Origin of the sequence: Pseudomonas fluorescens, assembly GCF_002022275.1 — a bacterium.
Taxonomy (GTDB): domain Bacteria; phylum Pseudomonadota; class Gammaproteobacteria; order Pseudomonadales; family Pseudomonadaceae; genus Aquipseudomonas; species Aquipseudomonas fluorescens_AJ.
Window position 1 is genome coordinate 1 of sequence record NZ_MSDF01000040.1, and the last position, 57,671, is coordinate 57,671.

Annotated in this window: 47 protein-coding genes (1 of these 47 running past the window's edge); 33 read left to right on the forward strand and 14 right to left on the reverse strand. The window is 60.9% G+C overall.

Going from position 1 to position 57,671, the window contains the following annotated elements; genetic code table 11:
* From BFW87_RS23065 to BFW87_RS23075, 3 genes are all read right to left on the reverse strand, one after another.
* Positions 1-3,392 (reverse strand): DUF6531 domain-containing protein (locus BFW87_RS23065; RefSeq protein WP_078742018.1); only part of this gene is annotated, 3,392 nt, incomplete at its 3' end.
* A gap of 140 nt (positions 3,393-3,532) precedes the next feature.
* A complete protein-coding gene (locus BFW87_RS23070) occupies positions 3,533-6,616 on the reverse strand; it encodes an efflux RND transporter permease subunit (protein ID WP_078742019.1) in 3,084 nt (1,027 codons plus the stop codon).
* Between the two features lie 2 nt (positions 6,617-6,618).
* Entirely contained in the window at positions 6,619-7,725 is a 1,107-nt protein-coding gene (locus BFW87_RS23075) for an efflux RND transporter periplasmic adaptor subunit (RefSeq protein ID WP_078742020.1), read from the reverse strand.
* A 103-nt stretch (positions 7,726-7,828) separates the two neighbouring features.
* On the opposite strand from BFW87_RS23075, the gene BFW87_RS23080 reads away from it, so the two are divergent.
* The 4 genes from BFW87_RS23080 (at position 7,829) to BFW87_RS23095 (ending at position 12,133) form a co-directional block, all read left to right on the forward strand.
* Entirely contained in the window at positions 7,829-9,034 is a 1,206-nt protein-coding gene (locus tag BFW87_RS23080) for a multidrug effflux MFS transporter (RefSeq protein WP_078742021.1), read from the forward strand.
* Between the two features lie 76 nt (positions 9,035-9,110).
* Positions 9,111-9,977 (forward strand): pirin family protein, encoded by an 867-nt coding sequence (locus BFW87_RS23085; protein WP_078742022.1) that lies wholly within the window; start codon positions 9,111-9,113, stop codon positions 9,975-9,977.
* 166 nt (positions 9,978-10,143) lie between these two features.
* On the forward strand, positions 10,144-11,589 hold the full coding sequence (locus BFW87_RS23090) for a mechanosensitive ion channel family protein (RefSeq protein WP_078742023.1): 1,446 nt from the start codon (positions 10,144-10,146) through the stop codon (positions 11,587-11,589).
* A gap of 106 nt (positions 11,590-11,695) precedes the next feature.
* Positions 11,696-12,133, forward strand: coding sequence for a carboxymuconolactone decarboxylase family protein (locus tag BFW87_RS23095; RefSeq protein WP_078742024.1), 438 nt, complete (start codon positions 11,696-11,698; stop codon positions 12,131-12,133).
* A gap of 3 nt (positions 12,134-12,136) precedes the next feature.
* On the opposite strand, the gene BFW87_RS23100 is transcribed toward BFW87_RS23095, so the two are convergent.
* Positions 12,137-14,287 (reverse strand): TonB-dependent siderophore receptor, encoded by a 2,151-nt coding sequence (locus BFW87_RS23100; protein ID WP_078742025.1) that lies wholly within the window; start codon positions 14,285-14,287, stop codon positions 12,137-12,139.
* Positions 14,288-14,493: 206 nt separating this feature from the next.
* A complete protein-coding gene (locus tag BFW87_RS23105; RefSeq protein WP_078742026.1) occupies positions 14,494-15,381 on the reverse strand; it encodes a helix-turn-helix domain-containing protein in 888 nt (295 codons plus the stop codon).
* 139 nt (positions 15,382-15,520) lie between these two features.
* Between BFW87_RS23105 and BFW87_RS23110 the strand changes: the two genes are divergently transcribed.
* From BFW87_RS23110 to BFW87_RS23120, 3 genes are read left to right on the forward strand one after another with little or no spacing between them, the layout of a single operon-like run.
* Positions 15,521-16,879, forward strand: coding sequence for a glutamine synthetase family protein (locus BFW87_RS23110; RefSeq protein ID WP_078742027.1), 1,359 nt, complete (start codon positions 15,521-15,523; stop codon positions 16,877-16,879).
* 23 nt (positions 16,880-16,902) lie between these two features.
* Entirely contained in the window at positions 16,903-17,991 is a 1,089-nt protein-coding gene (locus BFW87_RS23115; RefSeq protein ID WP_078742028.1) for a polyamine ABC transporter substrate-binding protein, read from the forward strand.
* Entirely contained in the window at positions 17,988-19,283 is a 1,296-nt protein-coding gene (locus BFW87_RS23120) for an NAD(P)/FAD-dependent oxidoreductase (RefSeq protein ID WP_078742029.1), read from the forward strand. The genes BFW87_RS23115 and BFW87_RS23120 overlap by 4 nt, the downstream gene beginning before the upstream one ends.
* A 119-nt stretch (positions 19,284-19,402) precedes the next feature.
* Here the strand turns inward: BFW87_RS23120 and BFW87_RS23125 are convergent, their stop codons facing one another.
* Positions 19,403-20,296, reverse strand: coding sequence for a LysR substrate-binding domain-containing protein (locus BFW87_RS23125; protein ID WP_078742030.1), 894 nt, complete (start codon positions 20,294-20,296; stop codon positions 19,403-19,405).
* A 113-nt stretch (positions 20,297-20,409) separates the two neighbouring features.
* Between BFW87_RS23125 and BFW87_RS23130 the strand changes: the two genes are divergently transcribed.
* From BFW87_RS23130 to BFW87_RS23140, 3 genes are read left to right on the forward strand one after another with little or no spacing between them, the layout of a single operon-like run.
* Positions 20,410-21,414: an aldo/keto reductase gene (locus BFW87_RS23130; protein ID WP_078742031.1), complete on the forward strand. Its 1,005-nt coding sequence runs from the start codon at positions 20,410-20,412 to the stop codon at positions 21,412-21,414.
* A 17-nt stretch (positions 21,415-21,431) separates the two neighbouring features.
* Positions 21,432-22,229, forward strand: a complete 798-nt coding sequence (locus BFW87_RS23135; RefSeq protein WP_078742032.1) for an SDR family NAD(P)-dependent oxidoreductase — start codon at positions 21,432-21,434, stop codon at positions 22,227-22,229.
* Positions 22,230-22,258: 29 nt separating this feature from the next.
* Positions 22,259-22,669 (forward strand): SRPBCC family protein, encoded by a 411-nt coding sequence (locus BFW87_RS23140; protein ID WP_078742033.1) that lies wholly within the window; start codon positions 22,259-22,261, stop codon positions 22,667-22,669.
* 136 nt (positions 22,670-22,805) lie between these two features.
* On the opposite strand, the gene BFW87_RS23145 is transcribed toward BFW87_RS23140, so the two are convergent.
* Complete coding sequence (locus BFW87_RS23145) at positions 22,806-24,197, reverse strand: sensor histidine kinase (protein WP_078742034.1); 1,392 nt, start codon at positions 24,195-24,197, stop codon at positions 22,806-22,808.
* Positions 24,175-24,858 carry a response regulator transcription factor gene (locus BFW87_RS23150; RefSeq protein ID WP_003219726.1) on the reverse strand — a complete coding sequence of 228 codons (684 nt, stop codon included), beginning with the start codon at positions 24,856-24,858 and terminating at the stop codon, positions 24,175-24,177. Before BFW87_RS23150 ends, BFW87_RS23145 begins: the two co-directional genes overlap by 23 nt.
* Positions 24,859-25,266: 408 nt before the next feature.
* On the opposite strand from BFW87_RS23150, the gene BFW87_RS23155 reads away from it, so the two are divergent.
* Complete coding sequence (locus BFW87_RS23155; RefSeq protein WP_078742035.1) at positions 25,267-26,172, forward strand: hypothetical protein; 906 nt, start codon at positions 25,267-25,269, stop codon at positions 26,170-26,172.
* A gap of 153 nt (positions 26,173-26,325) precedes the next feature.
* Here the strand turns inward: BFW87_RS23155 and BFW87_RS23160 are convergent, their stop codons facing one another.
* Positions 26,326-27,555 (reverse strand): multidrug effflux MFS transporter, encoded by a 1,230-nt coding sequence (locus BFW87_RS23160; protein WP_078742036.1) that lies wholly within the window; start codon positions 27,553-27,555, stop codon positions 26,326-26,328.
* A 91-nt stretch (positions 27,556-27,646) separates the two neighbouring features.
* Here BFW87_RS23160 and BFW87_RS23165 point away from each other — a divergent pair, with 91 nt between their 5' ends.
* The 5 genes from BFW87_RS23165 (at position 27,647) to BFW87_RS23185 (ending at position 35,070) form a co-directional block, all read left to right on the forward strand.
* A complete protein-coding gene (locus BFW87_RS23165) occupies positions 27,647-29,068 on the forward strand; it encodes a PLP-dependent aminotransferase family protein (RefSeq protein WP_078742037.1) in 1,422 nt (473 codons plus the stop codon).
* A gap of 26 nt (positions 29,069-29,094) precedes the next feature.
* Positions 29,095-29,433 carry a hypothetical protein gene (locus tag BFW87_RS23170; protein WP_078742038.1) on the forward strand — a complete coding sequence of 113 codons (339 nt, stop codon included), beginning with the start codon at positions 29,095-29,097 and terminating at the stop codon, positions 29,431-29,433.
* Positions 29,434-29,529: 96 nt separating this feature from the next.
* Positions 29,530-30,768, forward strand: coding sequence for a TolC family protein (locus tag BFW87_RS23175; protein ID WP_078742039.1), 1,239 nt, complete (start codon positions 29,530-29,532; stop codon positions 30,766-30,768).
* Complete coding sequence (locus BFW87_RS23180; protein WP_078742040.1) at positions 30,761-31,978, forward strand: efflux RND transporter periplasmic adaptor subunit; 1,218 nt, start codon at positions 30,761-30,763, stop codon at positions 31,976-31,978. The genes BFW87_RS23175 and BFW87_RS23180 overlap by 8 nt, the downstream gene beginning before the upstream one ends.
* On the forward strand, positions 31,975-35,070 hold the full coding sequence (locus BFW87_RS23185; RefSeq protein WP_078742041.1) for an efflux RND transporter permease subunit: 3,096 nt from the start codon (positions 31,975-31,977) through the stop codon (positions 35,068-35,070). The genes BFW87_RS23180 and BFW87_RS23185 overlap by 4 nt, the downstream gene beginning before the upstream one ends.
* Positions 35,071-35,115: 45 nt before the next feature.
* Here BFW87_RS23185 and BFW87_RS23190 read toward each other — a convergent pair whose 3' ends face one another.
* Positions 35,116-36,012, reverse strand: a complete 897-nt coding sequence (locus BFW87_RS23190) for a MurR/RpiR family transcriptional regulator (protein WP_078742042.1) — start codon at positions 36,010-36,012, stop codon at positions 35,116-35,118.
* Positions 36,013-36,296: 284 nt separating this feature from the next.
* Between BFW87_RS23190 and BFW87_RS23195 the strand changes: the two genes are divergently transcribed.
* The 15 genes from BFW87_RS23195 to BFW87_RS23265 all read left to right on the forward strand — a co-directional run bounded on the left by BFW87_RS23195 (position 36,297) and on the right by BFW87_RS23265 (position 53,142).
* On the forward strand, positions 36,297-38,234 hold the full coding sequence (locus BFW87_RS23195) for a bifunctional 5-dehydro-2-deoxygluconokinase/5-dehydro-2-deoxyphosphogluconate aldolase (RefSeq protein WP_078742043.1): 1,938 nt from the start codon (positions 36,297-36,299) through the stop codon (positions 38,232-38,234).
* Between the two features lie 185 nt (positions 38,235-38,419).
* Positions 38,420-39,310, forward strand: coding sequence for a myo-inosose-2 dehydratase (gene iolE / locus BFW87_RS23200; RefSeq protein ID WP_078742044.1), 891 nt, complete (start codon positions 38,420-38,422; stop codon positions 39,308-39,310).
* Positions 39,310-40,098, forward strand: a complete 789-nt coding sequence (gene iolB, locus BFW87_RS23205; RefSeq protein WP_078742045.1) for a 5-deoxy-glucuronate isomerase — start codon at positions 39,310-39,312, stop codon at positions 40,096-40,098. The genes iolE and iolB overlap by 1 nt, the downstream gene beginning before the upstream one ends.
* 29 nt (positions 40,099-40,127) lie before the next feature.
* Positions 40,128-40,949, forward strand: coding sequence for a TIM barrel protein (locus tag BFW87_RS23210; protein ID WP_078742046.1), 822 nt, complete (start codon positions 40,128-40,130; stop codon positions 40,947-40,949).
* Positions 40,950-41,099: 150 nt separating this feature from the next.
* On the forward strand, positions 41,100-43,031 hold the full coding sequence (gene iolD / locus BFW87_RS23215) for a 3D-(3,5/4)-trihydroxycyclohexane-1,2-dione acylhydrolase (decyclizing) (RefSeq protein ID WP_078742047.1): 1,932 nt from the start codon (positions 41,100-41,102) through the stop codon (positions 43,029-43,031).
* A gap of 18 nt (positions 43,032-43,049) precedes the next feature.
* Positions 43,050-44,060: a Gfo/Idh/MocA family protein gene (locus tag BFW87_RS23220; protein ID WP_078742048.1), complete on the forward strand. Its 1,011-nt coding sequence runs from the start codon at positions 43,050-43,052 to the stop codon at positions 44,058-44,060.
* Between the two features lie 158 nt (positions 44,061-44,218).
* Positions 44,219-45,079: a sugar phosphate isomerase/epimerase family protein gene (locus tag BFW87_RS23225; RefSeq protein ID WP_078742049.1), complete on the forward strand. Its 861-nt coding sequence runs from the start codon at positions 44,219-44,221 to the stop codon at positions 45,077-45,079.
* A gap of 131 nt (positions 45,080-45,210) precedes the next feature.
* Positions 45,211-46,239 carry a Gfo/Idh/MocA family protein gene (locus tag BFW87_RS23230; protein ID WP_078742050.1) on the forward strand — a complete coding sequence of 343 codons (1,029 nt, stop codon included), beginning with the start codon at positions 45,211-45,213 and terminating at the stop codon, positions 46,237-46,239.
* A 151-nt stretch (positions 46,240-46,390) separates the two neighbouring features.
* Entirely contained in the window at positions 46,391-46,576 is a 186-nt protein-coding gene (locus tag BFW87_RS23235; protein ID WP_078742051.1) for a hypothetical protein, read from the forward strand.
* Between the two features lie 49 nt (positions 46,577-46,625).
* Positions 46,626-47,555, forward strand: a complete 930-nt coding sequence (locus BFW87_RS23240) for a sugar ABC transporter substrate-binding protein (protein WP_078742052.1) — start codon at positions 46,626-46,628, stop codon at positions 47,553-47,555.
* Positions 47,556-47,620: 65 nt separating this feature from the next.
* On the forward strand, positions 47,621-49,174 hold the full coding sequence (locus BFW87_RS23245) for a sugar ABC transporter ATP-binding protein (RefSeq protein ID WP_078742053.1): 1,554 nt from the start codon (positions 47,621-47,623) through the stop codon (positions 49,172-49,174).
* A 25-nt stretch (positions 49,175-49,199) separates the two neighbouring features.
* Positions 49,200-50,222 carry an ABC transporter permease gene (locus BFW87_RS23250; RefSeq protein ID WP_078742054.1) on the forward strand — a complete coding sequence of 341 codons (1,023 nt, stop codon included), beginning with the start codon at positions 49,200-49,202 and terminating at the stop codon, positions 50,220-50,222.
* Between the two features lie 420 nt (positions 50,223-50,642).
* Complete coding sequence (locus tag BFW87_RS23255; RefSeq protein ID WP_078742055.1) at positions 50,643-51,047, forward strand: TraR/DksA family transcriptional regulator; 405 nt, start codon at positions 50,643-50,645, stop codon at positions 51,045-51,047.
* 543 nt (positions 51,048-51,590) lie between these two features.
* The gene (locus BFW87_RS23260; protein ID WP_439848399.1) at positions 51,591-52,823 is read left to right on the forward strand and encodes a methyl-accepting chemotaxis protein; all 1,233 of its coding nucleotides are present in this window, start codon (positions 51,591-51,593) and stop codon (positions 52,821-52,823) included.
* Positions 52,824-52,938: 115 nt separating this feature from the next.
* Complete coding sequence (locus BFW87_RS23265) at positions 52,939-53,142, forward strand: hypothetical protein (RefSeq protein ID WP_078742057.1); 204 nt, start codon at positions 52,939-52,941, stop codon at positions 53,140-53,142.
* Positions 53,143-53,148: 6 nt separating this feature from the next.
* On the opposite strand, the gene BFW87_RS23270 is transcribed toward BFW87_RS23265, so the two are convergent.
* The 3 genes from BFW87_RS23270 to BFW87_RS23280 all read right to left on the reverse strand — a co-directional run bounded on the left by BFW87_RS23270 (position 53,149) and on the right by BFW87_RS23280 (position 54,074).
* Complete coding sequence (locus BFW87_RS23270; RefSeq protein ID WP_078742058.1) at positions 53,149-53,385, reverse strand: DUF2789 domain-containing protein; 237 nt, start codon at positions 53,383-53,385, stop codon at positions 53,149-53,151.
* A 73-nt stretch (positions 53,386-53,458) separates the two neighbouring features.
* Positions 53,459-53,689 carry a hypothetical protein gene (locus BFW87_RS23275; RefSeq protein ID WP_078742059.1) on the reverse strand — a complete coding sequence of 77 codons (231 nt, stop codon included), beginning with the start codon at positions 53,687-53,689 and terminating at the stop codon, positions 53,459-53,461.
* 109 nt (positions 53,690-53,798) lie between these two features.
* Complete coding sequence (locus tag BFW87_RS23280; protein WP_078742060.1) at positions 53,799-54,074, reverse strand: hypothetical protein; 276 nt, start codon at positions 54,072-54,074, stop codon at positions 53,799-53,801.
* A 394-nt stretch (positions 54,075-54,468) separates the two neighbouring features.
* On the opposite strand from BFW87_RS23280, the gene BFW87_RS23285 reads away from it, so the two are divergent.
* Together BFW87_RS23285 and BFW87_RS23290 are read left to right on the forward strand one after the other, a co-directional pair.
* Positions 54,469-54,918 carry a hypothetical protein gene (locus BFW87_RS23285; RefSeq protein WP_026082950.1) on the forward strand — a complete coding sequence of 150 codons (450 nt, stop codon included), beginning with the start codon at positions 54,469-54,471 and terminating at the stop codon, positions 54,916-54,918.
* A gap of 132 nt (positions 54,919-55,050) precedes the next feature.
* Entirely contained in the window at positions 55,051-56,067 is a 1,017-nt protein-coding gene (locus BFW87_RS23290) for an ABC transporter substrate-binding protein (protein WP_078742061.1), read from the forward strand.
* A gap of 140 nt (positions 56,068-56,207) precedes the next feature.
* Here BFW87_RS23290 and BFW87_RS23295 read toward each other — a convergent pair whose 3' ends face one another.
* On the reverse strand, positions 56,208-57,671 hold the 3' portion of the coding sequence (locus BFW87_RS23295) for a TonB-dependent receptor (RefSeq protein WP_078742062.1). The gene runs 663 nt beyond the window's last position; 1,464 of the gene's 2,127 nt are visible here — the last part of the coding sequence; the start codon falls outside the window, past its right edge; it ends in the stop codon at positions 56,208-56,210.

The window sequence follows — 57,671 nt, forward strand, 5'->3', positions numbered from 1 at the left end:
CGGGTGTCGTGGATGCGGCTGAGGTTGCCGGTTTTGTCGTAGTCGTAGTGGCGCTGAAAGAGGTCGTGCCTTTGTTGGGTGACGGCGTGGGCGTGCAGGCGGTTTTGTTCGTCGTACCCGTAGTGGCTTATGAGTTGGCCTTGTTGGCGCTGTCGCTCGCGGCCTGCCTTGAACAGGTGCGAGGTGAGGAGGGCGCCGTTTAATTCGACGGTGGAGAGATGGCCGCCTTTTTCATGATTGAACGTGACGCGGTTGTTGTCCGGCAGGCGCAGGTTTTTCAGCTGACCGCAGGCATCGTAGCCATAGCGGAGCGTGCCCCAGCCCTGGTGTTCGGCGGTGAGGCGGTTTTGCTGGTCGTATTCGTAGGTAAGCGCCCAGTGGCCGTCGTTGACGCCGAGGAGATTGCCTTGGCGGTCGTAGGCGTAATCGACAGTTTTGCCATCGGGGAGGGTTTTTCTTACAAGGCGACCTGCGTGGTCTCGCCGGTAACGCGTAACTAGCTGACTGCCATCGTCGCCGTGTTCGGTCTTTTCCTGCAGGTTGCCGTTGAGGTCGTAGACATAGGCGGTGCGCTGGCCGTCAAAACCGATTTCTTGCTGGATCAGGCCGTTGGGGTGGTATTGCAACCCATAAACTTCGCCGACCTCGTTCTCGATTTCAGTTAGCAGTAATCGCGTGTTGTCGTAGCGATACTTGACCTGAGTGCCGTCAGCGTTGAGGCGGCGGCTGATCAGATGCAGGCCGTCACCGTATTCGTAACGGGTGACATGCCCCAGCTCATCACGCTCAGCGGTGATTTTTCCGTAAGGGTTGTAGCTGTATTCACGCGTAGTGCCGCCTGGCAGAACCACGCGAACCAAGCGGCCAACACTGTCCAGCTGGTACTGCGTCAGGGCGCCGTATTCATCCTCACGCGCAATTTGGCGGCCCAGATCGTCATAGCGATAGCGCTTCACGCCACCATTCGGCAGTTGCTCCTCAACCAGTTGCCCACGCTCATTCCACACCAGCCGATGACAACTGTGATCGGGATACCAAACCCCTGTCAGTTGCCCGTGTTTGTTGTAGCTGTAGTCAGTAATGCTGCCGGAAGGATCGGTCTTACGTGTGACATCGCCCTGATCATTGCGCTCATACTTCCAAACCGCTTCGCCCCGCCTTACAACCCGTACGAATCCGTTGTCGTGCTCGTAGGAAGTCGGCTCATCGTCCCCCGGAAACAACGCCACTAGGCATCCGGCTTCGTCATACTGATACGCCGTCACCGCCCCCAGCGGATCCTGCTCAACCGTCAGCCGGCCCTTGTCGTCGTAGGATTTGAAGTGTTCGGCGCCATCCGGATCAACGCGCTGAACCAGCCGCGCACGTTGATCGTGCACATACACTTCTTGACTACCGTCAGCGTTGTGAACCGTGACACGGCCGTCATCACCCCAGGCATACCGCGTGTCCATCTGCGAGAAGCTGGCCCAGTGCCGAACACACCGTGCCGCCTTGCCAGACCGTTCCCACTCCCAGAAAAAACTCGCCCCACCGGCCAACTGACGCTCAAGAATGACGTGCTGGTCGTCGTACCGGTAAACCTCGCTTTCGCCTACAGCGTTGGTTGCAGAAACCAGTCGTCCAGCGTCGTCGTATGCGTAGGAAACAACATTCTGCTCCGTGACCCAGACAAACGGCCCCGGTCCCTCAGCCCGATGAACCTGATAGTCCAGCGCAACAATGCGACCACGCTCATAACGCAAAAGCAGCGAGCGCCCCACACCGTTATCCAGCCGCTCAACCCGCCCCAAAAAATCCCGGGAAACACGCAGCCGGTTGTCATACGCATCACTGATCGCCGTCAGCGAACCATCGCGAAAGTGATAGAACCGCGAGCCCTGAGCCAGCACCAACTCATCAGGCAACGAACCCAGGTAAATTGCGGCCTCAGCAAGACTGTTGGTAATCGCAGGCCGGGAAACCGTAGGCAACGGAAACTCAGTCGAACGATTCTCGTGATCCGTCCAAACCACCGAATCACCCACCACCGCCAGCCGCTGCGCCAGCGAATGACTCCAGCCAAACCCCAACCCGCAATCCACTTCCACGGCGCTGGTGCGATACAGGCGCGTCCACTCAAACGGCAAAATCCCGTCCAGCGTGCCGTCAACTAGTGTCAGCAATTCCTCGCCGGTCACCATCGACACCGGGCAGCCGTTGGTAGCAGTTTTATCAGCCGAAGCCGCTGCATCCCCTGCTGGGTTTTTCCCCGACGAGGGCACATCGTCGACGTGCTCTTTCTGTTTCAGCACCGCGTTCTGCCGCGCCCGCCAGCGCATCTGCATCGTGCCTTGCTTCAACCCGCCAACCACGCCGCGAACCGCCACTGCCTTGTAGCGATCAACTGCCTGCATGAACTTCGTCAGAATCCCGAGCAGGCTTCGGACAAAGCCCACCGCCGCCTCCAGAATCTGCGCGCCGTACTTGACCAGCCGCAATCCCAGATAAGCCACACCCGCCGCCGGCAGCGCGATGGTCAGCACCGCGCCAATCACCAGATCAATCAGCAACGACACCACAAACCCGGCCCCCACCTCGGCCATCTCGCCGGGTGGCAGCGCGTCGAGCCAGAGCATCGCTGTGCGCACCATCAGGTAAAGTGCCGCCTCATCACTGGCGAGCAGCATGGCCTGTTCCATGACTTTGGGTGTGTCGGTGGCCAACTGCGCCAACTTGGCCGCCTGATCTCCCAACTGCTCGCCGAACTTCAGTGGGTCTTCAAGAATCGCCTGGACCAGCTTGATGCTGTCCCACACCTCCTTGATTGCCGCCCAACTACCCGCCAACACGCCGCTGCCGATGGCGCTGGCGGTCGACTGCTGCCAATAGGGTTTGAAGTCTTTCCATTGCTCGCGCAGCCACTGCTCCAGGTCCGCCGTCAGCCCGGCGTAGGAAGCAAACAGCGCGTCCACCTGTTCCTCGGTGACGCCACCTTGCACCCGCACCTGATAGCGCCCACCTGCCGCGCAGTGGTGCGAGCCTTTGCCGTGTTCATCGAGCGTCACAACCGTGGAACTGCCGTCATCGAGCCCGATCACTTCAACCGGTATGTCGCCGATCGGCACGTCATACACCGACTCAAACTTACTTTCGATCTTCAGTTCGCCGCCCAGCTGGCACATCACGACAGTGCCTAAAACGTCCGGATCGGTCGTACTCACCACGGTCTGCGAGTTGCCTACCCGCAACACCCGCTCCATCCCCAGCAGCGAGGGCAAATCCGCGGCATGGCTGACCGAATCCAGCGCCTGCGAATACCAGGCGCCCATCTGCTGGCGATACTCCGCCAGGCTTTTATGAAAGCCATTGAGCTCGTGTTCGATCAGGGTAATGTGGGAGGTGTTGGTCATGCGCGACGTCTCCACAGGGGAGACGCGTCTGAGACAGCCCCGACAATCAGGGCACTAACGAAAAAAACCATCTGCAATCCCTCGCACTGTGTGATCAGGCGAAGGACTTTGCAGAGGTTTTCGAGAGATGGATGTAGAGCTTATCCCGCCGTTACGTGGGAGGTTTCAGCAGCTTTCGTGCGCTTTCGGCCAAGCACCAGGCTGCACAGCGCCGGCAGGAACAACAGCGTCAACAGCGTGCCCACCAACACCCCGCCAATCAGCACGTAAGCCAGGGATGACCAGAACACCGACAGCGTCAGCGGTATAAAGGCCAGCGCCGCCGCCAGCGCCGTCAGGATCACGGGCCTCGCGCGCCGCACGGTGGCCTCGACGATCGCTTCGTGAATGCGCATGCCGTGTTCCTGATTCTGGCGAATCTGATCGGTAAAGATCAGCGTGTTGCGCATCAGGATGCCGCCAATCCCGATCAGGCCGAGAATCGCGTTGAACCCGAACGGCTGGTTGAACAGCAGCAAGGTCGGTACTGCGCCAATCAACCCCAGGGGGGCGGTGGCGAAGACCATGAACATCACGCCGAACGAGCGCACCTGAAACATGATCACGGTGAGGGTGAGCAGGATCATGATCGGGAACAACGCCGCCAGCGCGACGTTGGCCTTGGCGCTTTCTTCTACGGGGCCGCCGATGTCGATCTGGTATCCGGCGGGCAGCTTGGCGATCAGCGGTTGCAGGTCTTTGTACACGGCCATTTCCACGTCGGGCGGTTGCACGCCGTCGATGATGTCGGCGCGTACCTCCACGGTGGTCGCACGGTTGCGCCGTTTGAGAATCGGTTCTTCCATCACTGCCTGAAAATGCCCGACCTGCGCCAGCGGCACCGAAGTGCCGGCGTTGTTGGTCAGGGTCATGTTGTTCAGGTTGCCGAGGTTCTCGCGCTGGCTGCCCTGGGCGCGGGCCACGACGGAGACGGTGCGGTTGCCTTCGCGCACTTCGGTGATCGGGTTGCCGCTGAGCAGGGCATTGAGCTGGGATTTGACCTCGTTGGGGGTAAAGCCCAGCAGGCGCAGGCGATCCTGATCCAGCACCAGCCGATAACCGCTGGTGCGCTCGCCCCAATCGAGGAACGCATCTTTGGTCAGTTTGTTGGCGGCGACGACGTTGCGCACGTCTTCGGACACGCTTCGCAGCACATCCAGATTGGGGCCCGACACGCGAAACACCACGGGGAACGGCACGGGCGGGCCAAACAGTAATTGCGTCACGCGTACCCGCGCTGACGGAAACTCACCGGCCGCAATGCGCTCGCGCATGCGCAGTTTCAAGGCATCGCGGGCATGGGAATCCGGGGTTTGCACGATCAGCTTGGCGAACGCCGGGTCGGGCAGTTCGGGGTTCAGCGAGAGGAAAAAGCGTGGCGCGCCGCCGCCCACATAGGTGTCGACGAGGCTGGTTTGTGGCTCTTCCATCAGCGCTTTTTCCAGCTGCGCCGCTACCGCCTCAGTGGCCTTGAACGCGCTGCCGGGCGGCATGTACACCTCAAGAATCAGCTCGGAGCGGTCGGAATTGGGAAAGAATTGCTTCTTCACCACGCCCATGCCCAGCCCGCACAGTACAAACGCGGCGACCACCAGCCCGGTCACCAGCCAGCGCCCGCGGACACAGGCCTCCACCAGCCTGCGCAGTGTCTGGTAGTAACGCCCGGCATAAATCGCGTCGTGGCCGCCGGGCACCGGTTTGATCTGCGGCAACAGTTTTACGCCCAGATAGGGTGTGAACACCACGGCCACCAGCCAGGACGAGATCAACGCAAAGCCGACGATCCAGAAGATATTACCGGCGTATTCCCCCGCGCCCGAACGCGCAAAGCCCACCGGCAGAAAGCCGATGATCGTCACCAGCGTGCCGGTGAGCATGGGCGCGGCGGTGGAGCTCCAGGCGAAGGTGGCGGCGTGAATCCGGTCGAAGCCTTCTTCCAGCTTTACCACCATCATCTCGATGGCGATGATCGCGTCATCCACCAACAAACCGAGAGAAATGATCAGCGCGCCGAGGGTGATGCGGTCGAACTCACGCCCGGTCAGCAGCATGATCACAAACACCACCGACAACGTCAGTGGCACCGCAGCGGCCACCACCAGACCGACGCGAAAACCCAGCGCCAACAGGCTGATCACCATCACCACCGCGAGGGCGACGAAAAATTTCAGCATGAATTCGTTTACCGCCAGGCTGATATTTTTGGCCTGGTCGGAAACCTTGGCAAAGTTCACCCCCAGCGGCAGGTCGGCCTGGATTTTGGCTTCCTGGGCTTTAAGGCTCTTGTCCAGCTCCAGGCCGTTCCAGTGTTTTTCCATGATCACGCCCAGCATCAGCGCCGGGTCGCCCTGGTGGCGGATGCGGTAGCTGGGCGGGTCTTCATAACCCCGGCTGACGCTGGCCACATCGGCGATGCGCAGCACGCGGCCGTTGACTTCCAGCGGCACGTTTTCAATCAGCGACAGGCTGTCGAAGGCGCCGTCGATACGGATATATGCGCGGGCGCCGGCGGTCTCGACGAAACCCGACGGCGCCACGGCGTTTTGTGCGGCCAGCGCAGAAAAAATCTGATCCGGCTTGATCCCCAGAGTCGCCAGACGCTCGTAGGAAAACTCGACAAAAATTCGTTGCGCCTGCTCGCCCAGAATATTGACCTTTTTCACCCCCGGCAGGTTGAGCAAACCCTGGCGCAAGTCCTCGGCCATTTGCACTTGTTGCCGATGGGGCAGGTGCTCGGCTTCCAGGGCATACAGGGCGAAGTACACGTCGGAATATTCATCGTTGAAAAACGGCCCGATCACGCCCTTGGGCAGTTTCGCGGCTTCATCACTGAGCTTTTTGCGGGTTTGGTAGAACAGGTCCTGGATTTCGCTGGGGCGCGTGGACTCCTTGTAGGTCATGCGCATCGACACAAAACCCGGCTGGGCGATGGTTTCGACGCGGTCGTAGTAGTCCAGCTCCTGCAGGCGTTTTTCCAGGCGGTCGGCCACCTGCTCCTGCATTTCCCGGGCCGTGGCGCCGGGCCAGGCGGCGGTGATGGTCATGACCTTGACCGTAAATGAAGGGTCTTCGGCACGGCCCAGTTTGCCGAACGAGAAGACCCCGGCAGCCAGGATCGCAATAATTAGAAACAGCGTGACCGCACGGTGTTTCACCGCCAGTTCGGAGAGGTTGATACCGCGCATGCTCAGTGGTCCTGTTGACGGTTGAGGGCCAATGCCTGGGCGGGCAGCAGGCGTACCGCGTCGCCGCTGTGCAGCAGGTGCGCGCCGAGGGCAACGATGGTTTGGCCGGGTATTACGCCACCGTCGAGCAAGGCCTCTTCCTGGCCGAGGCTGGCGACTTTCACAGGGGCGAACGTGATCGTGTTGTCATCGCCGATCAGCCACACGCCGCTGCCTTGCCCCGCGTCCTGCAACGCGCCAATGGGTACGCGGGTTTGCTCGGCCTGGCCGTTGCCTTGCAGGCGCACAGTGATGGTGGAGCCGAGGGCGAAACGGTCGACAGCGCCGTGCAACACATAGCGCGCGCGGTAGGTGCGGGTGGTCGGGTCGGCGCTGGCGGACAGTTCGCGCAGGGTGGCGGTGACGGCTTGATCCGGGGCGCCGAAGGGGAAGGCCAGGGCCTTTTGTGAGGCTTGGTCGCGGCTGTTTTCCGGCAGGTTGACGATGGCTTCGCGCGCGCCGTCGTGGGCCAGGCGCGCAACGATTTGGCCTTCGGCGACCACTTGGCCACGGTCCACGCGCACGTCGGTGATGATGCCGTCGCCATCGGCTTTGAGGACTGAGTAGGTGCGGCGGTTTTCGATCTGGCTGGCGTCGGACTGCGCCGAGGCCAGTTCAGCCTCGGCGACACGCAGGTGGGTGGCCGATTGGTCGAAGATCTGCCGTGACACTGCGCCAGTGCTGGCCAGGCGCTGGTAGCGGTTTTCGTCATCACGACGCTGGCGCAGTTGGGCCTGGGCGGCATTCACGCGGTTTTTCGCCGAACGCAAGGCCAGTTCGAAATCGCCGATATCCAGCACCAGCAAGGTGTCGCCTCGGGAGACGTGTTGGCCGGGGTCGACCTTGCGTTCAATGACCTTGCCGCCAACGCGAAAGCCCAGATCGCTTTCCGTGCGGGCCGCGACCACGCCGGTGTAGGCGCTTTGCCGGGTGCCGGCGGCTTCTACTTTTGCGGCCAGGACGGGGCGGGGCAGGGGTACTTCGGCGGCGGTATCGGCCTTGCTGTTGCAGCCGCTGAGGATGATCAACAGTGCCAGGGGCGTGAGAAGACGCAGGGGTAGAGGGTTCATGGCGGGCTCCGGGGATGGCCATCGGGGACAAAAAATTATGGACATAATTTTTTACGCATATTATGGTCGAAATATAAATTAATCCAGCCCCCGGATAATCCCCATGGCAAACGCCCCGGCACCGTCACGTAGTTTGTTGTTTTTACTGGTAGCGCTTACCGCCTTGGGTGAAGTGTCGACCCAATTGATGATCCCGGGCCTCGGAGCCATCGAGCAGGCGCTGGCCGCACCGGCGGGTTCGGCACTGATGGCGCTGTCGGCCTTTGTCGCCGCGTTCGGCCTCGGGCAACTGGTGTTCGGGCCGCTTTCCGATCGTATAGGGCGCCGCCCGGTGTTGATCGGCGGCCTGGTGCTGTATGTGCTGGCGACGCTGTCGATGCTGTTGGTCAGCGATATCCAGCAATTTATCGCGGCCCGTATGTTGCAGGGGCTGGGCGCTTGCGCCGCGCTGGTGCTGGCCCGCACCGTGGTGCGCGATGTGTGGAAGGCCGAAGCGGGCCCGGCGTTGGCGCTCACCATGATCGGCATGCTGTACGCGATTGTGGTCGCGCCGATGGTCGGCGGGGTGTTGATCAAATTCTTCGGCTGGCACGCGCCGATCATCCTCGCGCTGGTGATTGGCAGTGTGGTGCTGTCTCTCGCGCTGCTGTTCTTCCGTGAAAGCAACCACTGCCTCGACCCCAAGGCCGGTCACTGGCGCACGCTGGGTGGCCAGTACCTGGACTTGCTCAAGGACCGCCAGTACCGCGCCTATGCGGTGGCGCTGGCCTGTACCTATGGCGCGATGTTCTCGGTGATCGCCGGTTCATCGGCCGTCTTCATCAACCTGCTGGGGTTCAGCAGCCTGGAATACGGCATCAATTTTGGCCTGATCGTGTCGATGCTGATCATCGGTTCCACCTACACGCGACGTAACATCATGCGTCTTGGTCCCCAGCGTATTGTGGCGATGGGCGTGACAATGGTGGCAGTGGGCGGGATCTCGGCGCTGGTGATTTATGCGCTGTTCGGGTTGTCGGTGGCGGGGCTGGATATTCCGGTGGCGGCGGTCACCTTGGGCGGTGGCCTGGTATTGCCGGGCTCGGTCACCGGTGGCGTCATGCCGAACGCACACCGCGCTGGCCTGGCGGCAGGTCTGATGGGTTTTTCGCAGATGTTTGGCGCGACCTGCAGTGGCCTTTTATTGAGCCACCTGCGTGATGGCAGCGCCACGCCAATGATCGTTATTGAAGCCGGTTTCGCGGTGACGGCCTTTGTTGCGTTCCATCTGTTGCGTCAGCGTCAGGTGAAAGGATTGTCCTATACGTAGAACAATCCGGGCCGCTTTTGCCGGCTAGTGCATAAAGGCGGGTGGGCTTATGGTGTAGGCACTTTGGAGGTACACCATGAAAAAGCTTATCGGTCTCTACACCAGCCCCCGCGCCCATTGGGTCGGCGACGGCTTTCCGGTGCGCACGCTGTTTTCCTACGATGCGATGGGAGAGCACATCAGCCCGTTCCTGTTGCTGGACCATGCCGGCCCGGCCGATTTCACCCCGACTGAACAACGTCGCGGCGTCGGCCAGCACCCTCATCGCGGTTTTGAAACCGTGACTATCGTCTATGACGGCGAAGTCGAGCATCGGGATTCCACCGGTGCAGGCGGCAAAATCGGCCCTGGCGATGTGCAATGGATGACGGCCGCGAAAGGCATCATCCATGAAGAGTTTCACTCCGAAGCCTTCGCCCGCAGTGGCGGAGCGCTGGAGATGGTGCAACTGTGGGTCAACCTGCCGGCCAAGGACAAAATGGCCGACGCCGGTTACCAGACCATCGTTGATGGCGATATTCCGGTGCTGCCATTGGCAAACGATGCGGGGCAACTGCGCCTGATTGCCGGTGAGTTTGCCGGTGCCTCGGGACCTGCCCGCACGTTCACGCCTATCGACGTGTGGGATTTGCGCCTGAACGCCGGTAAGGCGGTGACGCTCGACCTGCACGCCGGGCGCAATACTGCGCTGGTGATCCTGCGCGGCACGGTGCTGGTGAATGGTGAGGAAGTCGCGCGCCAAGGACAGCTGGCGTTGTTTGAGCGTGATGGTAGCCAGCTGACGCTGGAAGCTAACGATGACGCCAAGGTGCTGTTGCTCAGCGGCGAGCCGATCGACGAGCCGATCGTCGGCCACGGCCCGTTCGTGATGAACACCGAGCAGGAAATCCATCAGGCGTTTGCGGATTTTCAGTCGGGTCGGTTCGGGCAGATGCAGGCCTGACTGCCAGGCCAGGAACCCTGTGGGAGCTGGCTTGCCTGCGATGCAAGCACCTCGGTCAATGAGCTAAACCTTGGTGATGCTATCGCAGGCAAGCCAGCTCCCACATTTTGTTTCCAGTGTTATCAATTCATGCGATCTTCTGGGCATTCGCCCTGGAGTCGCCTGGATGCCCTCATTTATCGCCGATCACCCGATGTTTTGCGCCATGGCGCTGATCTTTATCGACATCGCCGTGTGGCGCCTGATTTCCCCCACCTTCGCCACCTGGAAGCTCGCGGCGCGGCTGGTGATTTTCGCTGTCTTCAGTGCCGTGTTGTTCAACGACGGCATGAACCCCATGCAAGCCGCGCCTTACGCGGACAACACCGCGTTGCACCTGGCGGCTACTGCTCTGCAGATCGGCTGGTGGCTGTTCGCCGCGCGCACGCTCACGGTGTTGCTCGGCGCGGTGATGATGCAGCGCGTCGGCCACACCGGGCGGTTGTTGCAGGACATCGTCGGCGCGGTGATTTTCCTGATCGCGATCATCGCCGCCATGGCGTACGTGCTCGACCTGCCCGTGAAGGGCGTGCTGGCCACTTCTGGCGCGGTGGCAATCATCGTCGGCCTGGCGTTGCAAAGCACCTTGAGCGACGTGTTTTCCGGCATCGTGCTCAACACCACCAAGCCTTACCAGATTGATGACTGGATCTCCATCGACGGCACCGAAGGCCGGGTCACCGATATCGACTGGCGTGCCACGCGGCTGCAAACCTCGCAGGGCAGCATGGCGGTGATTCCCAACTCCCTGGCGGCCAAGGCCAAGATCATCAACTTCTCGCGCCCGGCGGACATGTTCGGGTTGGCGGTGAGCCTGCAAGTCAGCCCGCATGCGCGCCCGCAAGTGGTGATCGAGGCGCTGGAGCGGGCGATGCAGGGGTGCCGGCCATTATTGGGTAAACCTGCGCCGAGTGTGGCTTTCAAGGCATCGGCCAGCGGTGGCGTCGAGTACGAAATCAGCGGTTTTGTGCCAGCCATGGCCCTGAAGCGTGAAGTGCGCAATCAACTTTACGACCTGGCTTTCCGGCACTTGCAAGCGGCGGGGGTGGGCATATTGTCTGCTACCGAAAGCAGCACGCCGCCTGCCATGTCGGGTGCGCGGGCGTTGTTGGAGCGCTCGTCGATCTTCTCCACGCTGCGCCAGGAAGAGAAAGACACCTTCAGCCAGAACATGACGCTGCACACCTATCGGGCGGGCGATATGATTTTGCCGGCGGGGGAGATCAGCGATCATTTGTTTATCGTCGAGTCCGGCGTGGTGTCGGTGATGCTGATCAAGGGCGGCCACAAGTTCGAGGCCGGGCGCATGGGGCCGGGGGAGGTGATCGGTGAGGCGGGGATCCTGTCCGATCAGGCGACGCTGGCGGACTTTACGGCGAAGACGTTTTGTACCCTGTACCGAATTGAGAAGGAGTATTTGAAACCTTGCCTGGATGCGCGGCATGACATCAGTGAGGCCATGAAGGCATTGCTGGATTTCAGGGTGCATGCGGCGCAGGCGTTGACACAGGAGGCGCCGGTGGTGCCGGTCAAGAAGGGGTTTATGCAGTGGTTGAGGGACAGGGGGTTGTGAGGCGTTGAGCACATTGGTCACCCACTCTTACCCGGAATTGGATATTTCTCCTTCCCCCCTCGGTGGCTAATCTAGCCACCAATCCCCACCGTTCCGGAGTACCGCCATGCAAACCCGTACCGATTTCTACACCGCCTCCCCAGACGCCATGAAAGCCATGCTCGCTCTGGAAGCTGCCGCCGGCAAACTGTCCATCGAGCTGCCTTTGCTGGAGCTGATCCGCCTGCGCGTTTCGCAAATCAACGGCTGCGCTTTCTGCCTGGACATGCACACCGCCGACGCCCGCAAAGGCGGTGAAACCGAGCGCCGTCTCTACACCCTGTCGGCCTGGCGCGAAACGCCGTTCTTCACCCCGCGTGAACGCGCCGCGCTGGCCTGGGCTGAAAGCCTGACCCTGATCAGCCAGACCCACGCACCGGATGAAGACTTCACTACATTGGCGGCCGAGTTCAGCGCCCAGGAACAGGTTGATCTGAGCCTGGCGATTACGATCATCAACAGCTGGAATCGCCTGGCAATCGGCTTTCGCAAGATGCCGAAGTAAGGCTTAGAAGTTCACCGTTGCACTCAGGCGCGCCGTCAATGGCGCGCCCTGGAACAAGTAGTCATCCCCCAGGTATTCGCCCGCGTCGCGCCAGTAGCGCTTGTCGAAGAGGTTGTCGACGCTCAGGCGAAATACCGTCTCATAGCCGTCCAGTTTGGTGGTGTAGCGGCTGCCGACATTTACCACCGCGTAATCCCCGACCTCCACGGTGCCGGTGCGGTTGGCGTACTTCCTGGCGCTGTATTGCACGCCACCCAGCACGGCCAGCCCGTTTACCCACGGCAAGGCGTAATCGGCGTAAACGCTGGCACGCAGTTTGGGGACGTTGATCGCCTGATGGCCTTCGTACTCCGGTGTGCCGCTGCCGGTCACGCGCGTGCGAATGGCCGCGACGCTGGTGGCGATTTGCAGACGGTCGGTGGCCCAGCCGTTGGCGGACAGTTCCAGGCCGGTGTTTTTCTGTTCGCCTTGTTGCTCATAGATGAACGCGCCAGTGCCGTCTGGCTTCGCGTATTGATAGGCCTGGCGCGTCTGGAACACGGCGGCGGCGAAACTGATGCGGTGCCAGTCGTATTTCACACCGGCTTCGATTTGGCGGGACACGGTCGGCGCCAGCGTTTCGCTTGAGTTGTCGGCGAACCAAGGCGCGGTGCCGCCGAGGGAAAGACCCTTGCTGTAGCTGGTGTACAGCGACACGTTTTCCACCGGTTTGTAGACCAATGCTGCCTGGGGCAGGAACACGTATTGCTGGGTGTGACGGGTTTTGGCGCCATCTTTGTTGAAGGCTTGTTCATCAAGGCGCACTTCACGGCCACCCAGAATGGTCTGCCATTGCTCGTTGAAGCTGATGCGGTCAGTGACGAACAGCCCGTACTGGCGGCTGTCGAGGTTGCGATGGCTGGCGTTCAGCGGCTTGTCGGTAGGGGTGAAAGTCGGGGCGTCTTCGTTGATATTACCGCTACCGATGTATTCGTTCACTGCGTCGCGTTTGTCGATCACCCGGCGAAACGCGCTGGTACCGAAAGTCAGTTCATGGCCCAGCCCTGCGGTGTTGAACAACCCGGTCATGGCCGCCTGCACTTCATCGTCACGGCGAGTGTCATCTGGGCTGCGGTAGTCGTAGATGTCGTAGTCGCCCTCAGGGCTGAACGTGTTGGCGTTGCAAGTACCGATGTAATAACAGCCCCACGCAAACGAACTGTAATCATCAATCACTACCTTGCTGCGCGCCGCACTCACACTGCCTTTCCACTGATCGCTGAAGCGGTACTCAAACTTGCCATTGAGGTTCAGCGAATCAATGCCGACCTGATGCGAGCCGCTCTGATGCCCCAACAGCTTTTTCGGCGATGCGTCATGCGGCACCTCGGTGCCGCCCAACAGCTGATACCCCGGCACCGACCGCTGCTGCTTGTTCTGGTACTCCGCATCCAGCTGCAACAGTGCATCCGGGCTGATGTTCCAGTCGAACGCCAGCGACACGAAGTCACGCTGGCCATTCGCATGTTCCACGTAGGAATTGAGGTCTTCATGGGCCACGTTGGCGCGCAGGCCGAACTGCTGCTCGCTGCCAAACCAGCCGCCGACGTCCGTGGCGACATACCCGCTGCCGCGATCGTCGGTGGAAACCGTCACCGAACGCACGTCTTCCGGGCGCTTGGTCACGTAGTTGATCACGCCGCTGGGTTCGGAAATCCCGCTCTGCAACCCGGCCAGCCCTTTGAGCACTTCAACCTGCTGCTTGTTTTCCAGGGCAACGTTCTGCTCGCCGGTGATGGTGCGCCCGTTGATCTTGTAGCTGCTGGCTGCATTCAGCGAGAAACCGCGCACCACAAAGTTTTCGTAGTAGCCGATGGGGGCATAACTGTCGCCGACCGAGGCGTCGTTGCGCAGCACTTCACTGAGCAGGCGGGCTTGCTGGTCTTTGATCATGGATGCGTTGATCACGGTGATCGAGGCGGGCGTGTCGAGCAGCGGGGCTTCATTGAAACCGCCGACCGAGGCGCTGTCAGTGCGATAGCCGGACTCGTCCTGGCCCTGAACCTTCACCGCAGGCAGTTCTATATCAGCCGCGAAGCTATTGCCGATGCCACCGCTGAGCAGCAGGCCGAGGGCGAAACGTGAAGGTGGGAACGAGCGAAAACGCAAAACCATGGGGGCAAGGCCTTAGAGCGCAGGGCGGGAAGGGCGCATAAGCTAGGCATATCGGCCGGGTTTTACAAGCTATGGAGAAGGGATCTATCACGCCGCAGCATCACATGTGGGAGCTGGCTTGCCTGCGATGGCAGTGTGTCAGGCGACGCAGGTAACACTGATATACCGCGATCGCAGGCAAGCCAGCTCCCACAGTGAATCGCATTTCAGCAGGAGTGTTTGAGGGTTTCGCTGGGCAACTCTTTGAACAACGCCCGATAGCTATTGGAAAACCGCCCCAAATGCCAGAACGACCAATTCATCGCCACCTCAGCCACGGTGGTATCGGCGCCGCTCAACAACTCCCGCCGCGCGCCATTCAACCGGCGCAACCGCAACCACTGCGCGGGGCTCATCCCGGTATAGGTCTTGAAGCCTTGCTGCAATTGACGCAGCGGCACACCGGCAATCTGCGCCAGTTCCAGCAGGTTGACGGTCTCATCCTGCGTATCCGCGGCCCATTCGCCGATGCGCGCCATCAGCCGGCGTTCCTCGCTGCGGCGCTGCAATGAGCTGCGGTCCAGGCACACGCAGGCGTTGTCGAGGATAAACAGGCAGTCGTCGAGCAATTGCCGGGTGAGGTTGACGGGGTCGGGCACGGTAGGCAATCGCGTCAACGTACCACTGAGCCAACGGGTGAACAGTGCGTTCTGTTGGCCTGTCAGCGGCGCCATGAACAGGCCTTCGAGTTTCGCCACGTCCAACCCGTGGCGTTGCACGAATTGCGGGCCGAACACCACCGCCACTTCACGGTAGTTTTCCGGGGTGATCCAGGTGTTGCGGCTTTCGCCATTGAGCAGGTACAGCGCGTTGTCGCTGCCGTCAAAACAGAACGCCAGTGAGCCGGGCGGCGCGTTGAAATGCTGTTCCACCCGCGTGTTCATGCACTCTTCGTACACCTCGACACCTTGCAGGTCGAGGTAGCGGATCTGCCCGGCGAAATGCCCCGGGGACATCTGCTGGTACTGCTGCACCCAACCGGGTGTCGCACTGCATTGAGCGGCCACATCACCGGTGGTGAAGGCCTGTACGCGCAAAGCCGTTGCCTGTGTCATGGGTGATCCGTGCGCACTCTATTGGTGCGTTGTGTTGCGTGCAAAGTGGATAGATGCCGTTTGAAGGCTGGCCCAAGATAGACCTCAATGCGCCGGGAGTACAAGTCGGCGCGTGCATCCAACCCATGACGAGGTCCTTATGAAAGCCCCCTTCGATCAGCTGTCCGCCTGGCTGAAAGAACACAAGATTACCGAAGTCGAATGCGTGATCAGTGATTTGACTGGCATCGCACGCGGCAAGATTGCGCCCACCAACAAGTTCCTGCATGAGCGAGGCATGCGCCTGCCGGAAAGTGTGCTGCTGCAAACGGTGACCGGGGACTTTGTCGACGACGATATCTACTACGACCTGCTCGACCCCGCCGACATCGACATGATCTGCCGCCCGGTGTCCAACGCCACTTACGTGGTGCCATGGGCCATCGAGCCCACCGCGATTGTGATCCACGACACCTTCGACAAGCAGGGCAACCCCATCGAGTTGTCGCCACGCAATATCTTGAAGAAAGTTTTGCAGCTCTACACCGACAAGGGCTGGCAGCCGATTGTCGCGCCGGAAATGGAGTTCTACCTGACCCAGCGCTGCGAAGACCCGGACCTGCCGCTGAAAACCCCGGTGGGCCGCTCCGGTCGCGCCGAAACCGGTCGCCAGTCGTTTTCCATCGACGCCGCCAACGAATTCGATCCACTGTTTGAAGACGTCTACGACTGGTGCGAACTGCAGGGCCTGGACCTCGACACGCTGATCCACGAAGACGGCCCGGCGCAGATGGAAATCAACTTCCGCCATGGCGATGCCCTTGACCTGGCCGACCAGATCACCGTGTTCAAACGCACCCTGCGCGAAGCCGCGTTGAAGCACAATGTGGCCGCCACTTTTATGGCCAAACCGGTGGCCGATGAGCCGGGCAGCGCCATGCACCTGCACCAGAGCGTGGTCGAGATCGCCACGGGCAAGCCAGTATTTGTCGACGCCGACGGCAAGATGAGCCAGCTGTTTTTGCACCACATTGGCGGCCTGCAAAAATACATCCCCAAGCTGCTGCCGATGTTCGCGCCGAACGTGAACTCGTTCCGCCGCTTTCTGCCGGACACTTCTGCACCGGTCAACGTCGAGTGGGGTGAAGAAAACCGCACCGTCGGCCTGCGCGTGCCCACCTCAAGCCCTGACGCCATGCGCGTGGAAAACCGCCTGCCGGGTGCCGACGCCAATCCCTACCTGGCGATTGCCGCCAGCCTGCTGTGTGGCTACCTCGGGATGATCGAACAGATCGAACCGAGCGCCCCGGTGGAAGGCCGCGCCTACGAGCGCCGCAACCTGCGCCTGCCGTTCACCCTCGAAGATGCGCTGGCGCGGATGGAGGATTGCGACACGGTCAAGAGGTACCTGGGCGACAAGTTCGTGCGCGGGTACGTCGCGGTCAAACGCGCCGAGCATGAGAATTTCAAGCGGGTGATCAGTTCCTGGGAGCGTGAGTTCCTGCTGTTGAGCGTCTAAAAAACCAATAAAGGGGTGTCGAAATGCGTCTTGTGAAAAAGCTTCTCCCGCTGGCTCTGGTCGCGGGTCTCAGCAGCACCAGCGAAGCGGCACAAACTGTAAGTGTCTACAACTGGACCGACTACATCGGCGAGACCACCTTGGCCGACTTCCAGGCCAAAACCGGGATCAAAGTGATCTATGACGTGTTCGACTCCAACGAAACCCTCGAGGGCAAACTGCTCGCAGGGCGCACCGGCTATGACGTGGTGGTGCCGTCCAACCACTTCCTGGCACGCCAGGTAAAGGCCGGTGCGTTTCTCAAACTTGACCGTTCGCAGTTACCGAACTTCAAGAACCTCGACCCCAAACTGCTCAAGCTGCTGGAGAAAAACGACCCGGGTAACGCGCACTCGGTGCCGTACCTGTGGGGCACCAATGGCATTGGCTACAACGTCGACAAGGTCAAGCAGGTGCTGGGCATCGACCATATCGACTCGTGGGCGGTGCTCTTCGAGCCCGAGAACATCACGAAGCTGCATGAGTGCGGCGTAGCCTTCCTCGATTCGGCGGATGAGCTGTTCCCGGCGATTCTCAACTACATGGGCAAGGACCCGCGCAGCGAGAACCCCGAGGACTACAAACAGGCTGAAGCCAAGCTGCTGACGCTGCGCCCGTACATCACCTATTTCCATTCTTCCAAGTACATTTCGGACCTGGCCAACGGTGATATCTGTGTGGCGTTCGGTTATTCCGGCGACGTGTTCCAGGCCGCCAACCGTGCCAAGGAAGCCAAGAACGGCGTGAATATCGCCTACTCGATCCCCAAGGAAGGCTCCAACCTGTGGTTCGACCTGCTGGCGATTCCGGCCGACGCGGGCAACCCGAAAGAAGCCCACGCCTTTATCAACTATTTGCTCGACCCTGAAGTGATCGCCAAGGTCAGCGCCTCGGTCGGTTATGCCAACGCCAACCCGGCCGCCAAACCGTTCATGGCGCCTGAACTGGTGAACAACCCTGAGGTGTACCCGCCGCAGGAAGTGCTCGACAAACTCTATATTTCCACCACGCCGACCCCGGCGACCATGCGCCTGATGACCCGCGCCTGGAGCAAAGTGAAGACCAACAAATGATTCAGTCGACTGACCACGCCCGTTCTTACTACCGGGCCTCGGCCAATGCCATGCCGGAGCGCCCGCCACTGGGCGCGGACCTGAGCGCCGATGTGTGTGTGATCGGCGGCGGTTTTACCGGCGTCAATACCGCCATCGAACTGGCCCAGCGCGGGCTCTCGGTGGTCCTGCTGGAGGCCCGGCGCATTGGCTGGGGCGCCAGCGGGCGCAATGGCGGGCAATTGATTCGCGGTATCGGCCACGACGTGTCCGGCTTTGCCAAATACGTGGGCGAGGAGGGCGTGCGTTACCTGGAACGGGCGGGGATTGAGTCGGTGGCGCTGGTGGGCGAGCGGATCCGCGAGCAGGGCATCGACTGCGATTTGCGCTGGGGGTTTTGTGAGTTGGCGAATACCCCGGCGCAGTTTGCGGCGTTCAAGGGCGAGCAGGAGAGCCTGGCGGCCATGGGGTATGCCCACGAAACCCGCCTCGTCGAATTGAAGGATATGCAGCACGTCGTGGGCTCGACGGTGTACGCCGGTGGTTTGGTGGACATGGGCTCCGGGCATCTGCACCCACTGAACCTGGTGCTGGGTGAGGCGCAGCTCGCCGAGTCCCTCGGGGTGCGGATTTTTGAGCAGACCGAGGTGCTGGAGCTGATCCACGGCGACACCGTGCAGGTACGTTGCGCGGGTGGCACGGTGCGCGCCGCAAACCTGGTGCTGGCGTGCAATGCGCACCTTGAAGAGCTGGAGCCGCGCTTGAGTGGCAAAGTGCTTCCGGCAGGCAGTTACATCATCGCCACCGAGCCTTTATCGGCGCAGCTGGCGAGCGAATTGATCCCGCAAAACCTGGCGCTGTGCGACCAGAAAGTCGGGCTGGATTACTACCGGCTGTCCGCTGACCGCCGTTTGTTGTTCGGCGGTGCCTGCCATTATTCGGGGCGTGATCCGGTGGATATCGCCGCGTATATGCAGCCGAAAATGCTCAAGGTGTTCCCGCAGTTGGCTAATACCGCCATTGAGTTCCAGTGGGGCGGCAAGATTGGTATCACCGCCAACCGGTTTCCCCAGGTTGGGCGGCTGAGCCAGTACCCGAATGTGTTTTATGCGCAGGGTTACTCCGGGCATGGGCTTAACGTGACGCATTGGTGCGCAAAGCTGTTGGCCGAAGGGATTCATGCGGGTCACAGCAGAGGTCTGGATATTTTCAGCCAGGTGCCGCACATGACCTTCCCGGGCGGCAAGGCGTTGCGCTCGCCACTGTTGGCGCTGGGGATGCTGTGGTATCGCTTGCGCGAACTGGTTAACTGACCCACCTCACTCCAAATGTGGGAGCGGGCTTGCTCGCGAATGCGGAGTGTCAGTCAATGCATTGGGTGACTGATACACCGCATTCGCGAGCAAGCCCGCTCCCACATTTTTGATCTTTGTCAGGCTTTGGGTTCGGTGAGTACTTTGCGGAAGGTTTCCACCAGCGGGCGCAGGTTGATTCGATGCCACGCCGCCCACAGCGGGGTGGTGTAGGTCAGCCACGGCAACTCGCGCAGCACCACGCCGGGTGGTGCATTGCGGCTCAGGCCTTTTTGCACCATGGCCACGCCAAGGCCCGACGCAACCAGACCCAATGCGGTAAAGGGCTCGCTGGCCTCCATGGGGATTTGGGGGGTGAAACCGGCACGAATGCAGGCCGCCACAAAGTCATCCGCCGGGTGGGCGCCGGGTTTGCGCTGCACGCCGATCCACTCCTGCTCGGCCAGGTGCTCAGGCAGCAGCTCACTTTGGTGTGCCAGTGGATGATGCTCGGGCAGGGCCAGCAGCATCGGGTCGTCCAGCACTTGCAAGGCGGTCAGGTCCGGGTCATCCGCGGCGGGTGGTTCGTCGACCAGCGCAATGTCCAGGCTGCGCTGGCGCAACCCTTCAAGTTGTTCGAGGGACGGCAGGTTGTACAGCTTGATATGCACAGTGGGGCGGTCATCCCTTAAAACGCGCAAGGCATTGGGCAGCACACCGGCGTGCATGGCGTTTTCGATATAGCCGATGCACAAGCCGCCTTCCTCACCCCGGCCCAGGCGTTTACCCAATGACTCCAGGCGATTGGCATGGGTCAGCAACGCCTTGGTTTCGGCCAGAAACGTCTGCCCGTCGCGGGTCAGGCGGATGCGTTGCTGGCTGCGTTCGAACAGGGTCAGGCCCAGGCGTTCTTCCAGCTGGGCAATCTGTCGGCTCAAGGGCGATTGGGAGATGTGCAAACGTTCAGCCGCACGGCCGACGTGCTCCTCTTCTGCGACGACTTCGAAGTAGCGCAGTTGGCGTAGATCAATCATATAAGACCTGCTGGGACTCAAGTTGGTCGCAGTATGTCTTGGACGGTCCGATCTATGCAATCTAGGATCTGCTCAACGGTCACCGCGACCCTTCACGCATTTGAGGATCCACCATGAGCTTGAAAGACAAACTCCCAGGCCAACTCGGCTTCGGCACCGCGCCACTGGGCAACATGTTCCGCGCCATTCCTGAAGAAGAGGCTCAGGCCACCGTTGAAGCCGCCTGGAACGCCGGCGTGCGCTACTTCGACACCGCGCCGTTCTACGGTTCGGGCCTGTCGGAAATTCGCCTGGGCCAAGCCCTGTCGCAGTACAACCGCGATGACTTCGTGCTCAGCACCAAAGTCGGTCGGGTGATTCTTGACGAAATCGAAGAAAGCGCCCGCGACCTCGGCGAAAAAAGCGGTGTGTTCGAACATGGCCGCCCGAACAAAATGCTCAACGACTACAGCGCCGACGCCACTCTGCGTTCCATCGAAGACAGCCTGGAACGCCTGCAAACCGATCGCCTGGACATCGTGTGGATTCACGACATCGCCCAGGACTTCTACGGCGACCAATGGCTGGACTACTTCAACCAGGCCCGCACCGGTGCGTTCAAAGTGCTGACCCGCCTGCGCGAAGAAGGCGTGATCAAGGCCTGGGGCCTGGGCGTGAACCGCGTTGAACCGTGCGAGCTGACCCTGGACCTGACCGAAGCCCAGCCCGACGGCTTTCTGCTGGCGGGCCGCTACACGCTGTTGGACCACGACCGTGCCCTGCAACGTTTGATGGACGCAGCAGCGGCGCAGAAGGTTGAAATCGTCGTCGGCGGCCCGTACAGCTCGGGCATCCTGGCCGGTGGCGCGCACTTCGAATACCAGAAAGCCAGCCCGGCGATCATAGACAAGGTCGAGCAGATCAAGGCCATTGCCCAGGCATTCGGCGTCAGTGTCAAAGCTGCTGCGCTACAGTTCTCGTTGGCACATCCGGCCGTGGCTGCGGTGATTCCCGGTGCCAGTCGTCCGGGGCGCATTGCCGAAGACGTTGCGGCGTTGTCAGAGATAATTCCGGCAGCCTTTTGGCAGGCGCTACGCGACGCCCGATTGATTTCGGACCGTGCACCACTGCCGCTTTAACTTCAGGAGTACACCCGATGAAAATTGATGTGAGCGGCAAAGTAGCCATTGTCAGCGGCAGCACCGCCGGGATCGGCCTGGGCATCAGCCTGGCCCTTGCACAATCCGGTGCCACGGTGGTGGTGATCGGACGTGAAGCGGGCAAGGTCGACGAAGCCCTGGCGAGTATTCGCCAGTCAGTCCCCGGCGCCGACTTGCGCGGGCTGGTGGCCGACCTCGGCACCGCTGAAGGCGCAGAGAAACTGTTCGCCGCCGAACCGCGCGCCGACATCCTGGTCAACAACCTGGGCATCTTCAACGATGTGGATTTTTTTGACGCGCCTGATAGCGAGTGGACGCGCTTCTACGAGGTCAATGTGATCTCTGGCGTGCGCCTTTCGCGGCATTACGTGCCGGGCATGGTCGAGCAGGGCTGGGGGCGGGTGATTTTCCTGTCTTCGGAATCCGGCGTGGCAACACCCGCGGACATGATCAACTACGGCGTGACCAAAAGCGCCAACCTGGCAGTGTCCCACGGCTTGGCCAAGCGCCTGGCGGGCACTGGCGTCACGGTGAACGCCGTGCTGCCGGGGCCGACCTTTACCGACGGCCTGGAGCAGATGCTCAAGGACGCCACCGCCAAATCCGGGCGCAGCGCGCGGGACGAGGCGGATGTGTTTGTGCGTAATGCGCGGCCCACGTCGATTATCCAGCGCGCGGCCAATGTGGATGAAGTCGCCAACCTGGTGGCGTACATTGCTTCACCCTTGTCGTCTGCCACCACGGGCGCCGCATTGCGGGTCGACGGTGGTGTTGTCGACAGCATGGCGATCTGAGTTATTTTTCTTTTTTAGGAGTATTTAGTGTGGCAACAGCCTCTTCAGTAATCGAAATTCCGGTGTCAGCAGACCACGTGTGGCAATTGATCGGTGGCTTCAACACGCTGCCGGACTGGCTGCCGTTTATCGTCAAGAGCGAAGCGAGCGACGGCGGGCGTGTGCGTCACCTGGAAACCGCGGACGGCGGCGCGATCGCCGAGCGTTTGCAGACCTTCGACAACGTGGGCCGCACCTACAGCTACACCATCGAGCAATCGCCGTTTCCGGTGAGTGCTTACCTGGCGACGTTGCAGGTTGAGGCGTTGACGGAGTCGTCGGCGAAAGTGACCTGGTCCGGCGTGTTTACGCCGGTGGCGGGGACTACGGAGGCGGCGGTGGAAGAGTTGTTTACCGGCGTCTACAGCGGTGGGCTTGAGGCGCTGCGCGCTAATTTCTAACAGCCACTGCAAATCAAAGGTGGGAGCTGGCTTGCCTGCGATGGCGGTGTATCAGGCAAACTGTTTATTGCCTGGGCTACCGTTATCGCAGGCAAGCCAGCTCCCACAGGGTTTTGTGGCGTTTGGGCTCTCAGGGTTATTCAGGCATCAGTTGCTGCCGGCACTCCAGCACCAGACACGCGCCGCCACACAGGCTGGAACCCACTTCCAGCTTGAACCCATGCAAGTTGATGATCGCCGCGACTATCGACAAACCCAACCCGAACCCGCCTTGCTGGTCGCTTTCGTCCACGCGATAAAAGCGTTGGAACACCGCGTCACGTTCCGCCACCGGTATGCCGGGCCCGGAGTCGTGCACTTCAAGGCGCGTGCTGCCGGCATCATTGACCCCGCGCAAAATCACTTCGCCGCCCGGGGGGGAGAACTTGATCGAGTTGCTCAACAGGTTGGCCAGGGCTTCGAACAGCAGTGCGCGGTCGCCGGTGATCCACGGCAGGGATTCCGGGGTTTCGAGCCGCAATTGCAGCTCGCCTTCTTCGGCCAGGGGCAGGTAGAAGTCGTGCAATTCGCGCAACAGCGGCAGCGGGTCCATGACCAAAAAGCCTGAGCGACGCTGGTGGTCTTCCAGCTCGGAAATACGCAACAGCCCGCGAAAACGCGCCATCAGGGTGTCGGTTTCGGCAATCGCGTCATCCAGTTTCACCGCGTAGTCCGACTCCGCCTCGGCCTCCTGTTTGATGCGGTACAACTGCGCACGCAGGCGCGTCAGCGGGGTGCGCAGGTCGTGGGCGATGTTGTCGCACACGCCCTTGACCTCGTTCATCAGCTTTTCGATACGGTCGAGCATCGCGTTGACGATCGCCGCGAGCATGTCCAGCTCGTCACGCCGGTTCGACAGCGGCAGGCGGTGAGTGAGGTCGCCGGCGACGATGGCCTCGGCACTCGCCTGGATGCCACGAATCCGCCGCAACGGGCGTCGGCGCAATAAATGCCAACCGGCGGCACCCGGGATAATCGTCAGCGACAGTGCCCATAACAAGGCATGCCAGATGATCCGGGTCACGCCAAACAGCGAGCCGTTGGCGCGCACGAGCACCAGCCAGCGGCCGTCCTCGGTGTGAGTTGCCACGGCATCGCAGCTGTCTTTGGGCAGTTTGGGGTCGTCGGATTCGACGCAGTTGGCCAGTGCGTGGATCTTGCCGTCCAGCGGCAGGTCCGGCGGCACGGCGCGGATCGGCCCGCTCAAGGGGCGAAATTGCTCGTCGAACAGGCCGTAAGCGTCTACGCCTTTCATGTCGAAGGTCATGCTGGTGGTCAGAGCTTCCACCAGTTCTTCGCCGTCAAAACGCTGGAACAGGTGCTGACGCTGCATCAGGGAGTGGCGCGACAGGTCGCCCAGGTACCCGGACACCTCGTAATACAGCACCCCCATCAGGATGCAGCTCCAGGCCACGAACAGTGAACTGTACAGCGCCAGCAAGCGGCTGCTGGAAGAGCGCCAACCCTTAGAGGGGTTCAGCAATGACATAGCCGGAACCTCGTACCGTGCGAATCAGCGGCGTCAGGCCCGGCGGGTCGATCTTCTTGCGCAGACGACCAATGTGCACGTCGATCAAGTTAGTGCCCGGGTCGAAGTGATAGCCCCAGACTTCCTCGAAAATCATCATCCGCGACAAAATCTGACCGGTGTTGCGCATCAGAAATTCGAGCAATTTGTATTCGGTGGGCAACAGGCTCAGCGGCTGTTCGGCGCGGCTGGCTTCGCGGCTGATCAAATTCAGTTCCAGATCGGCCACACGCAGGGCGGTTTCGAACTCCTTGACCGTGCTTTTGCGGCGCAGCAGCACTTCGACGCGGGCGGCCATCTCGTCGGAGGCGAACGGCTTGGTCAGGTAATCGTCGCCGCCGGCGCGCAGGCCACGGACCCGCTCGTCGACATCGGAGAGGGCGCTGATCATCAGGATCGGCGTCGAGACTCCAATGGTGCGCAGAGTGGTGACGATGGCCAGGCCATCCAGTTCCGGCAACATGCGGTCGAGCGTGATCAGATCGTAATCACCACTCACAGCGCGGACCAGGCCTTCGCGGCCGTTGTCCACCCAATCTACGTCCAGTCCATGGCTACTCAGCTCGGCGACGATCTCGCGGGCCGTTACGGCGTCATCCTCGATGGTCAAAATACGGGTCATAGGATTACCTGGTGAGCGATTCACACTAGAAGTGGGGGCATTTTGCCAAGAAATGCCTGAATGCTTCCTAAATTAAACTTCATGTTGGCAAAACCGACACAAATTCATCAGCCATTTCTGCGCACTGTCAGCAAGAATTTACTTACTGAAGTCAGTGGATCATGGCCCCGACATCCTGAATGAATGCTGTGTGTAAGCGTTTTTCCAAAAAAAAATTCTGCGCCTGTCAAGTATGCAATACGCCCGCTGGTTAAAGTCAGTTCTTGCAACTTGCATGGTTTGCGTAAGTTCAATTTATATAACTATATGAAATATAAGGAAATTTATTTTTACAGCGACTGGCATGGTGCCTGCACTGTCCCTTTTGAGACTTGTAACACCATTTTTCCTGCCGGGAGCTAAACAACAATGATCACATCCTCATCCACACTGCAAGAGTCGAGCGCCGTCTCCGGGGTTTCCTGGGGGGCGATTTTTGCCGGGGCCGCTGCGGCGGCTGCACTTTCCCTTATTTTGGTACTGCTGGGTTTCGGCCTGGGCTTTTCGGCGGTGTCGCCGTGGGCTGACAGCGGCATCAGCGCCAAGGGGCTTGGCATTTCCACGATCGTCTGGCTGGCGTTTACCCAGATCGTCGCATCGGGGTTGGGCGGCTATATCGCCGGCCGTCTGCGCGTGAAATGGGCGAACATGCACGGCGATGAGGTGTACTTTCGCGACACTGCCCATGGCTTCCTCGCCTGGGCTGTAGCGACGCTGGTCACCGCAGTGCTGGTGGTCGGTTCGGTCAGCAGTGTGGTGAGTGGCGGCGTAAAAGCCGGTGCCAGCGTTGCCTCGGGTGCCGCCAGCGGCCTGAGCCAGGCGGCCGGCGGTGCAGCCAAGGGCGCCAACAGCGGCGACTTTGACTACTACGTCGACAGCCTGTTTCGTGATGACCGCCCGGCTGCCGTCAGTGATGACGCGGTGCACGGCGTTGTTGCACGCATCCTCACCCGTACCCTGAGCAATGACGGCCAACTGGCACCTGAAGACCGGACCTACCTGGCCCAGTTGATCAGCCAGCGCACCAACCTCAGCCAGGCTGACGCTGAAGCGCGTATCGACAAAGTGTACGGCGATGCCCGTAAAGCCATCGAAGACGCCAAGCTCAAAGCCAAGCAAGCCGCTGATGCGGCAGCCAAAGTCGCTGCCTATGCGTCGCTGTGGACCTTTGTGTCGCTGCTGATCGGTGCGTTCTTCGCCAGCTTCGCCGCCACCTTCGGCGGTCGCCGCCGGGATGCTGTGGTGTATGTCGACACTGAAAACTTCGTTCGTTAATTAAGGGAGAACATCATGCGCTCATTACTTCTGTGGTTCCTCGGCGTGCCAATCCCGGTCATCATCCTGATCGCGATCTTCATGCACTAAACTTGAGCCAGGCTCGGTCCCTTGTGGGAGCGGGCTTGCCCGCGATGGCGGTCTTTCAGTGACTTATGAGCTGACTGACGCAACGCTATCGCGGGCAAGCCCGCTCCCACATTTGGTTTTGGAGAGTGTCAGCCAGCTTGTCACCAGCAATAGGCTTGCCACCGCCGTCATGATGACCAAGGGTTCTGATGTGCCGTCCGACAAAAGCCCGGTCGCCCAGCTGCTTGCCGCCGTCAGGAACATCTGGATAAAAAAGAACAACCCCGATGCGGTCCCCGCAATCGCCCCATACGGCTGCAACACCGACAGTTGGCACGCCGGAATCACCATCCCCACCGACACCATGATCACCACCATCGGCAACACAATCGCCAGCCATTCCTGCGGCAATACCGTAGTGGCCGCTGCAAGCATCAGGCTGCCGAGCAGATTCAGGCCGATGCCTGCCTTGATCAGGCGGTCGGGTTCAAACCGCAGCACCAACCGCCGAAACAGGTTGGCCCCGAGCATGTAGCCACTGATGGTGGCGGCAAACACCAGTGCATAAGCCGTGGCCGAGAGGTGATAGCCCCGTTGCAGCAGCGCCGACGACTCGCTGATAAACGGGAAATAGGTGCTGTACACGCAGCCGATTGCCAGGGCATAGCGCAGGAAGTAACGGTCGCGGAGCAATTGGCCGTAGATGCGCAGCAGGTATTTTGGCGGTGCGGCGGCAACGGCTGGCGGGCGGGTTTCCGGGAGGCGGCGGTAGACCACCAGGTACAACACCGCGCCGATTACGCCGAGCAGCACAAACAAGCCGCGCCAATTGATGAAAGGCAGCATCAGGCTGCCGAGTACCGGTGCGGCCATGGGCGAGATGGCCATGGCCATGGAGATCAGACCGAGCAGCCGGGCCTGTTCATCGCGGTTGAAGTAATCGCGCACGATCACCCGGCCGATCACCGTGGTGCAACACCCCCCAAGGGCCTGAAACAGGCGGGCGATGATCAACACGTCGAGGCTGTCGGCCAGAGCACAGGTCGCAGTCGCCACCCCATACAGGAACAACCCGGCCAGCAGCACCGGGCGGCGGCCGAAGCGGTCGGTCAGCGGGCCGCTGATCAGCAGGGAAATCGCCGAGCCCAGGGTGTACAGCGTAAGGACCAGTTGCAGCTGGCTGTCGCGGGTATGGAAATAGTCGGCCATGGCCGGCAGGGCTGGCAGGTGCAGGTCCAGGGTGAGGCGCGGCAGGGCGATCAGCACGGTCAGCAGGACCAGCCAGAATCCGGTGGAAAGGGTGCGTTGAGTCATGGGAGCTTCTTCGCAAAGAGTAGAGCCCGAACTCTAGCGGCTTTGTGGTTTAATCCTGTGGGCCACTTATGCCATGGATGAATGGACCACTATGAGCCGAGGAAAAGCCGCAACGGCCCTGGACTTGCCGCGGCCCGATACGCTGGACGCGGGCAAGCAGCAGGGTGCCTACGAAGCATTGCGCGGGGCGATCCTGAACCGGCAGTTGCCGGCGGGCAGCCGCTTGCCCTCCACGCGCAGCCTGGCCGAGCGCTGGCTGGTCTCCCGAGGCACGCTGGAAGCGGCCTTCGAGCGCTTGCACTGCGAAGGCTATGTGCAGCGCGTGGCAGGCTCCGGCACGCGGGTGTGCGCGGTGATTCCCGAGCAGTTTATTGCGGCCCCGGCGCCGAGTGAGGCGGCACGCCGTGAGGTCGTCGCCGATCAGCCCGAGGCAGGCGTGCAAAGCCATGTGCCCTTTGTGGCGCGGCGCCCGGACGCGAGCTTGTTCGACCTGAAAAGCTGGGCGCGGTGCATCTCCCGTGGCCTGCTGTCGGTGGGGCCTGGCGTGTTGGAGGCCGCCCACACCGCCGGTTTGCCCGCCTTGCGTGAACAGATCGCCGACTACCTGCGCAGTTATCGCGGCATGAGATGCGAGGCCGATGAGGTGATTGTCACCTCTGGCATTCGGCATGCTCTCGACTTGATCGCGCGTACGCTGCTCAAACCCGGTGACACCGCCTGTGTTGAAGACCCCGGCTATAAACCGGCGCGGCGGCTGTTCAGCCTTGCGGGCGCGCACGTCCAGGCCATTGCAGTGACAGCCGAAGGGCTGGATACCGCCCAACTCCCCGACCAGGCGCGACTGGCCTATGTCACCCCGGCGCATCAAGCGCCGCTGGGCATGACCCTTTCGGTGTCCCGCCGTCTGGCGCTGCTGGACTGGGCCGCACGTGCCGATGCGTGGGTGGTCGAAGACGACTACGACAGCGAGTACAACTACAATAGCGCGCCCTTGGCGGCGCTCAAATCCCTGGACGCCAGCGACCGGGTGATCTATTGCGGCAGCTTCAACAAGAACCTGTTCCCCGGTTTGCGCGTGGGATTCATGGTGGTGCCCAAGGCGCTGCGCCCGGCGTTGCTGCGAACCCTGCAACTCACCGGGTATCCGGTGGGCGCCACGGATCAGCTGGGGTTGGTGGAGTTTCTGGGCAGCGGGGCGTTTGTGCGCCACCTGCGCGCTTCGCGTCAGGCCTACCAGGCGCGGCGCGATGCCTTGCTCGCGTGCCTTCCAGAGGGCAGCAGGGTCAGCGGCCAGCAGGCCGGGCTGCACTGTGTGTTGTGGCTGCCAGCGGGGGTGCAAGAGCAGGATTTTTGCAGCCGAGCCGCCGCCGTCGGGCTGACATTGCAGCCGCTGGGCAAGTTCTGCAGTGAGGCGCGCTTGCCGCCGGCAGTGATCCTCGGCTACACCGCGCTGACCCTCGCGCAGATTCGTTATCACGGCCGAATGCTCACGCAATTGTTAATAGCGGCTTAACCCCCGCTTGGCTAGACTCTCGCCCCATGCGCCGCCTCCTGCGTTTAATCCTGGTCATGCTGTTAAGCCTTACGCTTCCCCTCACCGGGATGGCGGGTGTGCCGTCGAGCACTGAGCCTTGCCCGATGAAAATGTCGGGCATGCAGATGATGAGCGACATGACCCCGGACTGCTGCCAGGATGGCGCCGACCATGGCAAGGTTTGCAAAACCGGCCAGGAATGCAAGACCGGCGGCCTGGTGCAACTGTCGATGCCGGTATTCAAGGCACCGTTGGGCATGGCTCATCCCGTAGCCCTTGGCCTCTCCCCCGATTTCATCCCCGACCGCACGCCGTCCGGCGTTTGGCGCCCGCCCCGGGCCTGATCCCTGTTGCTTCTCAAGCTTCATCCCCTTGCCGGGATGGCCTTGCTGTGGGCCGCGTAATGCGACGTGCAGCGCAACGGATCAGGAATTATCAACATGACTTTCCTCTACATGTGCGCCCTGGTGGTGGGCGTGCTGGTGTGGCCGGCGTTGGCGAGCGCGCTGACCCTGGATGACGCCCTGCGCCTGGCGCAAAACAATGCCCCCTCCCTGACGGCCGAGGCGGCCAAGCTGCACGCCGCGACGCAGGCGGCGATCCCGGCCGGTGAATTGCCCGACCCGAAACTGTTGGTGGGCCTGCAGAACTTCCCCATCGGCGGACCGAATCGCGGCACGCTGTATGGCGATGACATGACGCAGCAGATGATCGGCATCCAGCAACAGGTGCCCAGCCGTGACAAGCGCAAGGCGCGGGTCGAGCTGGCCGACGCGACGGTAGAGCGCACGGCGGCAGAAGGGCGCATCGAACGCCTGAATGTGCGCCAGGCCACCGCCCAGGCGTGGATTCGCGCCTATGCGGTGGAGCGCAAGGAAGCCTTGTTCAAGGACTTCTACACGCAGAACCGCTTGCTGCAAGACAGCGTGCGTGCGCAGCTGGCGGGCGGTCGTGGCCAGGCCGCCGATACGGTCATTCCCAAACAGGAAGCCGCCGAGCTGGCCGGGCGCGAAGATGAACTGACCCTGCAACGCGCCCAGGCCCGTGCCGCCCTCAAACGCTGGATCGGCGCGGCCGCCAGCGAAGCGCCCAGCGGCCAGTTGCCAGACTGGACCTTCGACAGCCATGGCTTGAGCCATAACCTGCACCAGCACCCCGAACTGCAAGCCTTCGTGCCGCGCACCCGCGAGGCCGAGGCACGCTTGCAGGAGGCCAAGGCGCAAAAGACCTCGGACTGGAGCTGGGAAGTTGACTACGGCCATCGCAGCCGTGAGTACGGCGATATGGTCAGCCTGCAATTGAGCTTTGATTTGCCGATATTCCCCGGCCGCCGACAGAACCCCGGCATTGCCGCCAAGCAGGCCGAACTCGACCAACTGGACGCCGAGCGTGAAGCCGCCACCCGCGAGCACACGCAGATGCTCGACGACGATCTGGCGGATTACCAACGCCTGGACCGTGCGGTGCAGCGCAGCCAGGACAGCCTGGTGCCGCTGGCCGAGGAAAAAGTCGCCCTGAGCCTGGCCGGTTATCGATCCGGCAAAGGCGACTTGATGACGGTCGTGAGTGCCCGCCGCGAACTGGTCGACGCCCGCTTCAAACAGATCGATGCCATCGAGCAACGCGCCCTGGTCGGCGCGCAGCTGTATTTCGCCTATGGGGAGCCCGCCAATGAATAATCGAATGATCGCCGCCGTGTTGCTGCTCGGGCTGGGCGCGGGCTATGGGTTGGCGCAGTTGCACCCGGCGACTGCGGTGGCCGTCACCGATGAAAAGCCGGCGCTGTACTGGTACGACCCGATGTACCCGCAGCAAAAATTCGACAAGCCCGGCAAATCGCCCTTCATGGACATGCAACTGGTGCCGCGTTACGCCGAGGGCGCCGCTACGGACACGCCCGCCGTGCAGATTGATCCGCGCCAGACCCAGAACATTGGCGTGCGCCTGGCAACGGTGAGCCGTGGCGTGCTGACGTCCACCCTCGACCTGTCGGGCATTCTGGCCTTCAACGACCGTGATGTAGCGGTGGTGCAGGCGCGAGCGGCCGGGTTTGTCGAAAAGGTTTATGGGCGTGCCGCCGGAGATGTGCTCAAGAGCGGCGCGCCGTTGGTGGACATTCTGGTACCTGAATGGGCGGCGGCTCAGGAGGAATTCCTCGCCCTGCGCCACAGCGGTGACAGCGGTTTGATCGCCGCCGCCCGTCAACGCCTGCGCTTGACCGGCATGCCGGCCGAGCTGATCGCGCAGATGGAGCGCAGCGGCCGGGTGCAGTCGGTGTTGACCGTCACCAGCCCCTTGGGCGGCGCGTTGCAAACCCTGGAGGTGCGCGAAGGCATGACCGTCGCGGCGGGGCAGACCCTGGCGCGTATCAACGGGTTGGATCAGGTGTGGTTGCAGGTCGCGGTGCCCGAGGCTCAAGGTGCTGGCCTGAAAGTGGGGCAAAGCGTAGAAAGCCGGTTTGTCGGTTTGCCGGGTAAGTCTGTTCAAGGCACGGTCAGTGCGATTTTGCCGGCGACCGCGATGGATAGCCGCACCGTGCAGGTTCGGGTCGAATTGCCCAACCCCGAAGGAACCTTGCGCCCGGGGATGACCGCTCAGGTGCGCCTGGCGCAAAGCAGCGGACAATCGGTGTTGCAGGTGCCAAGCGAGGCGTTGGTGCGCACCGGCAAGCGCGTGCTGGTGATGCTGGCCGAGGAGGGCGGGCGCTTCCGGCCGGTCGAGGTGGAGGCGGGCGCTGAAAGCAGCGACCAGACTGTCATTCGCAGTGGTTTGCAGGAAGGCCAGCAGGTGGTCGCGTCCGGCCAGTTCCTGCTTGATTCTGAGGCCAGCCTTAGAGGCGTCACCGCAACTGAGGCGCCGATGAGCCTGCAACCGGGAGCCCGGCCATGATTGCCTTGCTGATTCGCTGGTCGGTGGCCAACCGTTTTCTGGTGCTGCTTGCGACGCTGTTCATCACTGCGTGGGGCGTGTGGGCGGTGCAGAACACGCCGGTGGATGCGCTGCCGGACCTCTCGGATGTGCAGGTGATCATCCGCACACCGTACCCGGGCCAGGCGCCGCAAATCGTCGAAAACCAGGTCACCTACCCGATGACCACCACCATGCTCTCGGTGCCCGGCGCCAAGACCGTGCGCGGTTTTTCGTTCTTCGGCGACAGCTATGTGTATGTGCTGTTCGACGAAGGCACCGACCTGTACTGGGCGCGTTCGCGGGTGCTGGAATACCTCAGCCAGTTGCAGGCACGCCTGCCCGCATCGGCCAAGCCCTCGCTGGGGCCGGACGCCACCGGTGTCGGCTGGATCTACCAATACGCGCTGGTCGATCGCAGCGGCAAACATGACCTGGCGCAACTGCGCGCCTTGCAGGACTGGTTTCTCAAGTTCGAGCTCAAGACCATCCCCAACGTGGCGGAAGTCGCGACCATTGGTGGCCAGGTCAAGCAGTACCAGGTGCAACTCGATCCGCTGGCCATGGCCAGTCGCGGCATCACTCAGGCGCAAGTGGCCGAAGCCATCGGCAAGGCCAACCAGGAAACCGGCGGCTCGGTGCTGAACATGGGCGAGTCCGAGTACATGGTGCGCGCGTCGGGTTATCTGAAAACGCTCGATGACTTTCGCGGCATTCCGCTGCGCCTGGGCGCCAATAACGTGCCGGTGACCCTTGGCGATGTGGCGAAAATCCAGCTGGGCCCGGACCTGCGGCGAGGCATTAGTGAGCTGGACGGCGAAGGCGAGGCGGTCGGCGGCGTGGTGATCCTGCGCAGCGGCAAGAATGCGCGCGAGGCCATCGCGGCGGTGAAAACCCGGCTGGATCAATTGAAAAACAGCCTGCCGCCGGGCGTGGAAATCGTCACCACCTATGACCGCAGCAAGTTGATCGACCGCGCCGTGGACAACCTCAGCCACAAGTTGTTGGAAGAGTTTTTGGTGGTGGCGCTGGTGTGCGGGATTTTCCTGTGGCACTTGCGCTCGTCCCTGGTGGCGATCATCTCGTTGCCGGTGGGGGTGCTGATCGCGTTTATCGTCATGCGTTTTCAGGGCATCAACGCCAACATCATGTCCCTGGGCGGCATCGCGATTGCCATCGGCGCAATGGTGGATGCGGCGGTGGTGATGATCGAAAACGCCCACAAGAAAATCGAGGCTTGGCACCACGCCAATCCTGGGCGCGAATTGAAAGGTGATGATCACTGGAAAGTCATGACCGATGCGGCGGTCGAGGTCGGGCCGGCGCTGTTCTTCTGCCTGCTGATCATCACCCTGTCGTTTATCCCGGTGTTTACCTTGCAGGCCCAGGAAGGGCGCCTGTTCGGGCCGCTGGCCTACACCAAGACCTACGCCATGGCGGCGGCGGCCGGGTTGTCGGTGACGCTGATCCCGGTGTTGATGGGCTACTGGATTCGCGGGCGCATTCCCGATGAACAGCGCAACCCGCTCAATCGCGGCCTGATCAAGGTGTATCAACCCGCGCTCGATGCGGTGCTGCGCTGGCCGCGCGTGACCTTGCTGGTGGCGCTGTTGATGGTCGTCAGTGCGCTGTGGCCGGTGTCGAAGCTGGGCGGGGAATTCCTGCCGCCGCTGGATGAGGGCGACTTGCTGTACATGCCCTCGGCGCTGCCGGGGCTGTCGACGCAAACGGCGGGCGAGCTGTTGCAACGTACCGACCGGTTGATCAAGACCGTGCCGGAAGTGGCCCACGTCTTCGGCAAGGCCGGTCGCGCCGAGACCGCCACCGACCCGGCGCCGCTGGAAATGTTTGAAACCACACTCTCGTTCAAGCCCCGTGATCAATGGCGCCCCGGCATGACCCCGGAAAAGCTGGTGAAAGAACTCGACCGCGTGGTGCAAGTGCCGGGCCTGACCAATATCTGGATTCCGCCGATCCGCAACCGCATCGACATGCTCGCCACCGGGGTCAAAAGCCCGATTGGCGTGAAGGTCGCAGGCACAAGCCTGATGCAGATCGATGCCGTCACTCAGGCCGTGGAAAAGGTCGCCAAGACCGTGCCCGGCGTGAGTTCGGCGCTGGCGGAGCGCTTGACGGGCGGGCGCTATATCGACGTGGACATCAACCGTGCGGCCGCCGCGCAATACGGGCTCAACATCGCCGATGTGCAGTCGATCGTGTCCGGGGCGATTGGCGGGGAAACCCTCGGCGAAACCGTGGAAGGGCTGGCGCGTTTTCCGATCAGCCTGCGTTACCCCAAGGAGTGGCGCGACTCGGTGGACGCGCTGCGCAGCTTGCCGGTGTATACGCCGCTGGGCAGCCAAATCACCCTCGGCACCGTTGCCAGCATCAAGGTCAGTGAAGGCCCGCCCATGCTCAAAAGCGAAAACGCACGGCCTTCGGGCTGGGTGTATATCGACGTGCGCGACCGGGATTTGGCGTCGGTGGTGAAGGACTTGCGTGAAGCGATCAACCAGCAGGTGCAGTTGCAGCCGGGCATGAGCCTCAGCTATTCGGGGCAGTTCGAGTTTCTGGAACGCGCCAATGAACGCCTGAAACTGGTGGTGCCCGCCACGTTGCTGATCATCTTTGTGCTGCTGTACCTGACGTTTCGGCGGGTGGATGAGGCGTTGCTGATCCTGGCGACCTTGCCCTTCGCGTTGACCGGTGGCGTGTGGTTGCTCTATTGGCTGGGCTTCAACCTGTCGGTGGCCACGGGGGTAGGGTTTATCGCGCTGGCCGGGGTGTCGGCGGAGTTCGGCGTGATCATGCTGCTCTACCTGAAAAACGCCTGGGCCGAGCGCAAGGACGGCAATCTGCTCGCCGCGATTACCGAGGGCGCGGTGCTGCGCGTACGGCCCAAAGCGATGACCGTCGCCGTCATCATCGCCGGGCTGTTACCGATCCTCCTGGACGGTGGCACCGGCAGCGAAGTCATGAGCCGCATCGCCGCCCCGATGATCGGCGGCATGCTCACCGCGCCGTTATTGTCCCTGTTCGTCATCCCGGCGGCGTACCGCCTGATGCGCCGCTGACAAATGATCGTTCCCACGCGGAGCGTGGGAACGATCGTCTACAGATCAGTCATCGAACCCGACCTGCTCATGAATCTCATCCACCTTCAATTCCAACCGATACGCCACGGCAATAAACAACGCCTGACACAGGCACAACGTGGCGCTCAACGAACGAAACGCAAATGACGACCCTTCATTCACCAACAACACAGCGTTCGCCCGCTTGGCCAGGGGCGACAGGTTGCTGTCGGTGATGATCAATGTCTTGGCCTGATGATGCTGGGCAATCCGCAGGCAATGCTGGGTTTCTTTGCCATAGGGCGTAAAGCTGATGGCAATCACCAGATCATTCGCACGCACGCTGCGCATCTGTTCGCGATAACTGCCGCCCAAACCCGAGATCAGGTGAATACGCTTGTTGGTGTGCTGCAGGTTGTAGACCAGGTAATCGGCCACCGCAAAGGAGCGCCGCACGCCGACCACATAGATATTGTCGGCGTTGACCACCAGGTCCACGGCCTTTTCAAACGCCACGTCGTCCAGTTCCAGGCCCAGGCGTTCGATGCCCGACAGGGTGGCATTCACGCACTCGCGCGCCAGGTCGCCGCCGCTGGCTTTCTGCGATTTGTTGGCGATCATGCTGCGAATGCGCTGCTGGTAGTTCTGCACCGGCGTGGTCTTGTGGGTGTAGGCCTCGCGAAACAGCGCCTGCATCTCACTGAAGCCACTGAAGCCGAACCGCTGGGAAAACCGCACGATGGCCGAGGGGTGCACTTCGCATTCGCGGGCAATGTCGCTGATGCGGTCGACCATTATCCGGTCGCTCTGCTGGCTCATGTAGCTGGCGATACGCTTGAGCTGGCGCGGCAGGCTTTCGTATTCGTCGGTGATCAGCTGCAACAGGCGCTCTGCGTTGAGCGGGGGGCTGGCGAGAGCGTCTTGTGAAGGGGTCTCGGGCATGGGCAATCCTTCTGGCGTGTTCTTCTGATGCGCTGATGGGTGGCGCAAGTCTACAGGGTAGGCGCAAAAAAATACCCCGGCATCACGGCGCACGTGGCCTGCTGAAACGATGCACGGTGGAGGCAGAGCCTTTGTAGAAGCTTATTGGAAAAAATATTCCACTAAAAATAATTATGGAATAAATATTGATTGGCGTCGCTGAACGTTCTAGTCTGCTCCCACCAAGAGCGTTTGCCGTCGCCACGGCGGCACAACGCAGGCTGATAAAAATAACAGGAGCCAGCATGGGCCAGACTCGTTTTGCCAGTGGGCGTCAATTGGATCTGATTTGCCTCGGGCGCCTGGGCGTCGACCTCTATGCACAGCAAGTCGGTGCGCGGCTTGAGGACGTGTCCAGCTTTGCCAAGTACCTCGGCGGGTCCTCCGCCAATATCGCGTTCGGCACGGCGCGGCTTGGGCTCAAGTCGGCGATGTTAAGCCGGGTCGGCGACGACCATATGGGCCGCTTCCTGCTCGAATCCCTGGCCCGCGAAGGCTGCGATGTCAGCGGCATCAAGGTTGACCCGGAACGCCTCACTGCGCTGGTGCTGCTGGGCCTCAAGGACCGCGAAACCTTTCCTCTGGTGTTCTACCGCGAAAATTGCGCCGACATGGCCCTGCGCGCCGAAGACATCAGCGAAGCCTTTATTGCTTCCAGCAAGGCGCTGCTGATCACCGGCACGCATTTCTCCACTGATGGCGTGTACAAGGCCAGCATTCAGGCGCTGGATTACGCCGCCAGGCACAACGTCAAACGCGTACTGGATATCGATTATCGCCCGGTGTTGTGGGGCCTGGCGGGCAAGGCTGACGGTGAAACGCGTTTTGTCGCCGACCAGACTGTCAGTGCGCACGTGCAGAAAATCTTGCCGCGCTTTGACCTGATCGTCGGCACCGAAGAAGAATTTCTGATCGCAGGCGGCAGTGAAGACCTGCTCACCGCGTTGCGCACCGTGCGCGAACTGACCCCGGCAACCCTGGTGGTCAAACTCGGCCCGCAGGGCTGCACGGTGATTCACGGTGCGATTCCGGCGCGGCTGGAAGACGGCGCGATTTACCCAGGCGTGCGGGTTGAAGTGCTCAATGTGCTGGGCGCCGGCGATGCGTTTATGTCGGGCTTCCTCAGCGGCTGGATCAATGACGCCAGCGATGAGCGTTGCAGCCAGTTGGCGAATGCCTGCGGTGGCCTGGTGGTCTCGCGCCACGCCTGTGCCCCGGCCATGCCGACCCCGGCGGAACTGGATTACCTGTTCAGCAGCCCGGTGCCGATCACGCGGCCCGATCAGGACGTGACCCTGCAACGCCTGCATCGCGTGACCGTGCCGCGCAAAACCTGGAAGCAACTGTTTGTGTTTGCCTTCGACCATCGCTGGCAACTGGTGGACCTGGCACAAAAAGGCGGCCAGGACCCGGCGCGCATCAGCGACATCAAGCAGCTGTTTATCCAGGCCATCGAACGCGTGGAGAAAAAACTCGCCGAGGAGGGCGTTGAGGCCGACGTGGGCCTGCTCGCCGACCAGCGTTTCGGCCAGGACGCACTCAACGCCGCCAGCGGTCGCGGCTGGTGGATCGCGCGCCCAGTGGAAGTGCAGAACTCAAGGCCCCTGGCGTTTGAACACGGTCGCTCGGTGGGCAGCAACCTGATCGCCTGGCCACAGGAACAGATCATCAAGTGCCTGGTGCAATTCCACCCGGACGACGAGCCCATGCTGCGTCTGGAGCAGGAGGCGCAACTGAAGGCGGTGTACGAGGCGTCTATTGTCAGTGGCCATGAACTGCTGCTGGAAGTCATCCCGCCCAAGGATCACCCGTCCACTTATCCGGATGTGCTCTACCGCAGCCTCAAGCGGCTGTACAACCTGGGCATCTACCCGGCGTGGTGGAAGATTGAGGCGCAGTCGGCCGAGGACTGGAAAAAGCTCGACGAACTGATTCAGGAGCGCGACCCGTACTGCCGTGGCGTGGTGTTGCTGGGCCTGAATGCGTCGGCCGAGTTTCTCGCCGATGGCTTCCGGCAAGCCGGCAAAAGCACCACGTGCCGAGGGTTCGCCGTGGGCCGCACGATCTTCCAGGAACCAAGCCGCGCGTGGATGGCGGGGGAGATTGATGATGAGAGCCTGATTCAGCAGGTGCAGGCTACCTTCGAACAGCTCATCAACGCCTGGCGCAGCGCCCGGGCTTAAAAGTTGAAATGCAATCCAATGTGGGAGGTGCTTTTTGTGGGAGCCGGGCTTGCCCGCGATGCTGTCGACTCGGTTCAACTGCCGAACCGAGGTGATGCCATCGCAGGCAAGCCAGCTCCCACACAAGCCAGCTCCCACATAAAGCAGAACTCAGTGATATCTGAAAAATAACAATAGGTGCAGCCATGCCCGCAATCCGAATTGGCATCAACCCGATCTCCTGGAGCAACGACGACCTGCCGGCCCTTGGCGGTGAAACGCCGCTGAGCACCGCCTTGAGTGAAGGCAAGGAAATCGGCTACGAAGGTTTCGAACTCAACGGCAAATTCCCCAAGGACGCCAAAGGCGTCGGCGACGTACTGCGCCCGTATGACCTGGCGCTCGTTTCGGGCTGGTACTCCAGCCGACTGGCCCGCCGCTCGGTGGCGGAAGAAATCGAAGCCATCGCCGGCCACGTCGAACTGCTCAAACAGAACGGCGCCACGGTGCTGGTGTACGGCGAAGTCGCCGATTCGATCCAGGGTTCCAAAGTCCGCCTGATCGAACGCCCGCGTTTCCACAGCGAGCAGGCCTGGCAGGACTACGCCGACAAACTTACCGAACTCGCGCGCTTCACCCTGTCCCAGGGCGTGCGCCTGGCCTACCACCACCACATGGGCGCCTACGTCGAATCCCCGGAAGACATTGATCAGTTGATGCGCCGTACCGGCCCGGAAGTCGGCCTGCTGTTCGATTCGGGGCACTGCTACATGGGCGGCGGCGAGCCCATCGAGGTGCTGCGCAAACACATCGAGCGTATTTGCCACGTGCACTTCAAGGACGTGCGCAAACCGGTGGTGCAGCTGGCGCGCAATCAGATGTGGAGCTTTCCCGACTGCATCGTCAACGGCACCTTTACCGTGCCCGGCGATGGCGACATCAATTTTGCCGAACTGCTCGACGTGTTGCTGGCGGCCAAATACGAGGGCTGGCTGGTGGTCGAGGCCGAGCAGGACCCGGCGGTGGCGCCGAGCTATATCTATGCGAAGAAAGGCTACGACACCTTGCGCGCGCTGCTCAATGAGAGGACTAAGTGATGAGCTTGTTGGTCAAAAGCAGCAAACGCGGGCAAACCATGGTTGCCCTCGAAGACGGACGCCTGGAATACGTGGGTTTTGCCGCCTACCGCCTGAGCCTCGGCGAAACCCTGCCGGTCACCGCAGGCGATCAGGAGTTGTGCCTGGTGCTGCTCAGTGGTCGCGTGAACATCGAGGGCGAGGGCTTCAACTGGCAGAACCTCGGTGATCGCCAGTCGGTGTTTGAAGACAAATCCCCGTTTGCCGCCTACCTGCCGCCGGGCACCGACGCTCAGGTCACCGCCTTGAGCGACGTGCAGATTGCTGTCTGCGCCGCGCCCGGAGCATCAGGCTACGAACCCCGGCTGATTCGCCCGGAACAATGCAAGCGCAGCGTGCGCGGAAAAGGCGCCAACACCCGCTATGTGTGCGACATCCTGCCCGACAGTGAGCCTGCGCATTCGCTGCTGGTGGTGGAAGTGCGCACGCCGTCCGGGCACTCGTCGAGCTACCCGCCGCACAAACACGACACCGACGACCTGCCGCACCAGAGCTTTCTTGAAGAAACCTATTACCACCAGATCAACCCGCCCCAAGGCTTCGTGTTCCAGCGCGTCTACACCGATGACCGCAGCATCGACCAGGCCATGGCCGTGGAAAACAGTGATTTGGTGGTGGTGCCCAAGGGCTATCACCCGGTCAGCGTGCCGTACGGTTACGAGTCTTATTACCTGAACGTGATGGCCGGCCCCAAACGCGCCTGGCATTTCCATAACGACCCGCAGCACAGCTGGCTGCTGGACCTTTAATCAGCGGTTTTGGACGGAGAACAACAACAATGAAGTCGCCTCTGCGTTTTGCCCTTAACCGCATGGTTGCGCCAGACCTTTCCCTGCCGGATTTCATCCAGCTGGCGGCGGCCCTGAAATGCGATGCCATCGAGATCCGCAACGACCTCAAAGGCCACGAAATCGAGTTCGGCACCCCCGCCAGCCGCGTGCGCGAGTTGTGCGCGGTGCAGGGCATCACGGTGCTGTCAATCAACGCGTTGTACCCCTTTGATGTATGGAATGACGAGCGCCGCGCCCAAGCGATCAAACTCGCCACCTACGCCCGTGAATGCGGCGCCCAGGGTTTGGTGATGTGCCCGCTCAACGAGCGCGGCGATACGCGCAACGAAGCCCAGCGCGCGGCCGGCCTGCGCACCGCGTTGAGCGAGCTGGCGCCGATCCTGCGTGAATACGGGATTCTCGGCTTTATCGAGCCCCTGGGCTTTGAAGAATGCGCGCTGCGCCGCAAACGCGTGGCAGTCGACGCCATCCAGTCCATCGGCGGCCTGGATGTGTTCCGCCTTGTGCACGACACCTTTCACCATCACCTGGCCAGCGAGCAGGAGTTCTTCCCGCAATTGACCGGCCTGGTGCATATCTCCGGCGTGGAAGACGCCGAGGCACCGCTCAATTCGATCCGCGACGGCCACCGCGTGCTAGTGGGTGAGGGCGACATTCTTGGCAACGCCGCGCAGATCGACACGTTGTTGAGTACGGGTTACAGCGGTTATCTGTCGTTTGAGCCGTTTGCTGAAAGCGTGCATGAGCTGACGGATATCCAGCAGGCTCTGGGGGCCAGCATCATCCACCTGCGAAATTCCCAAACCTGACACCGATCAAACCTGTGGGAGCTGGCTTGCCTGCGATAGCGGTCTGTCAGCAGCAAATAAAGTGCCTGCCACGCCGCCATCGCAGGCAAGCCAGCTCCCACATTGGATCTCTGCCGATCAATGGACTTGCATTTACACAGGGTGCACGTGATGACCACAACACGATTGACCATGGCCCAGGCCCTGGTGAAGTTCCTGGATAACCAATACATCGAAGTCGATGGCGTGCAGAGCAAGTTTGTCGCCGGGGTGTTCACTATTTTCGGCCACGGCAATGTGCTCGGCCTGGGCCAGGCGCTGGAACAAGACAGCGGCGACCTGGTGGTGCATCAGGGCCGCAACGAACAAGGCATGGCCCACGCCGCCATTGGTTTTGCCAAGCAGCACCTGCGTCGCAAGATCTATGCGTGCACCGCGTCGGTCGGCCCGGGCGCGGCGAATATGCTCACCGCCGCTGCAACCGCCACCGCTAACCGTATCCCGCTGCTGCTGTTGCCCGGCGATGTCTACGCCAGCCGCCAGCCGGACCCGGTGCTGCAACAGATCGAGCAGTTCCACGACTTGAGTATCAGCACCAACGACGCCTTTCGCGCCGTGAGCAAATACTGGGACCGCATCAACCGCCCCGAGCAGTTGATGACGGCGGCGATCCACGCCATGCGCGTGCTCACCGACCCCGCCGAGACCGGCGCGGTGACCCTGGCGTTGCCCCAGGATGTGCAGGCTGAAGCCTGGGATTACCCGGATTACTTCCTGCAAAAACGTGTACACCGCATTGACCGTCGCCCGCCGACTGCGGCGATGATTGGCGATGCATTGGCCGCGTTCAGTGGCAAGCGCAAACCCCTGATCGTCTGCGGCGGCGGAGTGAAGTACTCCGGCGCGAATGCCGCGCTGCAGGCGTTCGCCGAACGCTTCGAGATTCCCTTCGCGGAGACTCAGGCCGGCAAGAGCGCAGTGATCTCCAGCCACCCGCTGAACGTCGGCGGCATTGGCGAAACCGGTTGCCTGGCGGCCAACCTGCTGGCGCCGCAGGCCGACCTGATTATCGGCATCGGCACTCGTTACACCGACTTCACCACCTCGTCCAAATCGCTGTTCAACCACCCGGACGTGACGTTTCTCAACCTGAATATCAGCCCCTGCGACGCCTTGAAGCTCGACGGCGTGCAAGTGCTGGCCGACGCACAGGTTGCCCTTGAGGCGCTGGCTGATGCCCTGGGGGATTACCGTTCCGGCTGGGGCGAGCAGGTCCGCGACGCCAAGGCGCAACTGGATGCCGAAGTCGACCGTGTGCATCAAGTGGAGTATTCAGGCGACGGCTTCGTACCGGAAGTCGATGACCACCTCGACCGCGCGGTACTGCGCGAATTCATCGAACTGACCGGCTCGTGCCTGACCCAAAGCCGCGTACTCGGCGTGCTCAACGAGACCCTGGCCGACGACGCAATCATCGTCGCCGCGGCCGGCAGCCTGCCAGGCGATTTGCAGCGCGCCTGGCGCAGCAAGGGCGTGAACACCTATCACGTCGAATACGGCTATTCGTGCATGGGTTACGAGATCAACGCGGCCCTCGGTGTGAAACTCGCCGAGCCCACGAAAGAGGTCTACGCACTGGTCGGCGATGGCTCCTACATGATGCTGCACTCGGAGCTGGCCACCTCGATTCAGGAGCGGCGCAAGATCAACGTGGTGCTGTTGGACAACATGGCGTTTGGCTGCATCAACAACCTGCAGATCAACAATGGCATGGACAGCTTCGGCACCGAATTCCGTTACCGCAACCCCGAGAGCGGCAAGCTCGACGGCGGCCTGGTGCCGGTGGACTTCGCCATGAGCGCCGCGGCCTATGGCTGCAAGACCTACAAGGTCAGTACCGTGGAACAACTTGAAGCGGCGCTGGCGGATGCGCGCACGCAAAGCGTCTCGACCCTGATCGACATCAAAGTGCTGCCCAAGACCATGGTCCACGGCTACCTGTCGTGGTGGCGTGTGGGTGTGGCGCAGGTGTCCACCAGCGAACGCACGAATGCTGCCGCGAAAAAACTCAATGAACAGCTGGCCAAGGCCCGGCAGTACTAATAACAAGAGGAGTTTTGTATGTCTTTGAAGCTAGGTGTGATCGGTACGGGCGCTATCGGCCGGGACCATATTCGTCGTTGCAGCCAGACCCTGCTCAACAGCCAAGTGGTGGCAGTGACCGACATCAACCTTGAGCAGGCTGCCAAGGTAGTGTCTGACTTGAAACTTGCGGCCGAGGTCTACGCAGACGGCCATGCGCTGATCAACTCGCCCCAGGTCGAGGCCATTCTCGTGACCTCCTGGGGCCCGAGCCATGAAGAATTCGTGCTCGCCGCCATTGCCGCCGGCAAGCCAGTGTTCTGCGAAAAGCCCCTGGCCGTGACGGCTGAAGGCTGCCGCAAAATTGTTGATGCCGAAATCGCCTACGGCAAACGCCTGGTGCAAGTCGGTTTCATGCGCCCGTACGACGAAGGCTATCGCGCCCTGAAAGCGGTGATCGACAGCGGCCAGATCGGCGAGCCGTTGATGCTGCACTGCGCCCACCGCAACCCGACGGTGGGCGAGAACTACAAGACCGACATGGCGATCACCGACACCTTGATCCACGAGCTGGACGTGTTGCGCTGGCTGCTCAACGACGACTACGTGTCGGTGCAAGTGGTGTTCCCGCGCAAGTCGAGCAAAGCCCTGGCCCACCTGCGCGACCCGCAAATCGTGTTGCTGGAAACCGCCAAAGGCACACGCATCGATGTGGAAGTGTTTGTGAACTGCCAGTACGGCTACGACATTCAGTGCGAAGTGGTGGGTGAGACCGGTATTGCCAAACTGCCGGAGCCGTCGCAGGTGCAACTGCGCAGCGGTGCGAAGCTGTCGAATGCGATTCTGATGGACTGGAAAGACCGCTTTATCGGCGCCTATGACGTGGAGTTGCAGGCGTTTATCGACAGCGTGCGCGCCGGGCAAGTCGGCGGGCCATCGGCGTGGGACGGGTTTGCGGCGGCGGTGGCGGCGGATGCGTGCATTGAAGCGCAAAACAGCGAGCAGATCGTCAAGGTCGGCCTGCCGCCACGGCCGCATTTTTACGGCTAACCACCTATTCCACTGAAGGTGCCCGGTCAATGTGGGAGCTGGCTTGCCTGCGATAGCGATCTATCAGATACAGACCTTTCACTGATACACCGCTATCGCAGGCAAGCCAGCTCCCACATTGGATTGGGTTCCAATTTCAGAGACGGGAGCACTCGAACATGCGCATCGCACTAGACCCCTACATGTACCGCCACCTGCCCCTCGGCCAAATGGTCGACAAGGCCGCCGAGCTTGGCTACCAGCACATAGAGCTGTCCCCCCGCGAAGATTTTTTGCCCTTCTACAAAGCCGCCCGCGTCGACCGTGCGCGCATCAAGGAATTTCGCAAAGCCCTGAGCGACGCCGGCGTGCAACTGTCCTCGTTGTTGCCGATGTACCACTGGGCCGCCGCCGATGAAGGCCTGCGCGTGGCCGCCGTGCGCAACTGGAAGCGCGCGATCCAGATTGCCGTGGAAATGGACTGCGAACTGGTCAACAGCGAATTCACCGGCCAATCCGACAACCCGCTGGTCTGCGAAAACCAGTTCATGCGTTCCATGGACGAGCTGATGCCGGAATTCGAACGTGAAGGCGTCAAGCTGGATATCCAGGCGCACCCGTACGACTTCTGCGAGCGCAACAACGAGTCGGTGGACATCATTCGTGGTCTGGACCGCGACTGGATCAACTACCTCTACGCTGCGCCGCATACGTTCTTCTACGACGATGGCAAAGGCGACATTGCTTCGATGCTCAAGTACGCAGGCTCCAAACTCAGCCACTTGATCATCGCCGATACCTACAACCACCGCGCCTCGTCGAACCTGCGCTATATCGTCAACCCGCCGGGCGTGACCGCCACCGTGCACCAGCACTTGGACATCGGCCAGGGCGAGGTGAATTGGGAGGCGTTTTTCGGCACCCTGCGCGAGATCAAGTTCGATGGCATTGCCACGGTTTCGGTGTTTGCCTGGGAAGACCGGCCGGATGAATCCAGCCGGATGATGCTGGAGCGGGTGACCCGTGAACTCTGTGCCTAGCGCGTTCGATCGTTCCCATGCTCCGCGTGGGAACGCTTCACTGGACGCTCCGCGTCCGCTTTTGAATGTGACGCCGAGCGTCACGGGCTGCATTCCCACGCAGAGCGTGGGAACGATCAAGGAATCGACCCATGCGAATCGGATTGGTTGGCTACGGCCACGGTGGCCGCTTTTTTCACGCACCGCTGATTGCGACCCTGCCAGGCGCGACCTTTGTCGGTGTGGTGACCCGTTCAACGGAGCGCCGCCAGCAACTGGCAAGCGATCATCCCGGGCTCAAGGCCTTTGACTCCATCGGCCAGATCGTCGAGGCGGGTGTGGATGCGCTGGTGATTTCCACCACTCTCAAAGGCCGCCCGGCCTTGGTGCTGGAAGCCATCGAACACGGCGTGGCGGTGGTCAGCGACAAACCCTTCGCCAGCAACGCGGAACAGGCCCAGGCCTTGATTACCGCGGCCGAGCGTCAGGGCGTGCTGCTCAGCGTTTATCAGAACCGGCGTTGGGACTCGGATTTCCTGACCTTGCGCAAGCTGATCGACGCGGGTGCACTGGGCGACATCACCCGTTTTGAGTCCCGCGTGGAGCGCTACAGCCCTCAAGCCGTGGGCAACCCCAGCGGCGGCGGTTGGCTGCGCGATCTGGGCAGCCATCTGGTGGACCAGGCGATGCAACTGTTCGGCCCAGTGGATCGGGTGTTCGCGCAACTCCAGTTCAGCCCGGAACACCCGACCCTCGACCACGGCTTCTTCGTGTCCCTGACCCACGCCAACGGTGTGATTTCGCACCTGTGGGGCAGTGCGCTGCAAAACAGCCAGGCCCCGCGTTTTCGGGTCAGTGGCACGCTGGGCTGTTACACCGTCGACGGCCTGGATGGCCAGGAAGAACTGTTGCTGGCGGGTAAATCACCGAAAACCGAAGGCGAGCACTGGGGCGCCGAGGAGCACCGGCGCTGGGGCTGGTTTGAGCAGGGCGAGGAGCGCGAGCGGGTGCCGTCGGAAAAAGGCTGCTGGACGCAGTTCTATCGCCAGTTGCACAGTGCGGTGCAAGGGCAGGGGCCGTTGCCGGTGGACGCCTGTGACGCGCTGGAAACTACCCGTATATTGGACGCCGCGCGCCTCAGTCACGAGCGTCAGCAAGTGGTCGAAACAAAGCAGCTGTAGGGGTTTTCCAGAAAAATAGAACAAAATTCCAAATAGTGTTGATATGGAATTAATTTTCCAATAAAGTCTTTTCCAGGTTGCAGAAAGTACGCTCGGACTCGATTTCGGCGACTCAACAAAAACAAGATCAAAAACAACCAGGTACCGTCAGATGAAAATCTTTAACGCTGTACTGCGAGTTTTACGCCCTGCCAACACGCCACGCGGTCTGCCCCGCGCCCGGCCGTTTTATTTCTCCTTCCTTAATGTGCTGTTCGTCGAAAACAAAGGCGCGCTGGTCTGCTGCATTCCAGGTGCACCGATTGTTCGACTGCCGTCTTCGCAAGCCCCGCTCTGATAAACGCTACGTCCAATAAAACAAACAAGAATGTGGAGACAGACCGTTCATGAAGACCCCGATCCGTTTTACCGCGCTGGCCCTGTCAATGATGCTGGCCAGTGGTTTTGCCTCTGCCGCCGACCTCAAGGTAGGCGTGAGCATGTCCGCCTTTGATGACACCTTCCTGACTTACTTGCGCGAAGACATGGACAAGCAAGCCAAGTCCTATCCCAAGGGTGACGGCGTGCAACTGCAGTTCGAAGACGCCCGCGCCGATGTGGTCAAGCAACTGAGCCAGGTTGAAAACTTCATCAGCCAGAAGGTCGACGCGATCATCGTCAACCCGGTGGATACCGCCTCGACCAAGAACATCATCAGTGCGGCGACCAAGGCGGGCATCCCGCTGGTGTTCGTCAACCGCCGTCCGGATCAGAAAGACTTGCCCAAGGATGTGGTCGCCGTGACCTCTGACGACACCGAGGCCGGCCGCCTGCAAATGCAGTACATCGCCGAAAAACTCGGTGGCAAGGGCAATATCGTGATTCTGCTGGGCGACCTGGCGAACAACTCCACCACCAACCGCACCAAGGGCGTGAAGGAAGTGCTGGCCAAGTACCCGGGCATCAAGATCGAGCAGGAACAGACCGGGATCTGGCTGCGTGACAAGGGCATGACCCTGGTTAACGACTGGCTGACTCAAGGCCGCGATTTCAATGCAGTACTCGCCAACAACGATGAAATGGCGATCGGTGCATCCATGGCCCTCAAATCGGCGGGCAAGAAAGGCGTACTGATTGCGGGTGTTGACGGCACGCCGGACGGTTTGAACGCGATCACCAAGGGCGACATGGCGGCATCGGCGTTCCAGGACGCCAACGGCCAGGCCGTCGGTTCGGTGGAAGCGGCACGCAAGATGGCCAAGAAAGAGCCGGTGGAGCAGAACCAGGTGATCCCGTTCCAGCTGATCACCCCGGACAACGTCGCAAAGTTCAAGTAGCCCTGACATAACAACAATAAGCCGGCAGGGCGGCCTCGGCCGCCCTGCAGATGGAGTACCTTTCTATGCTCGCTCAAGCGACTGTCTCGCAGCCTTCGGGTACCCAGCCCCCGCTGTTGGAAGAACCCTACCTGCTGGAAATCGTCAACATCAGCAAAGGCTTTCCCGGCGTCGTGGCCCTGGCCGATGTGCAACTGCGTGTGCGCCCCGGCTCGGTGCTGGCGCTGATGGGCGAGAACGGTGCAGGCAAGTCGACCTTGATGAAAATCATCGCCGGCATCTATCAGCCCGACGCCGGTGAAATCCGCCTGCGCGGCAAGCCGATCGTGTTTGAAACACCGCTGGCGGCACAAAAAGCCGGGATCGCGATGATCCATCAGGAACTCAACCTGATGCCACACATGAGCATCGCCGAGAACATCTGGATCGGCCGTGAGCAGCTCAACAGCCTGCACATGGTCAACCACCGTGAAATGCACCGTTGCACCGCCGAGTTGCTGGCGCGCTTGCGCATCAACCTGGACCCTGAAGAACACGTGGGCAACCTGAGCATCGCCGAGCGGCAGATGGTCGAGATTGCCAAGGCCGTGTCCTACGACTCCGACATCCTGATCATGGATGAACCGACGTCGGCCATTACCGATAAAGAAGTGGCCCACCTGTTTTCGATCATTGCCGACCTGAAATCCCAGGGCAAAGGCATCGTCTATATCACCCACAAAATGAACGAAGTGTTTGCCATCGCCGATGAAGTGGCGGTGTTCCGTGACGGCCACTACATCGGCCTGCAGCGCGCCGACAGCATGAACAGCGACAGCCTGATCTCGATGATGGTCGGCCGCGAGCTGAGTCAGTTGTTCCCGGTGCGCGAGACGCCGATCGGCGAGCTGTTGCTGACGGTGCGTGACCTGCGCCTGGACGGCGTGTTCAAGGACGTGTCGTTTGACCTGCACGCCGGTGAAATCCTCGGCATTGCCGGGTTGATGGGCTCGGGCCGCACTAACGTGGCGGAAACCATTTTCGGCATTACCCCAAGCAGCGGCGGGCAAATCACCCTGGACGGCAAGCCGGTGCGCATCACCGACCCGCACATGGCCATCGAGAAAGGCTTCGCGCTGTTGACCGAGGACCGCAAGCTCAGCGGCCTGTTTCCATGCCTGTCGGTGCTGGAAAACATGGAAATGGCGGTGCTGCCGCACTATTCGGGCAATGGTTTTATCCAGCAGAAGGCCTTGCGCGCCTTGTGTGAAGACATGTGCAAGAAGCTGCGGGTGAAAACCCCGTCGCTTGAGCAATGCATCGACACGCTGTCGGGCGGTAACCAGCAAAAAGCCTTGCTGGCGCGCTGGCTGATGACCAACCCACGGTTGCTGATTCTCGATGAACCTACCCGTGGCATCGACGTCGGCGCCAAGGCCGAGATTTACCGTCTGATCTCCTTCCTCGCCAGTGAAGGCATGGCCGTGATCATGATTTCTTCCGAGCTGCCCGAGGTACTGGGCATGAGCGACCGGGTGATGGTGATGCACGAAGGCGACCTGATGGGCACCCTGGACCGCAGCGAGGCGACCCAGGAAAAAGTCATGCAGCTGGCTTCCGGTATGACCGCAGTCCACTGACTCCAGAATAAGAAGGTGATTGGCTATGAACGCAATAACAGACAACAAGCCTGCCACGGCACCGGTCAAGCACCGGCGTCGCTTGCCGACCGAGCTGAGCATCTTTCTGGTGCTGATCGGCATCGGCCTGGTGTTTGAACTGTTCGGCTGGATCGTGCGTGACCAGAGTTTCCTGCTGAACTCCCAGCGTTTGGTGCTGATGATTCTGCAAGTGTCGATCATTGGCCTGCTGGCGATTGGCGTGACCCAGGTGATCATCACCACGGGGATCGACTTGTCTTCCGGCTCGGTGCTGGCGCTGTCGGCGATGATCGCCGCCAGTTTGGCGCAAACCTCGGACTTTTCCCGCGCAGTGTTCCCGAGCCTGACCGACTTGCCGGTGTGGATCCCGGTGGCCATGGGGCTTGGGGTGGGACTGCTGGCGGGGGCAATCAACGGAAGTATCATTGCGGTCACCGGCATTCCGCCGTTTATCGCGACCCTGGGCATGATGGTCTCGGCCCGTGGCCTGGCGCGGTACTACACCGAAGGCCAGCCGGTGAGCATGCTGTCGGACTCGTACACGGCGATCGGCCATGGCGCGATGCCGGTGATCATCTTCCTGGTGGTGGCGGTGATCTTCCATATCGCCCTGCGTTACACCAAATACGGCAAGTACACCTACGCCATCGGCGGCAACATGCAGGCGGCGCGCACCTCGGGGATTAACGTCAAGCGCCACCTGATCATTGTCTACAGCATTGCAGGCCTGTTGGCAGGACTGGCCGGTGTGGTGGCCTCGGCACGTGCCGCGACCGGCCAGGCCGGCATGGGCATGTCGTATGAGCTGGATGCGATTGCTGCCGCAGTGATCGGCGGCACCAGCCTGGCGGGCGGGGTAGGGCGCATTACCGGCACGGTGATCGGCGCGCTGATCCTCGGCGTGATGGCCAGCGGGTTTACCTTTGTCGGGGTGGATGCCTACATCCAGGACATTATCAAAGGCTTGATCATTGTGATTGCCGTGGTGATCGACCAGTACCGCAACAAGCGCAAGCTCAAACGCTGAGATTGTCTTGCGACAGACACCAATCAACTGTGGGAGCTGGCTTGCCTGCGATTGCATCAACTCGGTAGCCCTGACGGACCGAGTCGCCTGCATCGCGGGCAAGCCCGGCTCCCACACTTGATCTTTATCAGGCCGTTCTAACCGTTTGTCTTCTATATAGCTCCACAACACTGAATTTCTTGCTATAAACGCACTCCGATGACCATTCGCCGAGCCCGTCCTGGTGCTTTTGGGGGTTATCTCGGAAAAATTGCCTGTCTTTTCAGTTGCTGCGCCCTCAAGTCGGCCTTAGACTGCCGCCCCTCGTAAATTGAGTGCCGGGTGGCGCTTGGAATGGATGGCGCCTTTCCGAGACCTGCAAAGGTCGGCCGGAACGCTCCCTTATTCGCCTTAATGCACGTATTTTTTATAGAGAAATCAATGACAAAGGAAAAGTTGCTGGCCATGCCGGCGGATGACTACATGAATGCCGAACAGCACGCTTTTTTCGAGCAGCTGCTGCAAGACATGAAAGTGGAACACCACGAGCGCATTGAGCAGAACCGCATCGCCATTGAAAGCCTGGACACCCCGGCCGACCCGGCTGACGCTGCTTCCGTTGAAGAAGAGCGCACCTGGCTGGTGAATGCCATCGACCGCGACCAGCGCATGCTGCCGCAACTTGAGCGTGCTCTGGAACGTATCAAGGAAGATTCCTTTGGCTGGTGTGATGACAGCGGCGAGGCCATCGGCCTCAAGCGCCTGCTGATCAGCCCGACCACCAAATACTGCATCGAAGCGCAAGAGCGCCACGAGCAAATCGACAAGCACCAGCGCCAGGCCTGATGCCTTGAGTGTGGGCGCCGCAGCGGCGGCGCCCGGAAATACCGGTTACACCCACGTCTATTGATCTGCTGCAAGCCACCCCACCAAAGGCCCATGGATAATGGCCCGATAGTGGCGTCTAATGCAGAAACAATAACGACAAGCAGTGGGGTAACAACGATGGCTGGAGACGGATCTCTGATGGGCGCAGCAGTGCCACCGCAAACGGTGGCGCGTGCGCTGCCCGGCTGGCTGACGCCGCTCTTGCAGAGCATCGCCCTGATGCTGGTACTGCCGGGCCTGGCGTTTGCCGGCTTGCCGCTCTACGTTTGCCTGCCAATCACCTTGCTGGTGATCTGGCTGCCATCCCTGAAAGCGCGAACGCCACGCAGTGTGCCCTCCCAGGCCGCCGATCCGATGGGCGAATTGACCCGCGACCTTTCCTATACCACCAGTCATAACGCACTGTCCGCTGCCGGCGTGGCCTATTCGGTCAAGCAACTGGCCGCACGCCTGCAGTCGCAATTGAGCGCGGCCAAGCAGATCGTCAGCAGCGCCGAGGTGATGATCGGCACCGAGCAAGTCACTTCTCAACTCAGCCGCCAGGCCTTGGGCTCGGCCAGCCAGGCCCATCAGCGCAGCACCGAAGGGCGTGAAGTGCTGGTTCAGTCGATTACGCGTATGCATCAGCTCAGCCAGCGCGCGAACGCCAGCCGCGAGCTGATCGAGGCGTTGAGCCAGCGCAGTGAGGAGATCCAGCGTGTCACCCTGGTGATTCAGTCGATTGCCAGCCAGACCAACCTACTGGCGTTGAACGCCGCCATTGAAGCGGCGCGCGCCGGTGAGCACGGGCGCGGGTTTGCGGTGGTTGCCGATGAAGTCCGCGGCCTGGCCGGGCGTACGGCCACGGCCACGGATGAAGTCGGGGTGATGGTTGCCGATATCCAGCAGCGCACCGCCCAGGTGGTGGAACAGATTCGTCATCTGTCGACAGACCTTCATGTCGGCGTCGAGCAGGTTGAGCAGGCTGGCGAACACCTGGAGAGCATCGCCAGCCTGGCGGCGGATGTGGAGGGCCAGGTCAATGCAATTGCCCAAGGCACCGACACCAACCGTGCGCAGCTCGACAGCCTGTTTCATGCAGTGGAGCAGATGCGCAGCGATTTGTCGGTGAGCGACCAGCAGACGCGCCAACTGGCGGAGGTGGCCGTGCAAATGGAAGGGCAGGCGGAAACCATCAGTGAGCGCCTGGCGGAAGTCGGGCTGGATGACTATCACCAGCGCATCTACGACCTGGCCCGCGAAGGCGCCAAACGCATTGCCGAACAGTTTGAGGCGGATGTATTGCAAAGCCGTATCAGCGCGGTCGACCTGTTTGACCGCAGCTACACGCCCATTCCAAATACGAGCCCGAGCAAATACCACACGCGTTTCGATGGCTACACCGATCAGGTGTTGCCGGCGATCCAGGAAGCGCTGCTGCCGCGCCATGAAGGGTTGGTGTTTGCCATTGCCTGCACACCTCAAGGGTATGTTCCGACTCATAACAAAGCGTTTTCACACGCCCTGACCGGGGACGCTCAGGTCGACGCCGTGCAAAACCGCACCAAGCGCAAGTTCGAAGACCGCACAGGTATTCGCTGCGGCAGCCATCAGCAAGCGGTGCTGTTGCAGACCTACACCCGCGATACGGGCGAACTTATGCACGATTTGTCAGTGCCGATCATGGTCAACGGCCGCCATTGGGGCGGGTTGCGCCTGGGCTATAAACCGGAAAGTGCGAAGGCAGGGCGTTAGGGATTGTTGCTGTTTATGCAATGGAGCTATTCCGCAGATAGCTTTTTCCAACTGGAAGAAAATCGTAGCATGGTCAACATTGTTAGCAAGCTAACTAATGCTGTGGAGAAGGACCATGCAAAACAAAGTCGATGTCGCCGTGATGATCGGCAGCGGCGTGCCTGAAACCCTGCGTGCGCTGGGTCAAAAAGCCTGTTGGGTGGTGCTGCTCAATGGTGAGCAGCGCGGCACGGCATTCGCCAGTCGCGATGAAGCGGAAGAATGCAGGGCTGCCTGGCAATCACTGATGCAGCTTGAACAGTCAGACAGCCTGCATTGAAGTGCGTCAGTGTGATTGATGCAGACGCTGATTCAGTTCGTCTACCGGGATCGCCCAATCGGCGTCATCGCGCAATTCTTCCTTTAGAAACTGTGCCTGTTGTGGCGTCCAGAACGGTGCGTCGATCAACTTGACGGCTTCAGGCAGCGGGTGCGCAACGATGAAGGCGTCGATGGCCTCGGGGGTAGAGTCCAGGCCCAGCTGTTCAAACAGGGTTTCAAGGGTGGGGATAGGCGCGTCCATAGATCATTCTCCATGCAAAGTGATGGTCGTTGTGCATGTGAGGGTTGGCGCGCGGCAGAGTTCTATCGGATTGTCAGGAATTGAGTGCACCTGAATCCACGGCGGATTTCAGAGCCTTTGCCGCGTCGTTTGCGGCAATGGCGGCAGCGTCGACCGTCTTGAACCAGCGATCTTTTTCGACCTGGTGCGTAGTCACCTTGGTCAGCGGTGGTTTGGCCCGCATGATGATGACCGCTTGAAACTCACCGTCTACTTCCCTGGCATCGCCATGGATGAAAAATTCGCCAATATCAAATTCCGTCACGTATAGCCTTCCCTTCAAGGTAACTGCACTGATGAAACCAGACCCCAAGGGGCAAATTCCAATGGACGGGTCAGTATGGCAGTTGTTGGGCGACGGCGGCGCGGTAAAGTCAGCCAGGTGACGAAACGATTCCACCGTGCAGGGCGTGCAGGTTGGCTTCCAGTTCTTTGGCCAGTGCGCAGGCCTGAATGTGGTTGCTGCGAAAGCCTTTGATCCTGCCGCTGGTCACTTCCAGAATATGAAAGAAATTGCGTCCGGCAGGTACAACTTGGTAAAGAACGGAATTGGAGTACCCGCTGGTGCTTTCCAGGCAGTAGTATTGGCGCTCGTCTTGACAGGATGAACGAGTGCGCGAAGACATGGCGGCGTGTTGACGTGGTTGCATGGTCAGCTCCTGTCGATCGATCGTGTTGAGTCACCCCAGCGTTTCGGGTGGTTTTGACCCGTGTTGCTGTTTTAGTATTGTCGTCGGCAGTCCATGCTTGGTTCCATGCCAAGTATTTTGTGATGTGATGGTTGTCGGAAACTGCGTTTTTAATGGGGTTATTCTCTGAAGCGGGTCGGCTCGTATTCTCGGGCCGCAGAACCTGTGATCTCCTATGATGCCGATATCGTGCACGGCTGTACTAGTCTTACGGTGCAGCAATGGGATCTTCTTCAGTTTTTTAAAGCATGTGTTGTGTGATCGTGCCTGCGGGCCGTTTTTTTGTGCTGCCCGCTCAGGTGGTCAGCACTCTTTTTGATGTGGGGGCGTTTCCTTGGCAGTCAGTAATCTGGATATGCACGCATTGTTCGTGCTGGGTGATTTGCGCGCAAAGTTGGTCAAGCAGTTTCAATCCCGTTTTGTTTACATCACTGAGCAGACGCCGGAAGGCATCTACATCGCCGAAATCGACACCGAAACGGCGCTGGTGGTGGACGACAAGCCACGCCTGGAGCTCAAGGTGGGCGACCATTTTCGTGCCGCCGTGTTGCCCAGTCGTGAAGGCGGCAAGTTCGAGTTGAAGTTCCGCGATATCAAGTTGACGGTGTATGGCCTGGGCGATTACGCCTTTGTTTCTTCAGCCGAAGGCCAGGGCATTGTGTTCAAGGAAGGCCACAGCGTGATGCTGGTGTTTGCCGCCCATGAACAATTGCAGGAAGGCTTGACCAAAACCCTCAAAGCCGTCACCGGCAAAGCCGCCAAGTGGCGCAAGGGTGAATTGGTGACCTTCAAGGCCAGCGAGTAACTCATAAACACCGCGTGCCTGCGTTCTCTCCCGGAACCTCTACTACAGTTGAGTTGACTTAACTATTCAGAGGCTTCGCGCATAAGCAGCAAAGCCCTCCGCTATTGCTGCGAACACGCGAGGTGCAAAAGCATGAAAGGATTGAGATCCCTGTTGGCTGCGTCCCTGACGAGCTTGAGTTTGTCAGTGGCTTCGTTGCCGGTGTCCGCCGCCCAGGCGCCGGTGCACTTTGCCGACCTGAACTGGGAAAGCGGCAGCCTGATTACCGAAGTGCTGCGTTTTATCGTCGAGAAGGGCTACGATTTGCCCACCGACACCTTGCCCGGCACCACCATTACCCTGGAAACCGCGCTGGCGAAAAATGACATCCAGGTGATCGGCGAAGAATGGGCCGGCCGCAGCCCGGTGTGGATCAAGGCCGAAGCCGAAGGCAAAGTGCTGGGCCTGGGCGATACGGTCAAAGGCGCAACCGAAGGCTGGTGGGTGCCGGAATACGTGGTCAAGGGCGACCCGTCCAAGGGCCTCAAACCCTTGGCGCCGGACCTCAAGACGGTGCAGGACCTGGCGCGCTACAAGGACGTGTTCAAAGACCCGGAGTCGCCCGGCAAGGGGCGCTTTCTCAACAGCCCGATCGGCTGGACCTCGGAAGTGGTTAACGCGCAGAAGCTCAAGGCGTATGGCTTGAACGACAGCTATGTGAATTTTCGCAGTGGCTCGGGCGCGGCGCTGGATGCCGAGATCGCCTCGTCAATCCGCCGTGGCAAGCCGGTGCTGTTCTACTATTGGTCGCCGACGCCGCTGATGGGGCGTTACAAGCTGATCCAGCTGGAAGAACCGCCGTTTGATGCGGATGCCTGGAAGACGCTGACCGATGCAGACAACCCCAACCCCAGACCGACACGCTCGTTGGCGTCCAAGTTGAGCATTGGTGTGTCGACGCCGTTCCAGCAGGAACATCCGCAGATTGCCGCGTTTTTTACCAAGGTTCAGTTTCCTATCGAACCGCTGAATAAAGCCTTGGCGGCGATGAGTGAAAACCATACGCCACCACGGGATGTGGCTCAGGCGTTTCTCAAAGAGCATCCGGAGGTGTGGAAGGCGTGGTTGACGGAAGATGTGGCGCAGAAGGTTGAGGCGAGCCTGAAATAACCACGGTATTTCTGCCGAATGGAGAACCCAATGTGGGAGCTGGCTTGCCTGCGATAGCGGTAAGCCAGCCAGCAAATCGCTCGCCTGACACACCGCTATCGCGGGCAAGCCCGGCTCCCACACTGACCGTGTTTTACATTTTAGAATTTAGTCTGAACAGCCACCTCAAACGTCCTCGGCGACCCCAGGTAATACGCCGGCGACACATGCGCAAACTCGGCATACACCTCATTCGTCAAATTGCGCACCCGGCCGGTGACCGAGGTGTGCGAATCCACCTTGTACCGCAGGAATGTCCCGAACAGCGTATAGGCCGGCACCGTCTGGGTGTTGGCGTTGTCCGCATACACCTGCGCCACATACCGTGCATCCACACCCCCTTGCCAGTCCTCGGCAAAGTCATACGTCAGCCACAGGTTGCCCACGCGTTTGGGCACGTTGGTCGGCGTATTGCCCTTGCGGGAGACCACGGCGCCACTGGCAATTTTCTCGTTGAAGTCGTCGTACTCGGCATCCACCCAGGCGAAGTTGCCTTCGGCCAGCAACCTTGGGGTGATGCGCAATGAACTGGCTAGTTCGATGCCTTTGGACGTCTGGGCACCCACCGGAATGCTGTTGTTCGGGTCCAGCGGGTCGGTGACGGCAAAGTCCTTGCGCTCGATCTTGTAGGCGGCGACGGTGGCCGAACCGCGACCGTCCAGGTAGTCGAATTTGCTGCCGACTTCCCACTGTTTGCCGGTCGACACGTCAAATGCCTGCGTCGTGGTCGACGGCTGCTCGGCGGCGGTGCTGTATTGCACATACACATTGGCTGATGGAATGAACTGGTAGGTCAGGCCCACGCGCCCCGTGACAGGCTCCCAGCTGCGCTTGAAGTGCCGTGGGTTGGTGGCCGTGACCACGCGGTGGTTGGTCACATCCAGGTCGATGGCGTCGTAGCGCAAGCCGGTCAGCAAAGACAGTTTATCGGTCAGGCCCAGACGGTTTTCCACAAAGAGTGCCCGGGTGGTGACTGCGTTGGTCTTGTCCTTGACGAAGCCCGGCTTGGTTCCGGGAATGTCATAGAAGTGCCCGGGATCATAGTTATCTGGATTCACCGTGCTGTTGCCCGGCACATTCAGCGGGTTGTTGGTGGTGCTGTTGACCTTGTACTCAAACCCGCCGGACCACGTGGTTGAGAGGCCGAACAGACGGTCGTCATGGCGCAACTCGAACTGGTTGCCGTTCTGCTCGCCCTGATGGCGCACTTGATAAGCGGTAGAGCGGTTCACCGCGCTGTTGTCGGCGTTGTACTGGTAGGTTTCCAGGTTGCGATAGTCGCGCTGGCTGTCCAGGTGATACAGCGTGTTTTTCAGCGTAGTGCTGTCGTTGATCCGGTAGTCGATGATCGAGCGCGCCCAGAGCGTGCGCTGTTCGTAACGGCCATCGGCGACGTTGTAGTTGTTGAAGCGGTTGTGTCTGTCGATTTTCAATTCGCCGGCCTTGGGGTTGAGCACAGGAGTGCCCCAATAAGGGCTGTCTTCGTGTTCATCCTGATATTCCAGCGCCAGGGTGTGGGACAGGTTTGGCGTCAGGTCGCTGAGCAGGGAAAACGCCACGCTCCA

Excerpts from the sequence above, each read along its gene's own strand:
- BFW87_RS23070 (WP_078742019.1), bottom strand. The coding sequence starts at position 6,616 with ATGCGCGGTATCAACCTCTCCGAACTGGCGGTGAAACACCGTGCGGTC.
- BFW87_RS23075 (WP_078742020.1), bottom strand. The coding sequence starts at position 7,725 with ATGAACCCTCTACCCCTGCGTCTTCTCACGCCCCTGGCACTGTTGATC.
- BFW87_RS23080 (WP_078742021.1), top strand. The coding sequence starts at position 7,829 with ATGGCAAACGCCCCGGCACCGTCACGTAGTTTGTTGTTTTTACTGGTA.
- BFW87_RS23085 (WP_078742022.1), top strand. The coding sequence starts at position 9,111 with ATGAAAAAGCTTATCGGTCTCTACACCAGCCCCCGCGCCCATTGGGTC.
- BFW87_RS23090 (WP_078742023.1), top strand. The coding sequence starts at position 10,144 with ATGCCCTCATTTATCGCCGATCACCCGATGTTTTGCGCCATGGCGCTG.
- BFW87_RS23095 (WP_078742024.1), top strand. The coding sequence starts at position 11,696 with ATGCAAACCCGTACCGATTTCTACACCGCCTCCCCAGACGCCATGAAA.
- BFW87_RS23100 (WP_078742025.1), bottom strand. The coding sequence starts at position 14,287 with ATGGTTTTGCGTTTTCGCTCGTTCCCACCTTCACGTTTCGCCCTCGGC.
- BFW87_RS23105 (WP_078742026.1), bottom strand. The coding sequence starts at position 15,381 with ATGACACAGGCAACGGCTTTGCGCGTACAGGCCTTCACCACCGGTGAT.
- BFW87_RS23110 (WP_078742027.1), top strand. The coding sequence starts at position 15,521 with ATGAAAGCCCCCTTCGATCAGCTGTCCGCCTGGCTGAAAGAACACAAG.
- BFW87_RS23115 (WP_078742028.1), top strand. The coding sequence starts at position 16,903 with ATGCGTCTTGTGAAAAAGCTTCTCCCGCTGGCTCTGGTCGCGGGTCTC.
- BFW87_RS23120 (WP_078742029.1), top strand. The coding sequence starts at position 17,988 with ATGATTCAGTCGACTGACCACGCCCGTTCTTACTACCGGGCCTCGGCC.
- BFW87_RS23125 (WP_078742030.1), bottom strand. The coding sequence starts at position 20,296 with ATGATTGATCTACGCCAACTGCGCTACTTCGAAGTCGTCGCAGAAGAG.
- BFW87_RS23130 (WP_078742031.1), top strand. The coding sequence starts at position 20,410 with ATGAGCTTGAAAGACAAACTCCCAGGCCAACTCGGCTTCGGCACCGCG.
- BFW87_RS23135 (WP_078742032.1), top strand. The coding sequence starts at position 21,432 with ATGAAAATTGATGTGAGCGGCAAAGTAGCCATTGTCAGCGGCAGCACC.
- BFW87_RS23145 (WP_078742034.1), bottom strand. The coding sequence starts at position 24,197 with ATGTCATTGCTGAACCCCTCTAAGGGTTGGCGCTCTTCCAGCAGCCGC.
- BFW87_RS23150 (WP_003219726.1), bottom strand. The coding sequence starts at position 24,858 with ATGACCCGTATTTTGACCATCGAGGATGACGCCGTAACGGCCCGCGAG.
- BFW87_RS23155 (WP_078742035.1), top strand. The coding sequence starts at position 25,267 with ATGATCACATCCTCATCCACACTGCAAGAGTCGAGCGCCGTCTCCGGG.
- BFW87_RS23160 (WP_078742036.1), bottom strand. The coding sequence starts at position 27,555 with ATGACTCAACGCACCCTTTCCACCGGATTCTGGCTGGTCCTGCTGACC.
- BFW87_RS23165 (WP_078742037.1), top strand. The coding sequence starts at position 27,647 with ATGAGCCGAGGAAAAGCCGCAACGGCCCTGGACTTGCCGCGGCCCGAT.
- BFW87_RS23170 (WP_078742038.1), top strand. The coding sequence starts at position 29,095 with ATGCGCCGCCTCCTGCGTTTAATCCTGGTCATGCTGTTAAGCCTTACG.
- BFW87_RS23175 (WP_078742039.1), top strand. The coding sequence starts at position 29,530 with ATGACTTTCCTCTACATGTGCGCCCTGGTGGTGGGCGTGCTGGTGTGG.
- BFW87_RS23180 (WP_078742040.1), top strand. The coding sequence starts at position 30,761 with ATGAATAATCGAATGATCGCCGCCGTGTTGCTGCTCGGGCTGGGCGCG.
- BFW87_RS23185 (WP_078742041.1), top strand. The coding sequence starts at position 31,975 with ATGATTGCCTTGCTGATTCGCTGGTCGGTGGCCAACCGTTTTCTGGTG.
- BFW87_RS23190 (WP_078742042.1), bottom strand. The coding sequence starts at position 36,012 with ATGCCCGAGACCCCTTCACAAGACGCTCTCGCCAGCCCCCCGCTCAAC.
- BFW87_RS23195 (WP_078742043.1), top strand. The coding sequence starts at position 36,297 with ATGGGCCAGACTCGTTTTGCCAGTGGGCGTCAATTGGATCTGATTTGC.
- iolE (WP_078742044.1), top strand. The coding sequence starts at position 38,420 with ATGCCCGCAATCCGAATTGGCATCAACCCGATCTCCTGGAGCAACGAC.
- iolB (WP_078742045.1), top strand. The coding sequence starts at position 39,310 with ATGAGCTTGTTGGTCAAAAGCAGCAAACGCGGGCAAACCATGGTTGCC.
- BFW87_RS23210 (WP_078742046.1), top strand. The coding sequence starts at position 40,128 with ATGAAGTCGCCTCTGCGTTTTGCCCTTAACCGCATGGTTGCGCCAGAC.
- iolD (WP_078742047.1), top strand. The coding sequence starts at position 41,100 with ATGACCACAACACGATTGACCATGGCCCAGGCCCTGGTGAAGTTCCTG.
- BFW87_RS23220 (WP_078742048.1), top strand. The coding sequence starts at position 43,050 with ATGTCTTTGAAGCTAGGTGTGATCGGTACGGGCGCTATCGGCCGGGAC.
- BFW87_RS23225 (WP_078742049.1), top strand. The coding sequence starts at position 44,219 with ATGCGCATCGCACTAGACCCCTACATGTACCGCCACCTGCCCCTCGGC.
- BFW87_RS23230 (WP_078742050.1), top strand. The coding sequence starts at position 45,211 with ATGCGAATCGGATTGGTTGGCTACGGCCACGGTGGCCGCTTTTTTCAC.
- BFW87_RS23235 (WP_078742051.1), top strand. The coding sequence starts at position 46,391 with ATGAAAATCTTTAACGCTGTACTGCGAGTTTTACGCCCTGCCAACACG.
- BFW87_RS23240 (WP_078742052.1), top strand. The coding sequence starts at position 46,626 with ATGAAGACCCCGATCCGTTTTACCGCGCTGGCCCTGTCAATGATGCTG.
- BFW87_RS23245 (WP_078742053.1), top strand. The coding sequence starts at position 47,621 with ATGCTCGCTCAAGCGACTGTCTCGCAGCCTTCGGGTACCCAGCCCCCG.
- BFW87_RS23250 (WP_078742054.1), top strand. The coding sequence starts at position 49,200 with ATGAACGCAATAACAGACAACAAGCCTGCCACGGCACCGGTCAAGCAC.
- BFW87_RS23255 (WP_078742055.1), top strand. The coding sequence starts at position 50,643 with ATGACAAAGGAAAAGTTGCTGGCCATGCCGGCGGATGACTACATGAAT.
- BFW87_RS23260 (WP_439848399.1), top strand. The coding sequence starts at position 51,591 with ATGATCGGCACCGAGCAAGTCACTTCTCAACTCAGCCGCCAGGCCTTG.
- BFW87_RS23265 (WP_078742057.1), top strand. The coding sequence starts at position 52,939 with ATGCAAAACAAAGTCGATGTCGCCGTGATGATCGGCAGCGGCGTGCCT.
- BFW87_RS23270 (WP_078742058.1), bottom strand. The coding sequence starts at position 53,385 with ATGGACGCGCCTATCCCCACCCTTGAAACCCTGTTTGAACAGCTGGGC.
- BFW87_RS23280 (WP_078742060.1), bottom strand. The coding sequence starts at position 54,074 with ATGCAACCACGTCAACACGCCGCCATGTCTTCGCGCACTCGTTCATCC.
- BFW87_RS23285 (WP_026082950.1), top strand. The coding sequence starts at position 54,469 with ATGCACGCATTGTTCGTGCTGGGTGATTTGCGCGCAAAGTTGGTCAAG.
- BFW87_RS23290 (WP_078742061.1), top strand. The coding sequence starts at position 55,051 with ATGAAAGGATTGAGATCCCTGTTGGCTGCGTCCCTGACGAGCTTGAGT.